General features: G+C 46.6%; 41 protein-coding genes, 1 tRNA gene, 3 rRNA genes, 9 pseudogenes and 2 riboswitches (1 of these 56 running past the window's edge). Of the genes and pseudogenes, 40 read left to right on the plus strand and 14 right to left on the minus strand.

Features of this window, described 5'->3' with window-relative positions:
* Positions 1–102 precede the first annotated feature (102 nt).
* From RE628_RS00005 to RE628_RS00065, 13 genes are all read left to right on the plus strand, one after another.
* Positions 103–1656, plus strand: a 16S ribosomal RNA gene (locus tag RE628_RS00005).
* A 218-nt stretch (positions 1657–1874) separates the two neighbouring features.
* Positions 1875–4802, plus strand: a 23S ribosomal RNA gene (locus RE628_RS00010).
* Positions 4803–4900: 98 nt separating this feature from the next.
* Positions 4901–5017 (plus strand): 5S ribosomal RNA (gene rrf / locus RE628_RS00015).
* The 16S, 23S and 5S rRNA genes sit together here, the layout of an rRNA operon.
* 181 nt (positions 5018–5198) lie before the next feature.
* Positions 5199–5996 (plus strand): RNA polymerase sigma factor, encoded by a 798-nt coding sequence (locus RE628_RS00020; protein ID WP_309156855.1) that lies wholly within the window; start codon positions 5199–5201, stop codon positions 5994–5996.
* A 77-nt stretch (positions 5997–6073) separates the two neighbouring features.
* A complete protein-coding gene (gene clpP, locus RE628_RS00025; RefSeq protein ID WP_309156856.1) occupies positions 6074–6667 on the plus strand; it encodes an ATP-dependent Clp endopeptidase proteolytic subunit ClpP in 594 nt (197 codons plus the stop codon).
* A 360-nt stretch (positions 6668–7027) separates the two neighbouring features.
* On the plus strand, positions 7028–8488 hold the full coding sequence (guaB, locus tag RE628_RS00030) for an IMP dehydrogenase (RefSeq protein WP_309156857.1): 1461 nt from the start codon (positions 7028–7030) through the stop codon (positions 8486–8488).
* Between the two features lie 172 nt (positions 8489–8660).
* Entirely contained in the window at positions 8661–10046 is a 1386-nt protein-coding gene (locus RE628_RS00035) for a D-alanyl-D-alanine carboxypeptidase family protein (RefSeq protein ID WP_309156858.1), read from the plus strand.
* An 88-nt stretch (positions 10047–10134) separates the two neighbouring features.
* Positions 10135–11016: a pyridoxal 5'-phosphate synthase lyase subunit PdxS gene (gene pdxS, locus RE628_RS00040; protein WP_309156859.1), complete on the plus strand. Its 882-nt coding sequence runs from the start codon at positions 10135–10137 to the stop codon at positions 11014–11016.
* Between the two features lie 77 nt (positions 11017–11093).
* Positions 11094–11678, plus strand: a complete 585-nt coding sequence (pdxT, locus tag RE628_RS00045; RefSeq protein ID WP_309156860.1) for a pyridoxal 5'-phosphate synthase glutaminase subunit PdxT — start codon at positions 11094–11096, stop codon at positions 11676–11678.
* A gap of 139 nt (positions 11679–11817) precedes the next feature.
* Positions 11818–13101 carry a serine--tRNA ligase gene (gene serS / locus RE628_RS00050; protein ID WP_309156861.1) on the plus strand — a complete coding sequence of 428 codons (1284 nt, stop codon included), beginning with the start codon at positions 11818–11820 and terminating at the stop codon, positions 13099–13101.
* A gap of 61 nt (positions 13102–13162) precedes the next feature.
* Positions 13163–13251, plus strand: a tRNA-Ser gene (locus RE628_RS00055).
* A gap of 148 nt (positions 13252–13399) precedes the next feature.
* Positions 13400–13555: a small acid-soluble spore protein P gene (locus RE628_RS00060; RefSeq protein ID WP_309156862.1), complete on the plus strand. Its 156-nt coding sequence runs from the start codon at positions 13400–13402 to the stop codon at positions 13553–13555.
* A gap of 250 nt (positions 13556–13805) precedes the next feature.
* On the plus strand, positions 13806–14669 hold the full coding sequence (locus RE628_RS00065; protein ID WP_309159317.1) for a YitT family protein: 864 nt from the start codon (positions 13806–13808) through the stop codon (positions 14667–14669).
* 89 nt (positions 14670–14758) lie between these two features.
* Here RE628_RS00065 and tadA read toward each other — a convergent pair whose 3' ends face one another.
* Positions 14759–15256, minus strand: a complete 498-nt coding sequence (gene tadA, locus RE628_RS00070) for a tRNA adenosine(34) deaminase TadA (protein ID WP_309156863.1) — start codon at positions 15254–15256, stop codon at positions 14759–14761.
* A gap of 468 nt (positions 15257–15724) precedes the next feature.
* On the opposite strand from tadA, the gene RE628_RS00075 reads away from it, so the two are divergent.
* The 4 genes from RE628_RS00075 to RE628_RS00090 are packed head-to-tail and all read left to right on the plus strand — an operon-like array spanning position 15725 to position 18224.
* Positions 15725–16117, plus strand: a complete 393-nt coding sequence (locus RE628_RS00075; RefSeq protein ID WP_309156864.1) for a hypothetical protein — start codon at positions 15725–15727, stop codon at positions 16115–16117.
* Positions 16114–16626 (plus strand): HAMP domain-containing protein, encoded by a 513-nt coding sequence (locus RE628_RS00080; RefSeq protein ID WP_309156865.1) that lies wholly within the window; start codon positions 16114–16116, stop codon positions 16624–16626. Before RE628_RS00075 ends, RE628_RS00080 begins: the two co-directional genes overlap by 4 nt.
* Positions 16623–17504, plus strand: coding sequence for an ATP-binding protein (locus tag RE628_RS00085; protein ID WP_309156866.1), 882 nt, complete (start codon positions 16623–16625; stop codon positions 17502–17504). The genes RE628_RS00080 and RE628_RS00085 overlap by 4 nt, the downstream gene beginning before the upstream one ends.
* Positions 17505–17522: 18 nt before the next feature.
* Positions 17523–18224, plus strand: a complete 702-nt coding sequence (locus tag RE628_RS00090; RefSeq protein ID WP_309156867.1) for a pseudouridine synthase — start codon at positions 17523–17525, stop codon at positions 18222–18224.
* Between the two features lie 79 nt (positions 18225–18303).
* On the opposite strand, the gene RE628_RS00095 is transcribed toward RE628_RS00090, so the two are convergent.
* Positions 18304–19071, minus strand: coding sequence for a flagellar motor protein MotB (locus RE628_RS00095; RefSeq protein ID WP_375143021.1), 768 nt, complete (start codon positions 19069–19071; stop codon positions 18304–18306).
* A pseudogene (gene motA / locus RE628_RS00100) lies at positions 19055–19857 on the minus strand (flagellar motor stator protein MotA). Before motA ends, RE628_RS00095 begins: the two are co-directional and overlap by 17 nt.
* 190 nt (positions 19858–20047) lie before the next feature.
* Here motA and RE628_RS00105 point away from each other — a divergent pair.
* Together RE628_RS00105 and RE628_RS00110 are read left to right on the plus strand one after the other, a co-directional pair.
* A complete protein-coding gene (locus tag RE628_RS00105; protein ID WP_309156868.1) occupies positions 20048–20341 on the plus strand; it encodes a hypothetical protein in 294 nt (97 codons plus the stop codon).
* 164 nt (positions 20342–20505) lie between these two features.
* Positions 20506–20805, plus strand: coding sequence for a 4a-hydroxytetrahydrobiopterin dehydratase (locus RE628_RS00110; RefSeq protein ID WP_309156869.1), 300 nt, complete (start codon positions 20506–20508; stop codon positions 20803–20805).
* 114 nt (positions 20806–20919) lie between these two features.
* Here the strand turns inward: RE628_RS00110 and RE628_RS00115 are convergent, their stop codons facing one another.
* The 6 genes and pseudogenes from RE628_RS00115 to RE628_RS00140 all read right to left on the minus strand — a co-directional run bounded on the left by RE628_RS00115 (position 20920) and on the right by RE628_RS00140 (position 26790).
* Entirely contained in the window at positions 20920–21276 is a 357-nt protein-coding gene (locus tag RE628_RS00115; RefSeq protein ID WP_309156870.1) for a c-type cytochrome, read from the minus strand.
* A 135-nt stretch (positions 21277–21411) separates the two neighbouring features.
* Complete coding sequence (locus RE628_RS00120) at positions 21412–21936, minus strand: GNAT family N-acetyltransferase (protein ID WP_309156871.1); 525 nt, start codon at positions 21934–21936, stop codon at positions 21412–21414.
* Positions 21937–22150: 214 nt separating this feature from the next.
* Complete coding sequence (locus tag RE628_RS00125; protein WP_309156872.1) at positions 22151–22621, minus strand: C40 family peptidase; 471 nt, start codon at positions 22619–22621, stop codon at positions 22151–22153.
* A gap of 3 nt (positions 22622–22624) precedes the next feature.
* A riboswitch (cyclic di-AMP (ydaO/yuaA leader) is annotated at positions 22625–22760 on the minus strand.
* Between the two features lie 232 nt (positions 22761–22992).
* Complete coding sequence (locus tag RE628_RS00130) at positions 22993–23484, minus strand: C40 family peptidase (protein WP_309156873.1); 492 nt, start codon at positions 23482–23484, stop codon at positions 22993–22995.
* A gap of 3 nt (positions 23485–23487) precedes the next feature.
* A riboswitch (cyclic di-AMP (ydaO/yuaA leader) is annotated at positions 23488–23622 on the minus strand.
* 221 nt (positions 23623–23843) lie between these two features.
* Positions 23844–24656, minus strand: a complete 813-nt coding sequence (locus tag RE628_RS00135) for a hypothetical protein (RefSeq protein WP_309156874.1) — start codon at positions 24654–24656, stop codon at positions 23844–23846.
* A 135-nt stretch (positions 24657–24791) separates the two neighbouring features.
* Positions 24792–26790: pseudogene (locus RE628_RS00140) on the minus strand (M1 family metallopeptidase).
* A gap of 171 nt (positions 26791–26961) precedes the next feature.
* On the opposite strand from RE628_RS00140, the gene RE628_RS00145 reads away from it, so the two are divergent.
* The gene (locus tag RE628_RS00145) at positions 26962–27474 is read left to right on the plus strand and encodes a YwhD family protein (protein WP_309156875.1); all 513 of its coding nucleotides are present in this window, start codon (positions 26962–26964) and stop codon (positions 27472–27474) included.
* Positions 27475–27682: 208 nt separating this feature from the next.
* Here RE628_RS00145 and RE628_RS00150 read toward each other — a convergent pair whose 3' ends face one another.
* The 3 genes and pseudogenes from RE628_RS00150 to RE628_RS00160 form a co-directional block, all read right to left on the minus strand.
* Entirely contained in the window at positions 27683–29971 is a 2289-nt protein-coding gene (locus tag RE628_RS00150) for a heavy metal translocating P-type ATPase (RefSeq protein WP_309156876.1), read from the minus strand.
* Complete coding sequence (locus RE628_RS00155) at positions 29964–30338, minus strand: ArsR/SmtB family transcription factor (protein WP_309156877.1); 375 nt, start codon at positions 30336–30338, stop codon at positions 29964–29966. Before RE628_RS00155 ends, RE628_RS00150 begins: the two co-directional genes overlap by 8 nt.
* A gap of 210 nt (positions 30339–30548) precedes the next feature.
* A pseudogene (locus RE628_RS00160) lies at positions 30549–32622 on the minus strand (transglycosylase domain-containing protein).
* A 274-nt stretch (positions 32623–32896) separates the two neighbouring features.
* On the opposite strand from RE628_RS00160, the pseudogene speE reads away from it, so the two are divergent.
* The 4 genes and pseudogenes from speE (at position 32897) to argS (ending at position 37089) form a co-directional block, all read left to right on the plus strand.
* Positions 32897–33722: pseudogene (gene speE / locus RE628_RS00165) on the plus strand (polyamine aminopropyltransferase).
* 13 nt (positions 33723–33735) lie between these two features.
* A pseudogene (gene speB, locus RE628_RS00170) lies at positions 33736–34604 on the plus strand (agmatinase).
* Between the two features lie 386 nt (positions 34605–34990).
* Entirely contained in the window at positions 34991–35410 is a 420-nt protein-coding gene (locus tag RE628_RS00175) for a YwiB family protein (protein WP_309156878.1), read from the plus strand.
* A 1-nt stretch (position 35411) separates the two neighbouring features.
* Positions 35412–37089, plus strand: a pseudogene (gene argS / locus RE628_RS00180) (arginine--tRNA ligase).
* A gap of 248 nt (positions 37090–37337) precedes the next feature.
* On the opposite strand, the gene RE628_RS00185 reads toward argS, so the two are convergent.
* A complete protein-coding gene (locus tag RE628_RS00185) occupies positions 37338–38483 on the minus strand; it encodes a S8 family peptidase (protein ID WP_309156879.1) in 1146 nt (381 codons plus the stop codon).
* Positions 38484–38920: 437 nt separating this feature from the next.
* Here RE628_RS00185 and rpoE point away from each other — a divergent pair, with 437 nt between their 5' ends.
* The 8 genes and pseudogenes from rpoE (at position 38921) to rpmE (ending at position 47893) form a co-directional block, all read left to right on the plus strand.
* Positions 38921–39478 carry a DNA-directed RNA polymerase subunit delta gene (gene rpoE, locus RE628_RS00190; protein WP_309156880.1) on the plus strand — a complete coding sequence of 186 codons (558 nt, stop codon included), beginning with the start codon at positions 38921–38923 and terminating at the stop codon, positions 39476–39478.
* Between the two features lie 404 nt (positions 39479–39882).
* Positions 39883–41485: pseudogene (locus RE628_RS00195) on the plus strand (CTP synthase).
* A 348-nt stretch (positions 41486–41833) separates the two neighbouring features.
* Positions 41834–42211 carry a response regulator gene (locus RE628_RS00200; RefSeq protein ID WP_309156881.1) on the plus strand — a complete coding sequence of 126 codons (378 nt, stop codon included), beginning with the start codon at positions 41834–41836 and terminating at the stop codon, positions 42209–42211.
* 197 nt (positions 42212–42408) lie between these two features.
* Positions 42409–43284 (plus strand): class II fructose-1,6-bisphosphate aldolase, encoded by an 876-nt coding sequence (fba, locus tag RE628_RS00205; protein WP_375143022.1) that lies wholly within the window; start codon positions 42409–42411, stop codon positions 43282–43284.
* 153 nt (positions 43285–43437) lie between these two features.
* A pseudogene (locus RE628_RS00210) lies at positions 43438–44690 on the plus strand (UDP-N-acetylglucosamine 1-carboxyvinyltransferase).
* Positions 44691–44817: 127 nt separating this feature from the next.
* Positions 44818–46158, plus strand: coding sequence for a transcription termination factor Rho (gene rho / locus RE628_RS00215; protein ID WP_309156882.1), 1341 nt, complete (start codon positions 44818–44820; stop codon positions 46156–46158).
* A 160-nt stretch (positions 46159–46318) separates the two neighbouring features.
* Positions 46319–47587, plus strand: coding sequence for a radical SAM family protein (locus RE628_RS00220; RefSeq protein WP_309156883.1), 1269 nt, complete (start codon positions 46319–46321; stop codon positions 47585–47587).
* A gap of 108 nt (positions 47588–47695) precedes the next feature.
* Positions 47696–47893, plus strand: coding sequence for a 50S ribosomal protein L31 (rpmE, locus tag RE628_RS00225; RefSeq protein ID WP_309156884.1), 198 nt, complete (start codon positions 47696–47698; stop codon positions 47891–47893).
* 98 nt (positions 47894–47991) lie between these two features.
* Here the strand turns inward: rpmE and RE628_RS00230 are convergent, their stop codons facing one another.
* Positions 47992–49245 carry a stalk domain-containing protein gene (locus tag RE628_RS00230; protein WP_375143085.1) on the minus strand — a complete coding sequence of 418 codons (1254 nt, stop codon included), beginning with the start codon at positions 49243–49245 and terminating at the stop codon, positions 47992–47994.
* Positions 49246–49454: 209 nt separating this feature from the next.
* On the opposite strand from RE628_RS00230, the gene fdrA reads away from it, so the two are divergent.
* From fdrA to RE628_RS00265, 8 genes and pseudogenes are all read left to right on the plus strand, one after another.
* Positions 49455–51203: an acyl-CoA synthetase FdrA gene (gene fdrA / locus RE628_RS00235; protein WP_309156886.1), complete on the plus strand. Its 1749-nt coding sequence runs from the start codon at positions 49455–49457 to the stop codon at positions 51201–51203.
* A 68-nt stretch (positions 51204–51271) separates the two neighbouring features.
* A pseudogene (locus tag RE628_RS00240) lies at positions 51272–52536 on the plus strand (DUF1116 domain-containing protein).
* Entirely contained in the window at positions 52536–53438 is a 903-nt protein-coding gene (locus tag RE628_RS00245; protein WP_309156887.1) for an oxamate carbamoyltransferase subunit AllH family protein, read from the plus strand. The pseudogene RE628_RS00240 and the gene RE628_RS00245 overlap by 1 nt, the downstream one beginning before the upstream one ends.
* A 276-nt stretch (positions 53439–53714) precedes the next feature.
* Positions 53715–54350, plus strand: coding sequence for an amino acid kinase family protein (locus RE628_RS00250; protein WP_375143023.1), 636 nt, complete (start codon positions 53715–53717; stop codon positions 54348–54350).
* Positions 54274–54681: an amino acid kinase family protein gene (locus RE628_RS29375; protein ID WP_375143024.1), complete on the plus strand. Its 408-nt coding sequence runs from the start codon at positions 54274–54276 to the stop codon at positions 54679–54681. Before RE628_RS00250 ends, RE628_RS29375 begins: the two co-directional genes overlap by 77 nt.
* A 58-nt stretch (positions 54682–54739) precedes the next feature.
* Positions 54740–56062, plus strand: coding sequence for a citrate transporter (locus RE628_RS00255; protein ID WP_309159318.1), 1323 nt, complete (start codon positions 54740–54742; stop codon positions 56060–56062).
* 57 nt (positions 56063–56119) lie between these two features.
* A complete protein-coding gene (locus tag RE628_RS00260) occupies positions 56120–57343 on the plus strand; it encodes an amidohydrolase family protein (RefSeq protein ID WP_309156888.1) in 1224 nt (407 codons plus the stop codon).
* A 145-nt stretch (positions 57344–57488) separates the two neighbouring features.
* Positions 57489–57671, plus strand: partial view of a hypothetical protein gene (locus RE628_RS00265; RefSeq protein WP_309156889.1) — the 5' portion only. The gene runs 147 nt beyond the window's last position; the window shows 183 of its 330 coding nt (coding positions 1–183); the start codon lies at positions 57489–57491; the stop codon falls past the right edge of the window.

A 57671-nucleotide genomic window follows, 5' to 3' on the forward strand; every position in this document is an offset into this window, starting at 1 on the left:
AAAACGAAGTTGATCTTTGAAAACTGAACAACGAGTGAGCGGGTTTCACGTCAAGTGAAATCTAAGAAATAAGTCAGTTTCAAAATGAGCAAGTCAAACACTTTATTGGAGAGTTTGATCCTGGCTCAGGACGAACGCTGGCGGCGTGCCTAATACATGCAAGTCGAGCGGACTTGATGGAGTGCTTGCACTCCTGATGGTTAGCGGCGGACGGGTGAGTAACACGTAGGTAACCTGCCTGTAAGACTGGGATAACTAGCGGAAACGTTAGCTAATACCGGATAATTTATTTTCTCGCATGGGGAGATAATGAAAGACGGAGCAATCTGTCACTTATAGATGGACCTGCGGCGCATTAGCTAGTTGGTGGGGTAACGGCTCACCAAGGCGACGATGCGTAGCCGACCTGAGAGGGTGAACGGCCACACTGGGACTGAGACACGGCCCAGACTCCTACGGGAGGCAGCAGTAGGGAATCTTCCGCAATGGACGAAAGTCTGACGGAGCAACGCCGCGTGAGTGATGAAGGTTTTCGGATCGTAAAGCTCTGTTGCCAGGGAAGAACGTCCGGTAGAGTAACTGCTACCGGAGTGACGGTACCTGAGAAGAAAGCCCCGGCTAACTACGTGCCAGCAGCCGCGGTAATACGTAGGGGCAAGCGTTGTCCGGAATTATTGGGCGTAAAGCGCGCGCAGGCGGCTATTTAAGTCTGGTGTTTAATCCTAAGGCTCAACCTTAGGTCGCATTGGAAACTGGGTAGCTTGAGTGCAGAAGAGGAGAGTGGAATTCCACGTGTAGCGGTGAAATGCGTAGATATGTGGAGGAACACCAGTGGCGAAGGCGACTCTCTGGGCTGTAACTGACGCTGAGGCGCGAAAGCGTGGGGAGCAAACAGGATTAGATACCCTGGTAGTCCACGCCGTAAACGATGAATGCTAGGTGTTAGGGGTTTCGATACCCTTGGTGCCGAAGTTAACACATTAAGCATTCCGCCTGGGGAGTACGGTCGCAAGACTGAAACTCAAAGGAATTGACGGGGACCCGCACAAGCAGTGGAGTATGTGGTTTAATTCGAAGCAACGCGAAGAACCTTACCAGGTCTTGACATTCGAATGACCTGGTACAGAGATGTACCTTTCCTTCGGGACATTCAAGACAGGTGGTGCATGGTTGTCGTCAGCTCGTGTCGTGAGATGTTGGGTTAAGTCCCGCAACGAGCGCAACCCTTGATTTTAGTTGCCAGCACATGATGGTGGGCACTCTAGAATGACTGCCGGTGACAAACCGGAGGAAGGCGGGGATGACGTCAAATCATCATGCCCCTTATGACCTGGGCTACACACGTACTACAATGGTCGATACAACGGGAAGCGAAGCCGCGAGGTGGAGCCAATCCTATCAAAGTCGATCTCAGTTCGGATTGCAGGCTGCAACTCGCCTGCATGAAGTCGGAATTGCTAGTAATCGCGGATCAGCATGCCGCGGTGAATACGTTCCCGGGTCTTGTACACACCGCCCGTCACACCACGAGAGTTTACAACACCCGAAGTCGGTGAGGTAACCGTAAGGAGCCAGCCGCCGAAGGTGGGGTAGATGATTGGGGTGAAGTCGTAACAAGGTAGCCGTATCGGAAGGTGCGGCTGGATCACCTCCTTTCTATGGAGAATCGTTTCCTGCAACGGAAACATTCAAATAGCTTCTATAAGAAGCACAACGCTCACTCGTTGGTCAGTTTTGAGAGTTTAACTCTCAAAACGACTGAGTCAAATCAGTCATTTGATCCTTGAAAACTGGATATACGAAACGAAATTTGCGTTTTAGAAACATTCCTTTAAGCTGAACTTGTGTCAAAACAAGTTTAAATAAGTAGTGTAGGTTAAGCTACTAAGAGCACACGGAGGATGCCTAGGCACTAGGAGCCGAAGAAGGACGTGGCGAACAACGATACTGCCTCGGGAGCTGTAAGCAAGCTTTGATCCGAGGATGTCCGAATGGGGAAACCCGGCTGGATTAATACCCAGTCACTCATTGCTGAATACATAGGCGATGAAGAGGCATACCAGGGGAACTGAAACATCTAAGTACCCTGAGGAAGAGAAAACAATAGTGATTCCGTCAGTAGCGGCGAGCGAACGCGGAGAAGCCCAAACCAGGGAGCTTGCTCTCTGGGGTTGTAGGACGTCTCACATGGAGTTACCAAGGATTAGGGTAGGCGAAGAGGTCTGGAAAGGCCCGCTAGAAGAGGTAAAAGCCCTGTAACCGAAATTCTAATCCCTCCGAGACGGATCCTGAGTAGTGCGGGGCACGTGAAACCCCGTATGAATCCGGCAGGACCATCTGCCAAGGCTAAATACTCCCTAGTGACCGATAGTGAAGCAGTACCGTGAGGGAAAGGTGAAAAGCACCCCGGAAGGGGAGTGAAATAGATCCTGAAACCGTGTGCTTACAAGAAGTCAGAGTCCTCTATATGGATGATGGCGTGCCTTTTGTAGAATGAACCTGCGAGTTACGTTTGCAAGCAAGGTTAAGGTGAGAAGCCGGAGCCGCAGCGAAAGCGAGTCTGAATAGGGCGATTAAGTTTGTAGGCGTAGACCCGAAACCGTGTGATCTACCCCTGTCCAGGGTGAAGGTGCGGTAACACGCACTGGAGGCCCGAACCCACGTACGTTGAAAAGTGCGGGGATGAGGTGGGGGTAGCGGAGAAATTCCAATCGAACTCGGAGATAGCTGGTTCTCCCCGAAATAGCTTTAGGGCTAGCCTCGGAAAGAAGAGTCGTGGAGGTAGAGCACTGATTGGGTGCGGGGCCCGCCAAGGGTTACCAAGCTCAGTCAAACTCCGAATGCCATAGACTTATTATCCGGGAGTCAGACAGTGAGTGCTAAGATCCATTGTCAAAAGGGAAACAGCCCAGACCATCAGCTAAGGTCCCCAAGTGTGTGTTAAGTGGGAAAGGATGTGGAGTTGCACAGACAACCAGGATGTTGGCTTAGAAGCAGCCACCATTTAAAGAGTGCGTAATAGCTCACTGGTCGAGTGACTCTGCGCCGAAAATGTAACGGGGCTAAACACACCACCGAAGCTATGGCTTGATGCTTTGCATCAGGGGTAGGGGAGCGTTGTATGCGGATTGAAGTTGGACCGGAAGGACTGGTGGACTGCATACAAGTGAGAATGCCGGTATGAGTAACGAAAAGATCAGTGAGAATCTGATCCGCCGAAAGCCCAAGGTTTCCTGAGGAAGGTTCGTCCGCTCAGGGTAAGTCGGGACCTAAGGTGAGGCCGAAAGGCGTAATCGAAGGACAACAGGTTGAAATTCCTGTACCACCGTAAGCCGTTATGAGCAATGGGGTGACGCAGGAGGGTAGTGACGCGAGCTGATGGATGCTCGTCCAAGCAGTGAGGCTGATGTGTAGGCAAATCCGCACATCGATAAGGCTGGGCTGTGATGGGGAGGGAAAATTTATAGTACCGAAGGTCATGATCTCACACTGCCAAGAAAAGCCTCTAGCCAGGTGAAGGTGCCCGTACCGCAAACCGACACAGGTAGGCGAGAAGAGAATTCTAAGGCGCGCGGAAGAACTCTCGTTAAGGAACTCGGCAAAATGACCCCGTAACTTCGGGAGAAGGGGTGCCCCGGTAGTGTGAATAGCACGAGGGGGCCGCAGTGAAAAGGCCCAAGCGACTGTTTAGCAAAAACACAGGTCTGTGCGAAGCCGCAAGGCGAAGTATACGGGCTGACGCCTGCCCGGTGCTGGAAGGTTAAGGGGAGTGGTTAGGGGTAACCCGAAGCTATGAACCGAAGCCCCAGTAAACGGCGGCCGTAACTATAACGGTCCTAAGGTAGCGAAATTCCTTGTCAGGTAAATTCTGACCCGCACGAATGGCGTAACGACTTGGGCGCTGTCTCAACGAGAGATCCGGTGAAATTTTAATACCTGTGAAGATGCAGGTTACCCGCGACAAGACGGAAAGACCCCATGGAGCTTTACTGCAGCTTGATATTGGACTTTGATACGATTTGTACAGGATAGGTGGGAGCCTAGGAAGCCGGAGCGCCAGCTTCGGTGGAGGCGCCGTTGGGATACCACCCTGATCGTATTGGAGTTTAACCTAGTACCGTGATCCGGTACGGGGACAGTGTCAGGCGGGCAGTTTGACTGGGGCGGTCGCCTCCTAAAGAGTAACGGAGGCGCCCCAAGGTTCCCTCAGAATGGTTGGAAATCATTCGAAGAGTGCAAAGGCAAAAGGGAGCTTGACTGCGAGACTGACAAGTCGAGCAGGGACGAAAGTCGGGCTTAGTGATCCGGTGGTACCGCATGGAAGGGCCATCGCTCAACGGATAAAAGCTACCCTGGGGATAACAGGCTTATCTCCCCCAAGAGTCCACATCGACGGGGAGGTTTGGCACCTCGATGTCGGCTCATCGCATCCTGGGGCTGAAGTAGGTCCCAAGGGTTGGGCTGTTCGCCCATTAAAGCGGTACGCGAGCTGGGTTCAGAACGTCGTGAGACAGTTCGGTCCCTATCTGTCGTGGGCGTAGGAAATTTGAGAGGAGCTGTCCTTAGTACGAGAGGACCGGGATGGACGCACCGCTGGTGTACCAGTTGTTCCGCCAGGAGCATAGCTGGGTAGCTAAGTGCGGAAGGGATAAGCGCTGAAAGCATCTAAGCGTGAAGCCCCCCTCAAGATGAGATTTCCCAATTAGTAAGACCCCTTGAAGACGACGAGGTTGATAGGCCTGAGGTGGAAGTGCAGCAATGTATGGAGCTGACAGGTACTAATCGGTCGAGGGCTTATCCAAATATTAAAACGCAAAATTAGTTTCGTATCCAGTTTTCAGGTGATCAAACATCTGAACGATTTTGAAGCAAGCTAATGATTAGCAAGCACAAAATCCCGTTTGGTGGCGATGGCGGAGGGGTTCCACGCGTACCCATCCCGAACACGACCGTTAAGCCCTCTAGCGCCGATGGTACTTGGACCGAAGGGTCCTGGGAGAGTAGGAAGTCGCCAAGCAATAAGAACCACTACCGTTGATCGGTGGTGGTTTTTTTGTTTTTAGAATAAAATAAGAAGAGAAAAACTTACGATAATTTTAAATCACCGTATCGATTACGGTGATTTTTTCGTTTATTACAGTGAAGGCTCTGTAAGGAGCGAACAGATAGATCATCAGACGGTAAGGGGGTATGACCGAGTGCATCGAATTCCGGTGGATCAGAAGGTTGAGAATGTGAAGATTTTTCCCGAGTGGATACAGGAGCATTATCAGGCACTGCAGAAATACTGCCGTTCTCTGACAGGCTCGGTCTGGGAGGGAGATGATCTTGTTCAGGAGGCCTGGATGAAGGTATGGTCTTATGTGCAGGAGAGGCCACTCGCACAGATCCATATATCTCGAGCCTTTTTATATCGTACTGCTCGAAATGCCTGGATTGATCAGGGACGAAGGAGACGCTTAGATACTGTATCGATGCCGATGGAGTCCGAACAGACGGAAGAGTCGCTACGCTCATATCAGCCTTATGATCGTTCTACTCTTCACCAAGTCATGGAGCTGATGATTCAGAAGTTTTCTCCGGAGCAGAGAACCGTCCTTCTATTGATTGATGGTCTGATGTTCACATCGAGAGAAGTATCTGGGATGCTAAATATGACCGAGGGTGCAGTGAAGGCTCTACTGCATCGTGTTCGAGCCAAGTTAAGGGTGCTTACAGCCTCTATGAGCCAAGATGATGATTCAGGGAAGGTAAAGAGACAATATGGCTCATACCCTGCCTCAAAAGTGGATGAGAGCACTGTCTATGCCTATATTAAGGCCTTCCATGAACAAGATGCCGCATCATTACTCTTACTGATGAACGAAGGAAGCAGGGATGTTCTCCCGGCCGTACATTATGTGCATAAGGATAGATCCAGGAAGAAGAGTCATGCCGAGATGAAGACGAATGATTTGATGAGCAGTTATGGTCCTATCCGGAGCATGGCGGCTTAGGCTGTGATGTTGAACCTTTTGGGATGATTAGTCATGAAGCTTGAGATAAGCAACCCTTTTTAAGGAGGCTGAAAGTGATGAGTACAGTGATTCCTTATGTTATAGACCAGACCGCTCATGGCGAACGGTCGTATGATATTTACTCTAGGCTATTGAAGGATCGGATTATTTTCCTGGGTTCGGAAATTAATGATACGGTAGCTAACAGCATTGTGGCACAGATGTTATTTCTGGCAGCAGAGGACCCGGAGAAGGATATTTATTTCTATATCAATAGTCCAGGAGGTTCGACCTCAGCGGGCTTTGCTATCTATGATACGATGCAGTATGTGAAGCCGGATGTGCAGACGATTTGTTCGGGGATGGCGGCATCGTTCGCTGCGATTTTACTATTAGCTGGCACCAAGGGGAAGAGATTCGCGCTTCCGAATAGTGAGGTCATGATCCACCAGCCCCATGGCGGCGTGCAAGGGCAGGCCAGCGATATCGCAATCAGTGCCAGAAGGATTGTTAATATCCGCAGTAGACTCAATGAAATTGCAGCGAAGCGAACCGGGCAGCCATTGGAGCAGATTGAAAAGGATATGGATCGTGACTTTTTCATGACCGCGGAGGAAGCGAAACAATACGGGATTATTGATGACGTTATTCAAGGGCAGCATAATATATAGTCTAGGAAGATGGCCGAACATTTCCAAGTAGTTCTGGGATTGTCTCAAGTGTAGTTATCGCTACAGTGAGACAGTCCCTGTTTGTCTAGTGGCAACTAGACTAACCAATAACCGGAATCAAAATGGAGCGTTTTGGGTAGTATTATGATCATAAAATGTTCGAAATTGCGGATGTGTACGCTGCTGATGGACAGTCGTATGCATGGGGTAGCCTAACCTTTTTTCCTGACACATTTTCTTGACAGCCTATAGGGGCTTTGCTAAGATTGCAATTAATATATTTTCGTAAGTATCAAATTGGCCTTGATTTATAAGGGAATTGGTCGAATGGTAGTTCAAACTAAAGGAGGAAATTTCAAGGTGTGGGAAAGCAAATTTAACAAAGAAGGTTTAACATTTGATGATGTACTACTAATCCCTCGCAAATCGGAAACATTGCCTAAGGAAGTCGATGTATCGACCAGACTTAGCGATAATGTAAAATTGAACGTGCCTTTGATCAGTGCTGGCATGGATACGGTAACTGAATCGGCTCTGGCAATTGCGATTGCTCGCGAAGGCGGTATTGGTATTATTCATAAAAATATGCCGATCGAACAGCAGGCAGAGGAAGTAGACCGGGTTAAACGTTCGGAAAGTGGTGTAATTACGAACCCGTTCTCTTTGACTGCAAATCATCTTGTCTCTGATGCAGAGACAGTTATGGGTAAATTCCGGATTTCCGGTGTACCGATTGTGGATGAGGACAATAAGCTGATCGGTATTTTGACGAACCGGGACTTGAGATTTGTACATGATTACAGCATCAAGATCAGTGAGGTTATGACTCATGAGAATTTGGTGACTGCACCTGTTGGCACAACCCTCCAAGAGGCAGAGGTTATTCTGCAGAAGCATAAGATCGAGAAGCTGCCATTAGTGGACGAGAATAATATTCTCAAAGGTCTTATTACGATTAAAGATATCGAAAAAGCGATCCAATTCCCGAACGCAGCCAAGGATTCACAAGGAAGACTTCTGGTTGGTGCTGCTGTAGGTATCTCCAAGGATATGTTTGAACGGACTGAGGCACTGGTGAATGCCGGTGCGGATGTTATCGTACTTGACTCTGCGCATGGTCATCATATTAACATTATTGAAGCAGTAGCTGATATTCGCAAAAAATATCCTGAGTTGACCATTATCGCAGGTAATGTGGCAACGGGTGAAGCTACGCGTGCACTAATTGAGGCAGGCGCTTCGGTTGTTAAGGTTGGTATTGGGCCAGGCTCGATCTGTACGACTCGGGTTATCGCTGGAATCGGTGTACCGCAGATTACAGCAATCTATGATTGTGCTACAGTTGCTCGTGAATATGGCATTCCGATTATCGCCGATGGCGGTATCAAATACTCTGGTGAGATCACTAAGGCCTTGGCTGCAGGTGGACATGCTGTAATGTTGGGAAGTATGTTTGCAGGTACAGAAGAGAGCCCTGGTGACTCTGAGATTTACCAAGGACGCCGCTATAAAGTCTACAGAGGTATGGGTTCTATGGCTGCGATGAAGCAAGGCAGCAAGGATCGCTACTTCCAAGATGATGACAAGAAGCTGGTTCCGGAGGGTATTGAAGGTCGCGTAGCGTATAAAGGCCCTCTAGCCGATACGATTCATCAATTGCTTGGTGGACTTCGTTCAGGCATGGGCTACTGCGGAGTTAAGAATCTTGAAGAGCTTCGCAACGATACAGAATTTGTACGAATTACAGGCGCCGGACTTCGCGAGAGTCATCCACATGATATTCAGATTACGAAGGAAGCACCTAACTATTCTATTAGTTAATAGATGTATAATATTGGATATAGACAGGCCACGCGGAAATCGCTGGGCCTGTCTTTTTTGCAGGGTGCCCTGTGATAGAATAGACTAAGCAATAATCGAGAATATGAGGGGAGCTTAAGATACATTGAAACTGAAAAGAAAACAACGCGCAATTCCGACTTCTAAACAACCTATGAAACCGCATTTTATTCGTAAAAGTGCTGCTTCTATATTGGTTTTGAATATGTTGTGCTTCTCTCTAGTTCCAGCGATGGCGCTGGCTGAGGGTACACAAACGCAGCAAACGACGAAACAGGAATCGACAACGAAAACGACAGCTCCTGCGAAGGCGTCCGCTCTGCCATCCGTGGAATCTCTCGACTTGAAGGTAAAGTCTGCTATTTTGATGGATGCTACAACTGGACAAGTCCTGCTTGATTTTAATGGTGAACAGCCACTTCAACCGGCGAGCATGACCAAGATGATGACTGAATATATTATTGCGGATTATGTTAAACAAGGTAAATTCAGTTGGGATACTGTTGTACCCGTAGGTAAAAACGCTTCTTTAACCAGGGGATCAAGAATTTTTCTGGCTGAAGGAGATCAACATACGGTAAAAGATCTATATATCGCGATGGCTGTTGGTTCTGCCAATGATGCTACGGTAGCTCTGGCTGAATTTGCAGCTGGCTCGGAACAAGATTTCATAAAGCTGATGAATGAAGAAGCACAGCGTATGGGCATGACTACCGCCCACTTTGCGAACTCCACAGGACTTGATATCGCGGATATGCCGGCTGATTTCCGTACACCTGGCGATCAAGAGACTGTAATGTCAGCTAAGGATGCGGCGATTCTAGCAAAATATATCGTGACGGATCATCCAGACTTTAATCAATTTACGACGATTCAGTCCTATAAATTCCGGGAACGTGACAAGGCGCCGATCGTTAACTTGAACTGGATGTTGGAAGCTAACAAGAGTATTACTAACTTTAAGAAATATGCTTATGAAGGCTTGGACGGCTTGAAGACAGGTCATACTAGCAATGCAGGTAACTGCTTCACTGGTACTGCTGTACGTGATGGCCATCGTCTAATCAGTGTTGTGATGGGGGCAGATGCTAAATCGGAAGCAGCACGTTTCGTGGAGACGCGTAAAGTGCTCGACTACGGCTTTAATAACTTTGAGACGAAACAAGTCGTTGCTTCTAATGCTACAGTAACTGGATCAGAGACAATTAAGGTGAAGAAAGCGAAGGACGTCGATGTTCCGCTGGTGAGCAGCCAAGAAGTAGCCTTCGTCGTTCCGAAGGGTGCAGATGTCAGCAAGGTTGAATCCAAAGTAACGATGACGCCGGAAAGTGCCTCTCTAACGGCTCCTCTTCCAAAGGGAACTAAGGTTGGAACGGTGACTTACAGCTTGAAGCCAGATGGTATGAATCAGACATTGGAGAAGACAGTTGATTTGGTTACTGCTCAGGATGCTGAGAAGGCCAACTGGTTCAAACTTTTCATGCGGGCAATAGGTGATTTCTTCAGTGATCTGTTCCATGGCATTAAGAATTTGTTCTAGAGCGAATAAATTCCGAGTGAATGGGTTGTATATTTTAGGTGACTAATGTAAAATAACAAGTTAGATTATTATCGGGAGGCGTGGAGTTATGGAAACTGGAACATCGAGAGTTAAACGAGGTATGGCTGAGATGCAAAAAGGTGGCGTTATCATGGACGTTATGAACGCCGAGCAAGCTAAGATCGCCGAAGCAGCCGGTGCGACCGCTGTTATGGCTTTGGAACGTGTTCCTTCCGATATTCGTGCAGCTGGCGGCGTAGCCCGTATGGCTGACCCAACTATCGTTGAAGAAGTTATGAAAGTGGTATCCATCCCAGTTATGGCCAAGGCACGGATCGGTCATTTCGTGGAAGCTAAAGTTTTGGAATCGCTTGGGGTAGACTATCTTGATGAGAGTGAAGTACTGACTCCGGCAGATGAAGTATTCCATATTGATAAACGTGAATTCACTGTTCCGTTTGTATGTGGTGCGAAGGATCTGGGTGAAGCACTGCGTCGTATTAGCGAAGGTGCATCGATGATTCGTACGAAGGGTGAACCAGGTACCGGCAACATTGTTGAAGCTGTTCGCCATATGCGTCTGATCAACAGCCAAATCCGTAAAGTACAGAACATGTCCAAGGATGAACTGTATGCTGAAGCCAAGAATCTTGGCGTAGCCTATGATTTGTTGCTTGAAGTCCATGAAGCAGGCAAGCTTCCGGTTGTAAACTTTGCAGCTGGTGGAGTTGCTACTCCTGCAGACGCCGCTTTGATGATGCATTTGGGCGCTGATGGCGTATTCGTTGGCTCTGGTATTTTCAAATCGGATAGCCCTGAGAAGTTCGCTCGTGCGATTGTAGAAGCGACTACCCATTACACGGATTATAAGTTGATTGCGGAAGTATCCAAGAACTTGGGTACACCAATGAAAGGTATTGAAATCTCGAAATTGTCCGCCGCTGAGCGTATGTCCGATCGCGGTTGGTAATATGACTCTAAGACGCGGTTCCAGTTTGTGAATCGCGTCTTAAGTCGATAGCTTGGATAGAGAAAGAAGGTTTGGCCATGAAGGTAGGAGTATTGGCATTGCAAGGTGCTGTAGCGGAGCATATCCGTAGCATAGAGCTTGCGGGAGCAGAAGGCGTTGCTGTGAAGCATCCTGAGCAGCTTGAAGAGCTGAATGGATTGATAATTCCAGGCGGCGAGAGTACGACGATCGGTAAATTGATGCGGAAGTACGGATTTATTGACGCTATTCGGGCGTTCTCGGAGCAAGGGAAGCCGATATTTGGCACTTGTGCCGGACTGATCGTAATGGCCAACGAAATCGAAAGCGGAGAAGAAGCACATCTCGGGCTGATGGATATCAAGGTCTCCCGGAATGCCTTTGGACGCCAGCGTGAGAGCTTTGAGACGGATCTTGATGTAAAGGGACTTCAGGAGCCGCTTCGAGCTGTATTTATTCGCGCGCCATTAATTACAGCAGTAGGAAATGAAGTTGATATTCTGTCGACCCACAATGATGAGATCGTTGCGGCCCGGCAAGGACATTTACTCGTTTCTTCATTCCATCCAGAGCTTACGGATGATTACTCCCTGCATACTTATTTTACAGAGATGATTAAGACTTACCAGGCGGCCGTACAATAAATAGTTGAAGACGCCTTGACTCTTTCCAAGGGTCAAGGTTGTTTTTTGATTGATTCTTGTCGTTTAAGCGATCCCGGCGTGTATTGTTCAGCTTGTAATCGGCACGGCTGCTACGGGATGATTCTAGGAGGGACTATCCATGTTAGATGTTAAAATATTGAGAAATGACTACGCTCGTGTCGAACAAGCTCTTCAGAACCGGGGTAAATCATTGGAGATGATCACCGACTTTTTACCGCTTGACGAGAAACGTCGGGAGCTGCTCCAAGAGAGTGAATCGCTGAAGAACCGTCGTAACACGGTATCTGCAGAGGTTGCTAAACGGAAGAAGAATAAAGAGGATGCGAATGACCTGATCGTAGAGATGCGTGAGGTTGGTGACCGGATCAAGGCTCTGGATGAAGAAGTGCGTGAGCTTGAAGCGAAGATCGATAATTTGACGATGAGCATACCGAACATTCCGCATAGTAGCGTACCGATCGGTACTTCTGAGGATGATAATGTAGAAGTGCGCCGCATTGGCGATCCACGTTCGTTTGATTTTGAGCCGAAGGCACATTGGGATATCGCAACCGAACTTGACATTCTTGACTTCGAGGCAGGAGCCAAAGTAACAGGTTCCCGCTTTACCTTCTATAAAGGCTTGGGTGCGCGTTTGGAGCGCGCTTTGATTAACTTCATGATGGACTTGCATAGCAACGAACACGGATATGTAGAAATGCTGCCTCCATATATCGTTAATCGTGACAGCTTGTATGGGACAGGACAGCTTCCGAAGTTTGAAGAAGATGTATTCAAGCTGACGGAGGAAGGCTACTACTTGATTCCGACAGCAGAGGTTCCGGTAACGAACTATCATCGAGAAGAGATTCTGAATGCCGAAGATTTGCCTAAGAAATATGTGGCTTACAGTTCTTGCTTCCGTTCTGAAGCGGGATCGGCTGGGCGGGATACGCGCGGCTTGATCCGTCAGCATCAATTCAACAAGGTAGAGATGATCAAGATCGTTCATCCAGACTCCTCTTACGATGAATTGGAGCAAATGACGGCGAATGCGGAGCGTGTTCTGCAGCTGCTAAATCTGCCTTATCGCGTGATGGCCCTGTGTACGGCTGACCTTGGCTTTACTGCGGCCAAGACGTACGATCTTGAGGTATGGCTGCCGCAGAGCAATATGTACCGTGAGATTTCCTCCTGCTCGAATGTAGAGGATTTCCAGGGACGTCGCGCTAACATTCGTTTCCGTCCAGAACCGAAGGCAAAGCCAGAATTTGTCCACACCTTGAACGGCTCTGGATTGGCTGTAGGACGAACAGTAGCTGCTATTCTGGAGAATTATCAACAAGAGGATGGCAGTGTAGTGATTCCTGAAGTGCTTCGTCCGTATATGGGCGGCGTGGAAATGATCACTTTAAAGAAATAACTTGATTAAGTCAAAAATTTATGTTAGAATCTGATTTGTTACGCGAATCAGATTCATACTTGGAGAGGTACCGAAGCGGTCATAACGGGGCGGTCTTGAAAACCGTTAGGGTGCAAGCCCACATGGGTTCGAATCCCATCCTCTCCGCCATATTATTAATAACAAACCTTGAAGAAGGTTACTATATTGAACGAGCTGAAATGAGGATGATATATCCTCATTTTTTTGTTGTATAAAGCAGGCGATTTCTTCACAAGTTACAAGTGGATCGATCAATGGAATTGGAGGGAATCACGATATGACCAAGCCTAAAGGGTATACGACACCGGGAACCCAGACAAACCAGAATGACCGTCGCAGGGATGAAAGGGAACATGATGGCCCGGAGCCGCTATCGGGCTCCAAGAAGGTTAAGAATCGCAACCACGTTAGTCATAATAATCCACAAGGCTAGTGTATCAATGAAGATGAGATCGTCTCGACTCCGCCTCAATTTATCCGGCAATCTGCCGGATTTTTTATCTTAAATTCAAATTAACAAGACATGAGACAAAGAAAATGTCATAATATAAGTAGGGACTTGACCATACGAAATGACGTGGGTGGGAGAGAAACTCTAAATTTATACTATAGATGAAAGGTAAGTGATGCGTTTGAACTCTGTAAACCTGGAGACGATCTCTGAGACGGCGAAATCCCAAACGATGATACAGCATAAGCAGAAGTCTGTAGGGAATATCCTGATGAGATCCATCTTTATTGTTGTGGGTGCCATTATTGTCTCAGTTGCGCTGGAGTTATTCCTAGTTCCGAACAAGATAACGGATGGTGGAATCACCGGTATCTCCGTCATGTCCTCTTATTTATCTGGATTGCCACTTGGTATTTTTCTATTTCTTTTTAATCTTCCATTTCTAATTATTGGCTACAAGCAAATCGGTAAGACCTTCGCGTTTTCTACCTTACTGGGAATCTCGATCATGTCTCTTGGTACGGCCTTGCTTCATCCTGTTGATCCTTTTGTACATGATACTCTGCTTGCTTTTGTATTCGGCGGGATTTTGCTCGGTTTAGGGACAGGTATCGTTATTCGATTTGGAGGATCTTTGGATGGTACGGAGATTGTAGCAATTTTGATTTCACGCAAGACGCCATTTTCCGTTGGCGAGATCATTATGTTTTTCAATTTTTTCATTCTTTTAAGTGCAGGTTTTGTATTTGGATGGGAACGAGCATTGTTCTCTTTGTTAGCTTATTATATTGCTTATAAGACGATTGATATTGTGGTGGATGGTCTCAACGAGTCCAAATCGGTTTGGATCATTAGCGATCAAATCGATGAGATCGGATCTGCTATATTGAGCCGCTTGGGCCGTGGCGTTACTTATTTGTCAGGTGAAGGTGGATTTTCAGGTGATCCGAAACGGGTTATATTTTGTGTAATTACTCGCTTGGAAGAAGCCAAGCTTAAAGAAATTGTAAATCATTACGATGAGAATGCTTTTATGGCTGTAGGAAATATCCATGACGTAAAGGGCGGGCGCTTCAAGAAAAAAGCCATTCATTAATGGCTAGGAAGATAGTCCGGCTACGTTGTTTAATAATATGTTAAATTAGGCTGGCTCGGATTAAATCCGAGCCAGCCTATCTGTTTGCGTTATTTATGACGTAACTTCTTGAAAAATTGCTTAAGCAGGTCTGCACACTCTTCTTCCAGAATGCCTGCAGTCAATTCTGTACGGTGATTGAACCTAGGTTCCTGTAGCAGATTCATAAGGGTCCCTCCACAGCCTGCTTTGGGATCAGGAGCGCCATAGATGACATGTGGTACTCGGCATTGGACAATGGCACCAGCGCACATCGGGCAGGGCTCCAGTGTCACATATAGCCGACAATGTAATAATCGCCACGCATCAAGATGTTCACTCGCCTCACGAATCGCGATCATCTCGGCATGAGCTGTCCCATCCCGCGAACTTTCTCTCAGATTGTATCCTCGACCTATAATTTTATCTCCACGAACAATAATTGCACCAATCGGCACCTCCCCAATCGCTTCCGCCTTGCGCGCTTCAGCGATCGCTTCACCCATCCAGTAATCATGGGGAAATGTTGATGCAGGGGGTTCGTGTATTAAAGGTAATGACATGACCATTCAGCTCCATTCATGGTTGTTCAGATAAAATATTCAGTATTTTGTCCAACGAACAAATATTCGTTGTTAACATGTTGTTGATAACACTGTTGATAACTGCGTCTTTATCCCCATTATTATACACATATTAGACTTTAGGGTTGTGCATATGTTCATAACTTGTGCATAACTTTTTTAGATTTGGGTGATAAATCATAGAAATTAGATATTTTTTCTTAATTGTAGATAAAGGAAATAGGAATTTCAACGTCTTTGCAAAATCTTACAATACGGTTATGATGAGGGTAGTAACCATGCGAGATTCGACATTAACCTCAATGTCCTACCAAGAGGTGAGAAGACCATTTGTCCATTAAATCCAAATTATCTATAGTTATGTCTCTTTTTGCTCTAGTTTTATTAACGGTTAACATCGTTCTTAGTTTTCTGTCAACTCGTGACAATCTTCGTAGGGACAGTGAGGCCAATATGATGTTAATTGCTAAGCAAATTGCTTTAGCTGTGGAACAGTCCCGTTCTATAAATGAATATGTGAAGAGAAATGAAGTTGGCAAACAGACGGAGAACGATCCTTCTTTTGAAGGAATGCTTGATATGACGAGTCCGGAGAAAATGGTTAGCGAGTCACTCAGTTCCAACCCTCATCTATTGGAAGTGATGGGTTTCTTCCCAGATGAACCTCATGATCGCCCCAGCATTCTATTTGGCTCGTATGAGTATGCGAGTAATACCAGTCTCTTTGAAGAAGCTAGAGAAGCAGCTTATAGGGGGCAAGCCTACTCAAGGATACAAGGATTAACGGCAAGCGTGTACTGGAGAGCTACATTCCCATCCAGCCGGACAATCAGCGTCCTTATATGATCCGAATCATCTCAAGCTATGAACCGATATCGGCGGCGATAACCAAGCAGTTGATTAATGAGATTGCGATCTCCATTGTTCTCTTGCAGATCGTCGTATTCTCCAGCTATATTCTGGCTGGAGAGTTGATTCGACCTGTGCAAAATATTCTGTATAAGGTGAATCGTTTATCATCAGGGGATTTCCGGGCGAGGATCGAGGTTAAGCGCCAAGATGAACTCGGTGTACTGGGTAGGCAGATTAATATGATGGCGGATAATATGGGTCATTACACGGAAGAGTTACAGCTTAAGAATAATGAAAATCAGGCTATCAAAGAACGTCTAGAATCGATTATCAATCAGATGGCTGATGCGATTCATGTCACGGATTTAAGTGGCGAAATCCTGGAAGTGAATAAGGCGTTCGAACAATTGTATGGCTGGAATAGCGATGAGATTGTTGGCGTTAAGCTCGATTTTGTACCTCATTCTTATCAAGGGAGAGAGAGGGCTGGCTCAAGGAGTTGAGGGATGGGCGTCCATACGTACTTGCTGAGACGGTTCGTCTATGCAAAGATGGAAGGCAAATTAATGTCAGCATCAGCATTTCTCCTATACTCGATGAAGATGGTGAGATCGTATCTTTGATCAGCATTTCCAGGGATATGACCGAGCATAATAAAATGGAGGAACTGCTCAGGCGCGCGGAGAAACTACGGACGGTCGGGCAACTGGCGGCTGGCGTAGCGCATGAAATTCGCAATCCGCTGACTACGCTTAGGGGATTTCTTCAACTTCAACAGCGTGCGCATACTGTGAATGATACACACACGGATATCATGCTCTCTGAGCTGGAGCGGATTAATATGATCGTGAGTGAATTTTTGATTCTGGCTAAGCCGCAGGCCGTTCAGTTTGAAATCAAGGATGTAAGGTATACCGTCGGCGATGTGATATCGCTGCTGGATAGTGAGGCGCATTTACATAATATTGAATTCGAGCACCATTTCTCTACTTCCCCTCTTCTGGTACACTGTGAAGAGAACCAATTGAAGCAAGTGTTCATTAATGTATTGAAGAATGCAATGGAGGCGATGCCTGGGGGAGGACGAATTATACTCCAGGTCGGTAATCATGGCGAGCATCACGTTGCTATTCGCTTCATTGATGAAGGGGAAGGGATATCGCAGGAACGGCTTGATAAGTTGGGAGAACCGTTCTATACGAGCAAGGAGAAAGGGACAGGCCTCGGACTAATGATCAGCCAGCGTATTATAGAAGGCCACAAGGGATTGTTTGAAATCGAAAGTAAGCTAGGTAAGGGGACGACCGTGACGATTACCCTTCCGCGTTTCATTGAAGCGCAAGGAGAGGTAGTTACGTCCACTACAGGAGAAATAGCATAACGGGGTGACCATACAACGGTGAGAATTAATAAATTTATTAGTGAGACAGGATATTGCTCGAGACGGGAAGCAGACAAGCTGGTTGAGTCTGGACAGGTAACAATCAACGGTATGACCGCTTTGCTGGGGAGTCAGGCTGAGCCGGGAGACGATGTAAGGATTAACGGGGCTCCCCTCCAGGAGAAGCCGTCTAAGCATGTCTACATCGCTTTGAATAAGCCTGTTGGGATTACGAGTACGTCAGAGCATCATATCAAAGGCAATATCGTCGACTTTGTCGGACATGAAGAGCGTATTTTTCCGATCGGACGTCTGGATAAGGATTCGGAAGGTTTAATCTTGCTGACCAGTGATGGTGATATTGTTAATAAGATTTTGCGCTCTGAAGGCAAGCATGAGAAGGAATATATCGTGACAGTGAATCGTCCGATTACCCCTTCATTCCTTAAGGCAATGGGGGAGGGGGTCAGAATTCTAGGTGCGATGACCTTGCCATGTCGGATTACAAGAATCTCTGATCGAACGTTCCGGATTATACTCGTCGAGGGCAAGAATCGCCAGATTCGTCGTATGTGTAGCGCTCTTGGGTATGATGTACAGAATCTGCAGAGGATCCGCATAATGAATATTCAGCTTGGATCACTGAAGGTCGGGGCGTGGCGTGAATTGACCGAACCGGAGAAGAGAGAGCTAGGTAGTATGCTGAATTATAAGCTGTAAGTTGTTAATAAGAAAAAGATGGAGCCAGGGTTCTGGTCTCCATCTTTTTCTTATTCATGAGCCGTAGATACGGCTGGCTTCAGATCCGGATCGATGTATTTACGAATAATGGATACTTCGACGCGGCGGTTCTGTGCCCTGCCAGATGCTGCGTTGTTCGAGGATACCGGTGGTATTCGCCGTATCCAATCGCACTAAATTTCTGCGGATCAAGCTGAGTGTTAAGCAGCAGGATCTTCATGAAATTAAGGGCCCGAGCTGAACTTAGATCCCAGTTGGATGGGAACTCCTTATTGGATATCGGCACATTATCAGTATGACCGGAGACGATGACCTCGTAGTCCGGGAACTCTTCCAACATGTCTGAGATTGCCTTGGCCAGCTTCCGGGCATCCTGCTTCACCTCAGCCTCTCCTGAAGGGAACAACGCTTTGTCGCTAATCGTAATCATCAGCTGGGACTGATTGAGCTTCGTATCAAGGTCATTAGTCAGTCCATTCTGTTTGATATAGTTGTCTAATTGCTTTTTCAGCCCTTCCAGGTTCTCCTGCTCTCTGCGCTTAAGCTCGCTCATACTGGCCTTAATGTCACTCGGCTTAGGTTGAACTTTGAAGGATTGCATATCGTTGGTATTGAACGAGCTTTGATCCAGGATACCCGTTCCACCGCTAAGAACATTGTTAAAGGCATCACTGACCGCTTTGAATTTCTCCGCGTTCACCGAGCTCATTCCGAACAGGACGATAAACATCGCAAGCAGAAGGGTCATTAAGTCAGAATAAGGAAGCAGCCAGCTCTCGTCTGCATGCTCCTCATGTTCTTGATTGTGTTTATTCCGTTTGCGCACCTTCACCCGCCCCCTTTTCTAGGATTTGAGCACGTTCGGCAGGGGTTAAGAATACAGCAAGTTTTTGTTGAATAGCGATCGTAGACACCCCTGATTGAATAGATAACAGGCCTTCTACCATCATTAGTCGGATCTCTATTTCTTTCTTAGAGAGACGTTTGAGTTTATTGGCAATCGGATGCCACAATACATAACCGGTGAAAATACCGAATACGGTTGCGATAAAAGCACCTGAGATCGCATGAGATAGAATATCGACATTACTCATATCCGATAGGGCCGCGATCAGACCGACAACGGCACCGAGTACCCCGAGCGTAGGTGCGTACATCCCAGCTTGTGAGAAGATTTGAGCCCCTGCTTTGTGTCTTTCTTCAGTAGCGGCGATGTCCTCTGTCAGAACATCCTGCACGAATTCCTGATCATTGCCGTCAATGATCATTCGCATCCATTCCGCAAGAAATCATCGTTGATTTCTTCTACCTTGGCTTCCAGAGCGAGCAGTCCTTCGCGGCGGGTAATTGTAGCCCATTCCGCAAACAGAGCCATCAGTTCGCCCTTCGTAATAATTTTTTGCTTCACGACCGTCATTTTAAGCAACTTCGGGAATTTCTTCAGCTCGGATAGCGGGAACGCCATGAATAAAGTCGCCGCGGTTCCCACGAAGATAATGACAAAGGCCGCTGGGTTAGAGACCAAGCTTTCAATCGGCGCGCCTTTTAGATACATTCCCCAAATGAGTGCCACGAGTCCAAGAATAAGTCCAATAATCGTTGAGATTTCCATTGCACACCTCGTCCTTGAGATAATTATTCCATAATTCTGCCACCCGCATCCTTGCAGAACGGCATTTCTGATTCTATGGAAATGGCTTATCTTTTTTATCGACAGAATTCCCTTTTTTTTTAAGGGCGATTTTCCGGTATAATGGGACTACGATTGAAATATTCGTTAGAGCGAAGGGAGAAAAAGGATTGTGGGCGTAAAGCACGGAAGAGATTATGAATATATTTTGGCAGATCTGACGAAGGCGGTAGGCCGGATTTCTGATAGCTATATTTTCTTTGAGATGGAGTCGTCCGAATGGGAAGCGCTGTCGGAGGAGGAGAGACTGGAAGTCCAGGAGGCGCTGGCCGAGGACCTATTCTTTGCATTAGGTACCGTTCCGGTCATTTCCGTTGGTAGTGGGGTTGTGATCTATGATGCGGATAATCATCGGATTAATTTCTTGATTGGAGAGGAAGAACTGGATTTCGTTACATTGATTTAATATTAATTGCCTTATTTTGTTGAAACAGTAAGGCTTGTGGTAATATATTGGATAGCATGATCATTAGAATAGAAGAATACAATAAATTGAAATCTCAGGTACGGATGATATGCAAGAATGATATTCGGATACATTTTTAGAACGAACGGGAGGTAGAAATTAATATGCCGTTTACACCGCAGGAAATAGAAGCGCATTTAGAAAAGTTGGAAGGATGGGAGCTAGAAGAAGGGCGATGGATCGTTCGTAAATATACCTTCTCTAATTATATGAAGGGGATCGCTTTTGTAGATGAAGTAGCAGCTATATCAGAAGCGTTTAATCATCATCCTTTTATAACCATTGACCATAAAACAGTGACGCTTCGGCTGACATCTTGGGAAGAAGGCGGAATAACGGCCGTTGATATTAAAGAGGCACAGCAGTATAACGAGGCCTTTGAGAAGGCTCGTTCTGTAAGTTGATATAGGATAGGATACAGCCGGGCTAAATGAGAGGTATCATGGTCTATGTCAGCCGGCTTAACAGAAGAATGCCCGCCAGGATGATATCCTTGGCGGGCATTCTTCTTGTTACGATTATTTCTGCTCCGCAAGCCACAGGGCTACGTTCGCAATTTCTTCGTCCTTCAGCTTATCCTGAAAGGTTGGCATTTGTCCTCTGCCCTTCTTGATGATGCCGTAGAGCTGATCCGCTGATAGTGTAGTTCCGATTTTCTGCAAATTTGGACCAACGTTACCTTGCAGTTGATCGCCATGGCAACTGATACAGTTTGCCTTGATTGTAGCTTGAGCCTGATCAGCACTGAGTGTGATTTCAGGCATGGTTGGCTTGGCCTCTTTGGCCACTTCTTCTTTACCAGGTAAGGTAAAAATCAACACGATGGCCATAATGAATGCCACGCCGAGTAATCCGCTCATGATCCATTTCTGCACACGAATCGCCCCTTTTATGTAAGCTATCGATTACATTATACCGGAACATTGCAGTTGATCATAGCGTTTGTGACAAAAAAAGTAATGATAATTTAGTGTTTTCTTGAAAATATATGCAAATCATCACAGACAACATTATAGTTCGTTGTGATCGAACTCTTCCTCCTTAGGGAGTCCGCGAAATACCATACAATAGTAAGGCTTGGAAATGCCGCCGGGCGTCATCTTTTCATATAAGTCTGTAATGACGAAGCCTGACTTTTGATAGGCCCGGATCGCTCTTTTATTCCACGTCAGAACCTCGAGATCCACCTCATTACTAGGCTTGCGACGTAGCGCTTCCTCCACAATCGCGATGACAAATGACTTACCATAGCCGTGACCACATAAATCAGGTCTCATCCCGACCCCAATACGGGTTACTCCTTTAAGAGGGAAGTATTGGGCAAAGCCAGCGAGCTCGCCAGTCTCATCCAATAGGGAGGCGTATTGTTCGGCCCGTAGTGCAGGATTGCCGAATTCTACATCGAGCGCCTTCATTTGTTCCCAAGGGAGCCAGCTATATACGTCATAGGGAGAATCGTAGCGCCAGGTGCAGATATCTGCGCCATGGTCTTCTTCCATAGGTACGATACGAAATTTCGGAATATACTTTTCCATATTTACGCCTCCTTGCTGATTGCATGATAGGATGCCTATATTACCTTTTTAAACTCACTCTAACGGGAATTTTAATCGTTGTAAAGGTGTTAGCGAGATTTTCGAATATAAAAAAAGTGCAATTGACTCCGGGAGGATCAATTGCACTTCTATAATATAGATAAATGATGTATGAATGAAATGAAAGTTAGAGTCAAATGGTTAAACGCTGGAGTTAAGCTTCGGCATACATAGAATAAGTGTTTTGGTCAAGAATGCGCTTGGCACCGACATAACGTGTTTTGTAGTAGCTGTTGTCCAAGCTGTCGATACGAACGCCTTTGGACGAGGAGGAGTGTGCGAACTCTCCATGGCCAATATAAATGCCTACATGGGATACTCCATTACCCAATGTATTGAAGAAGACGAGATCGCCAGGCTTCAACTGGCTCTTGCTTACCGCAGTCCCTTGCTTGTACTGGTCTGTAGATACACGAGGCAGGGTTACGCCCATTTTCTGATATACATATTTGGTAAAGCCTGAACAATCAAAGCCGCTGTTGGCGCTGATTCCACCGAGTCTGTAAGGTGTACCGTATACTGAATCAACTACATTAGTCAGAGTGGTGCTCGCAAAAGCGTTGCCGGATTGCATGGTGAAGAAGATAGCTAAGCTTGCTGCGGCTGCGATGAATGTTTTTCTCAAGATGTAAGCTCCTTCCAAGGCCTGCGAGGTTAGCTTGCGGATTCGGTTGAAGGTTCCCTATGACTGCGTGATAGCGGTCAATTCACCCCAAATGGTTCCCCCGTTTCCCGGGTGCTTAGGAATTCGGCTGTTCTTAGTTGATGCACCCAAAAGTTACGATAGTTACAACAGAAATTACAAACTTGTTACTATTACATTGGTTATCTTACCAAACCCGCCCAACAATGACAAGCTTGTCGAAATATTTGATCTAGAAGTCTATGTTTGTCGGTCCTTTGCATAGGCACAAAGGGCTATGCATAGGCCAATGGCAAATAAAAAGCCCGCGGTTACGATTCCGATTGAAATCGCCGCGGGCTTAGCATTCGTTATTATTCTACATCATCGTGATCCGAAGCATCTCCAGTAACCTCTTCGAATTTGTCAGAACTCATGATACGTTTAGCTCCAACATAACGATCTACATAGTATTTCTCGCTCAATTTGCTGATCACTACACCCTTAGAGGAGGAAGCGTGAGCAAATTTTCCATCACCAACATAGACACCTACGTGGGACACACCACTGCCGGAAGTGTTGAAAAACACCAGGTCGCCAGCGATCAGTGCATCTTTGGATACGGATTCGCCCATTTTATATTGCGATCCCGATTGGTGAGGAAGCTTGATACCGATCTTGTTGAATACATACATCGTAAATCCAGAGCAGTCAAACCCAGAAGTTGTTGTACCACCGGATACGTACTTCGTTCCTAAGGCTCCATCAATAGCAGTATCTAATTTGGAGTCCGCGAAAGCGCTACCAGTTCCGATGGAGAAAAGCAATGTAACACCAAGAGCTAATGTAGTTAACTGTTTCTTCAAGTAAAATACTCCTTCCGATTGCCTACGAGGTTAGCTTAAGGATTCGGTTGAAGGTTCCCTATGATCCCTCTCTTGCGAGATCAATTCACCCAAAGTGGTTCCCCGTTCCCCGTTAAGGGAATTCGGCCAATGATTTCATAAATAATTGTTATAATTACACTCGCTATTGCTATTACTTGACTTATTATGACAATAATGATTACAAAACTGTTACTGAATTTCTACTGTTGTTATTGTAACAAAGGTATGTATATTTTGGCAATGGTTAAATCACAAGATTCAGAGAGAAATAAACAGAAGAAGACCTCCGATTTTGGCGGAGGCCTTATGGCATAAGGGATTATAGTGGTAAAATTTTTTTAACTTTTTTGTGACTTAATTTCCCATAGCTGATATTGAGAGGTTAATCCCCAGACTCTGAATAAACTTCGTATGAAAGGATAGCTTTGTTGCAAGATGAGAGCGAGTAATCCGGTCCAAATCCACGATACGGAGCCGAAGATGATGAACAGGATTAGGGCAAAGGCTCCGAGAATGAGAGAGATACCTGCTCCAGGAAGTACATATTTAACACCTATTAGAATAGATCCCCATAGACCTCTTTTGAAAAGATAGCCGAATTGTGCGAACAGCAAGCATTGGTCTATGAACCAGCAATAGATCATCCAAGCGAATAGAACGGCGGATACCTTCAGTATGGGGGTGACCTGTATGGTTCCTGAACGCAATAAGTCAGGCAGAATTCCCTGGACGTGAGGCAGGATCCATATAAGCGGTATGCTGATTAATACAAGCTCGATAAATAGGAAGAGGAAGACCGGCCTCCCAAATTCCTTCATACCGCGGAACAGCGGAAGTCCACTCTTCCGCTCCTCCTTGGGCATTAAGCCATACAGAACTCCTGCTTGGAGCAGGGGAGTCACCAGCAGCCGGATGAGAGTCATTCCGAGCAGCAGCCATAGATAGAGGTGGATCTCAGAGCTATGTTTGAGCTCGTTAGGACCCTCCAGGAGGAATAGAGCCTGGCTAAGCGGATTGGGTGGGGATCTGGGTATCTGACCAGGACCTCCGTTACAACTGAATTGATGAGTCTGTATAAAAATAATCCCCAAAGCAACTGATACAGAAACAGAATGATGATAGAGGGAAGCTGGTTTTTTATAAGACTCCATCCACTACGTATATAGATCATACTTTTCCCCCTTAGAGTTTTGTTAGGCTAGACTTCGTAGAATGATCATCGGACAAAACTGGCTTCGAAAGCATGTGCTGAGTTTTGTTAGGCTAGACTTCGTAGAATAGGCTATTTACCATAAAAGCGAACCGAACACCGTCTCCAGCAATTTGATGATCGTTAGTGTGGAACGGGTGCCTACAGGTTCCTGAATCTCAGCTTTCAGATAATTGTTAATGTGTTTATTCTCCAGAACGAGCGAGTATTCCGGGTCGATTTGTACCCAATCCACAGGCTCTTTGTATTGGACCTTAATCTGCAAGGAGTCGTTATCCACATTCCAAGTCTTCTGTAAGGTATGTCCGTCTTTGAACGTGAGCAATATTGCCACCTCGGGTAACTGGCGCCTTTACGGCTAATATCAATGACTGACTCATAGGCAGGACCGTCCTTCGAGTCCACCGTGTAGACTTGAATATGATCTACGGAAAAATCGGCCATTTTGTCGCCATATACATATTGGTTGAAATAATTCTTCCATGATCGTCCGGTGACCCGCTCAACGATTCGCTGAAAATCCGTAGTCGTAGGATGCTTGAAGCGGTACTCCGTACTGTAGTTGAACATGATCCGCCGCATCGTCTTGGCGCCTACCTGCTTCTCGATATCAAGCAGAATCAGCTTGCCCCGATAATAGGCATTCTGAGCATATATATCGCTGGCTCCATATTTCCATGCAGACTGGGTTAGCGAAGCCGGAGAAGTGATAATAGCCGCTTGGATCGGGAGTGGAAGGTTGGCGGTGAATTCTTGTTCCATCAGCTTATCTTCCGCGTAGGATGCGAATCCTTCATCCAGCCAGGCTTCTTCGAATTCATTGCTGGCGATCATTCCATAGAAATACTGGTGGGCAATCTCATGGATGACTGTTCGCTCCAGCTCATTGAAATCCGGTGAGTCGCTCTTTGCTCCAAAGGAAGTCACTAGAGTTGGGTATTCCATACCTCCTGCACCGTTCGCTTCCGCGGGCGGGACGACGATTGATAACGTGGAGTATGGGTAACTTCCATACCACTTACTGAAGTTAGCGAGAGCCACTTTGGCAGCGTAGAAATAACGATCTTTCAAATCCTTATGGGCGGATCAAGATATAGCTTGATTCGCACGCCGGGGACCGAGTCAGAAGAGAAAGGCTCTTCTGCATAGATGAAGTCAGGTGAGGCCGCCCAGGCAAAATCATGTACATCGTCGGCGTAGTACTGTACATGCTTACGTCCATCCTGGATGCGGGCCGCTTTAGTCGGGAAGCCAGTGGCGGCGACCGTGTAATTCTCGGGAACATCTATTCCCACGCTGTATATGCTGAAATCGGCATAAAATTCAGAGTTGCCATGATATTGATGCAGGTTCCAACCTTCAGTGGCGCGTCCCCTTGTACCGGCAGGCTCGTACACACTTACCTTGGGGAACCATTGGCCAGCCATAACAAAGTCGCCTGCTGCACCCATGCGGGCAAAGATCTTCGGCAGTTTCACGGTGAAGTTGATCTTCAGGGTGATGCTCTCACCACTTTGAACAGAGACAGGTAGACGTACTCTAACAAGCGTCTTGTCCTTGGAATTGCCGTCATCGGGTTGAACATATTGAATCCGGTGAAGCAAGGAGATCCCATCGGTTGTCCGAATTTCGGTCAGCTCCATTGATCCCCAGCCATCCTTTGGCATGGCGTCATTTCGCAGCTTGCCTCCCGATTCCTTCATAAATGTACTATCTGCCGAGGTAAAAGCATTGGGATATAAATGTAGGTAGAGCTCGTTGACCGATTTCTTACCAGGATGCGTCCAGGTGACCGTCTCCGAACCTGTCAGCGTATTTTCTTGTTCGTCCAGCTTAACGTTGATATGATACTCCGTTACACGGTTGCTGAGCACCTCAGCGGTTGGCTGCTGGATGCTCTCGCTCTGAGGCGCGGAAGATACATGCTCTATCTCGGCTATTTGCCCAGGCTTGTTCTTATCCAGGGTGAAGGCAGCCTGATGAGTCTGGCTCTGTTGATAGAAATAGCGGGCCGTTCCGGCGATGAGGCATAGGGCTACGATGGAAAGGCCAAAGATTAAAATTCTTCGGGTCATACAATGGATACCTCCCGTTGACAAGCATCTACAGCATGTATATGTTTGCATTTGGAAGATTATTAGCTAAAATTAAATTAAGTTGAGGAAACTATTCTGGTTGCAGCTTGATGGCGTGTTTTCGCTTTGAAATAAACAGAGCATGAACGAAAAGGGGAATTGGAGGATAACATGGATCAATCACAAAAGACGGGTAAGAAGGTTTTTGCCCTAAATATTATTAGTAATGAAGACAAGAGCAAGCATAAGGGCTTCGGTGCTGGCTCCATCGATCTGAACAGTATGTCACCGGTGATTATCGACGGGGACGAGACGTATATTGATATCGGGGCTATGCATGCGAAGAGTAAAGTAGAGAAGGGTATCAAATTCTCTGTGAATCGTGAGGAAGTACCGAATGGACGTCAAGTATGGCTCGTCTGGGTAGCGGTTGACCGGACTCCTGAGGGTCAATTTTACGGCGGGATGACAGCCTGTGAGATGTTCATTGATACGGAAGCGCGCCGCGGCTGGAAGATTCTTGCCGACCATGTGAATAAGATGGATTATGCTTTGAAGCGTAAAGTGATTCTGGAAGGTCTGTCACCACAGCAGAAGGCATCGCTGAAGCAATTGCTGATAGATACGAATGCAGAGTGGTGGGAGAATTCTCCCGAAGAGCTGAAGACAGCCCTGGAAGCATAGGAACGGACAATCCAACATAAAAATTAGAAAGCACCCCATAGAGTTAAGAACAGGCCATGCCGGTTAACTAACTCTCTATGAGGTGCTTTTTTTTTGCAATTTATTAGTACGTCTTCAGAAAGTCCGGATTTCAGCACCGAGAAAGATGGATGAATCTAGGAACTGAGTAGCGGAACATACATAGCTTTTACGTGAGTAACGGTGGATTTTATTCGTCTTTACCTAATAGGACGGTGAGTCCTAGCAAGGTTACTACGATGGTAGCCCCCATATCGGATAATACAGCGATCCAGAGGGTAAGCCATCCTGGAATCGTGAGCAAGAGGGCAATCAACTTCAAGGTAAGGGAGATGCCGATATTCCACTTGATGATCCGACTTGCCTGTCTGGCGATCTTAATCGCCCCTGGCAATTTGCCGAGATGGTCCTGCATCAGTACAATGTCTGCGGTCTCGACCGCACTATCGGTTCCTTTGCCCATCGCAATGCCTAGCTGCGCAGCCGCTAGTGCTGGTGCGTCATTGATGCCATCACCAACCATCGCTACATTCCAGCGGGTTGCCATTTCCCTCACCTGCTCAACCTTCTGTTCAGGCATTAATCCGGCGTGCCAATCTGTGACCCCTGTCTTCGTAGCAACCGAACGAGCCGAGTAGGAGTGGTCACCAGTTAACATTACTGTGTGTTCGATGCCGTAACGATGGAGTTGGGCGATAACGTCCGGACTTTCCGGTCTGAGTTGGTCAGCGAGCCCAAACATTCCGAGTACCTGGTGTTCGGCTGCGATGATCACAACTGTCAGTCCTTCCTGCTTGAGCTGGTTCAGCTCAGCCTTGACTTGGTTGCGTGTCTGTTCGCTTACGGTGGTATGCTCTAATATTTCTTCACTGCCAGCCCAGTAGCGGGTTCCTCCAACTTCCGCTGCCAACCCAACACCTGGCAGGGTGATTAATCCGGAGACGGAAGGAAGCTTCGATTTGTCGATGCCTTGATCGGCAACTTGACGGACGATAGCTTGCGCCAGCGGATGCAGCGATCCGGCCTCGAGGGCGCCAGCGATAGCGTGGAACTGTTCAGGTTCATATACGACCTCACGGATCACGGCAGGACGTCCTTCGGTTAAAGTTCCGGTCTTGTCGAAGGCGATGGCATTAATCTTGCCAAGCTGCTCTAGATGCACGCCGCCTTTAACGAGCACGCCATTACGGGCGCTTCTCGTCATCCCACTAACCAGCGCGATCGGGGAAGAGAGTACAAGTGCACATGGACAACCTACAATCAGAATGGCCAGGCCTTCATAGACCCATTTCATCCATGGCTGACCTAGCAGCAGTGGCGGAATAAGTACGACTAGAGCGGCGATGATCATGATGGCCGGTGTGTAGCATCTAGCGAATTTATCGATGAATAATTCGGTAGGAGTCTTCGTATCCTGAGCCTCTTGCACCAGATGCATGATTTTGGCTAAGGAAGAATCCTCATAGGCTTTACTAATCTTAATCTTCAATAAGCCTTCGCTATTCACGCTGCCGCCAAATACAGCTGATCCAGGCTTCTTCGTAACAGGAATCGACTCACCAGTTATCGCCGCTTCATTGACGGCACTGTGGCCTTCGGTGATCGTACCGTCGGAAGGGATCTTCTCTCCGGGGCGAACAAGAACCATGTCGCCGACCTGCAGGCTGGCAATCGGTACGGTAACTTCCTCTGTACCGCGAATCAGGATAGCTTGCTTCGGTGCCGCATCAAGGAGTGCCTCCATGGATTTACGCGCCCGACTCATGCCGTAGCCCTCCAGAATCTCATTGAGTCCGAACAGGATGGCGACCAGAGTTGCTTCCTTCCATTCACCAATAATAACGGCCCCTACCAAGGCGACGGTCATCAGGGTGTCCATATTAAATCTGAACCGAGTCAGGTTCCGTAGGCCGCGCAAGAAGGTTGGATATCCGCTTAGTACGATGGCGACCAGATACATCCCTACAAGGATACTCTTAGGAAGCACATTTCCTAATATGAAAGTTAGAATATATATAATGGCGGAAATACCGAGGAACCACTTCTCCCGCTTTCCTTCACCTTCACCATGACTATGTCCGTGACTGTGATCATGCCCGTGACTGTGACTGTGGCCTTCAGCATGGTTATGGCTATTGGAATGATTGTGGTCGTGTGGATGAACGTGACCCTGGTTAGGATTCATAGCGATTGCAGGGTCTAAGACAGTGGAAGCCTCGGTCTCCGCACTTTGAGTCTCCGAACGAGTCAGCGAAGCGCCGTCGCTCTTCAAGATTTTCTCTACCTTTTGAATATTGATTTCAGGTCGCATAAGCAAACGTCCGCTATTGTACATTAGGGCGGCATCGTGCCCATGCTCCAGCTTGTGGATTTGATCCTCCATCTCACGTGCACAGTTGGCGCAGGACAATCCTTGAACTCGATATTCAACTCTTGTGTCAGAAGCGGCTGCTTGCTGACGGTCATTTGATCTACTCATGATCGTTCCTCTCCTTATGGTGTTCCAGTGTCATCGTAATTAGCGTCTGAATATGATGGTCTTTCAAGGAATAGAAGACATGCTTCCCATCCTTGCGAGATTTAGTAATGTTCATTTGCTTCAATTGCCGCAGGTGATGGGATGCTGTAGCCACGGAGGTTCCAAGGATAACCGAGATGTCATATACACATAGCTCTTGATCCTGCAGCAGGTAAGCGATTTTCATACGGTTTGGATCTGATAAGGCTTTGAAAATTTGCGTCATGCCTTCAATTTCTTCTTCACGTAACGTTTGCTGCAGTACCTCTGTTCTAGTGGGGTCTCCGCAAACATGTTCATAAGTTTCATCGATTACTTGGTCGCCCATCGTCTTCCCTCCATCGGAATGATTGTTAGAAATTTTATATTCAAACGTTTGTTTGATTGTTTGAATATAGTATACACCTGAACTTCATAATATTCAAATGAATATTTGAATGATTAGGCCGTATTAGTATGTTAGCAGGAACAAAAATCAAGCCAGCCAGGTAAGCCTGGCCTTGAACATTTTGCTGAAGCGTGGTTAAGGCTATCCTTTTCAATCCTGTTTCGAATTCATCCACCAGCGCTTCAGATCTTTCCACCATGATTTGTTCTCAGGTTTCTTTGAGATAGGGACCGGCTCTGGAAGTGACTCGTTGCTGTTATGGGCAGAGCAGAATTCTGTCGGTTCTGTGCCTTGAATGAATACCTCCAGCTTCTTATTGGGACAATTGGCTGTAGCCAACTTGCCGGTATTTTGGTCGATATAGACACTGACGACACTGTCGGGGATTGGGAATATCTTTGGCGGTACCTTCTCAAGTGCCTTCTCTGTAAATTTGGCGAAGATCGGGGCCGCTTTTCGTGATTCGTTCGTATTCAGCGTCTTACCCTTGTCATAGCCTACCCAGACCGCAGTAGACAACTCGGGCGTAAAGCCGACGAGCCAAGCATCAGTACTCGTTGTACCTGTCTTCCCGGCGACGGGTCGTTTAATATCTGAAGATACTCGGTTACCAGTTCCTCCTGTCTCGAACACGCTCTCCATCAACTGGGTTAGCACATAGGCGGCAGCTGGCTCTACAATCTTTTCTTCTTTGGGCTGTGGTGCTTCATACAACACTTTTCCGTGTTCATCGGTTATGCGGAGTACGGCGATTGGTTTGACGCTCCTACCTTGATTACCGATGACCGCGAAGGCAGTAGCCATCTCGAAGGGGCTTACGGGCGAGGTGCCCAGCGCCAGGGAAGGAACCGCCTGCATCGAGCTGGTAATGCCCATTTTTCGGGCAAGTTCAATCACTTGATCAGCGCCGATCTTGAGTATCGTATTTACGGCATATATATTGTCGGAAGCAGCGATAGCTTGACGCATATCAATTTCGCCTAAATACTTGTCCCCAAAGTTCTTAGGACTATAGGTCTTGCGATTGTCATCATAATGGAACAAAGTTGGTTGGCTATTGAACTGGCTAGCGCTGGTCATCTTCATTGAAGACAGCGCCGATAAGTACATAATCGGCTTGAAGCTCGATCCAGGCTGGCGGGTTGTAGCGAACACATGGTTAAATTGGCTATTGGTGTAGTCCGCTCCGCCTACAAGTGCTCTGATCTGGCCGTTACGTGGATCTATGGAGACGAGCGCGGCCTCTAGACCACCAGAATCGCTCAACTCAGTCTTAACAGCATCTTCCGCCGCTTGCTGAGCTCCTATATCAAGGGTTGTGTATATTCTCAGACCACCATGTTCCAATTCGTTCTCATCAAAGCCTAGTTCATTAACGACTATACTTCGCACATAATCGCGGAAATGGGGGCGACACTTAAGGCAGCGCGCTCCTGACGCGTTTGGAAGGGCAACATCTCCTCATAGGCCTGATCCGCTTGCTTCTGCGTAATATCGCCAGTAGCCACCATCGCTGATAGCACGATTTTCTGCCAGTCCTTAGCGTTCTTCATATGATTGTAAGGCGAATAATAAGTAGGGCCCTTTGGTACTCCAGCCAGCATGGAGCTCTCCGCCAGATCAAGATCCTTGGCATGCTTGCCGAAGTACATTTGTGCCGCCGTTTCAATCCCATATGCACCATGACCGTAGTATATTTCGTTCAGATACATCTGCAGAATTTCCTCTTTGCTATATTTCATTTCCAATTGCGTCGTATACATGGCCTCTTTGACTTTTCGCGACCAGGTGCGTTCATGGGAGAGATAGAGGTTACGAGCTAGCTGTTGGGTCAGCGTACTAGCCCCCTGAACCTTCTCCATTTCTTTTAGATTTACGAATAGGGCTCTCGCCATCCCCTTGATATCAAAACCGAAATGATCATAGAATTGCCGATCTTCTGTAGCAAGTGTAGCCTCAACCAGCCATGGCGAGATGTCCGATAGTTTCACGGTGGTACGGTTTTTTCCCCGTCGGAGAATACGGCGATGGTCTCACCGTTTCGGCTGAAGAGCTGGGAACTCTGTTCGGAATAGGATAGCGGGAGATCGGATTGATAAAGGTAAAACAGTAAAATGCCAACGGCGAGCACGCCTAGCAGTCCGGTTGATATCGTTAACTTGAGAATGAACCGCCGTTTACGCGGTGATTTACGTCGATTGCCGCTGCGTACGAGCCTTTGCATGACTGTACGCCTCCCTCCTGTAAGTGTATCAATTCTTAGTATGGGAAAGTTTGGAATAGATATTCACAGTAGGGCGGCAAAGCAGGAAGTTCATATTTATAGAATGGAAACTGTTGCAATTTTACCTTGTTTCAATATAATCATTCTTATGTTTGGTGCAATATATTAGGAAGATGAAACTTTGCGAGAAGTCGAGAAGTAGATCTAGGGGCCCCGAAAATCCGGGTGTAATATGGCGGCTAAACAACTATTCTGTTGGAAGGAATGATGTACGATGGAATTGTGGTTTACGGAGAAACAGACTCCCGTCTTTGGCATTACCGCAAAAATTAAGGAAACGCTAGTTACGGAAAAGACGGATTTTCAGGATTTGTCGATTATCGATACCGAAGAGTTCGGGCGAATGCTTGTCCTTGATGGGATGGTCATGACAACAGTTAGGGATGAGTTTGTTTATCATGAGATGGTTGCTCATCCGGCACTCTTTACCCACCGAATCCGAAGCATGTGTTAGTAGTTGGGGGTGGTGATGGCGGTGTGATCCGTGAGGTGCTGAAGCACCCAGAAGTGGAGAAGGCGGTCCTCGTAGATATCGATGGCAAAGTTATTGAATATTCAAAGAAGTTTTTACCGGAGATTGCTGGAGAACTGGATAACCCGCGTGTTGAGGTTCAAGTTAACGACGGGTACATGCATATTGTAGAGAGCAAGAATCAATATGATGTGATTATGGTTGATTCTACAGAGCCGGTGGTCCCGCGGTACAATTGTTCGAACGTGGATTCTATCAAGGAATTTATGAAGCACTAAAAGAAGATGGTATCTTCGTTGCACAAACGGACAACCCTTGGTTCAAAGCGGACTTGATCCAAAAGGTAAATAAGGACGTGAAGGAGATCTTCCCGATCGTTCGCGTATATGGAGCTAACATTCCAACATATCCAAGCGGTCTTTGGACATTTACGATAGGTAGCAAAACCTATGATCCGCTCCAAGTTGATGAGAAGAATATACCTGAGATCGATACGAAATACTACACGCCGCGCCTGCACAAGGCTGCATTCGTGCTGCCTAAGTTCGTAGAAGATCTTGTAAAATAGGAGGAACAGTAAAATGAAATTAGATCAAGCTTACTCTGGTAACGTATTTATTTGTAGTTCAGAAGATTATGCTGCTTCGAAAGCAGTCATTTACGGGATGCCGATGGATTATACGGTTAGCTTCCGCCCAGGTTCCCGTTTTGGCCCGGGACGAATCCGCGAAGCCTCCGTCGGTTTAGAAGAATACAGCCCTTATTTAGATAAAAGCATTCTAGATCTCTCTTATTTCGATGCTGGAGATTTGCTGCTCCCATTCGGGAATGCATCCCGTAGTCTTGAGGTGATCGGGGAATACGTACGCGGTCTACTGGCTGATGGTAAATTCCCGGTCGGTCTAGGTGGGGAGCATCTTGTCACCTGGCCGGTTATTCAGGCGATGTATGAGAAGCACCCTGATTTGGCATTAATTCATATTGATGCACATGCAGATTTGCGCGAGCAGTACGAGGGGGAGATTCTCTACACTCGACTCCAGTTCGTAAAGCGGCCGCTCTAATGGGTGGAGAAAATGTATATCAATTCGGTATCCGCTCAGGTTCCAAGGAGGAATTCCTGTTCGGACGCGAGCATACGAATTTCTACCCATTTGACGTAGCTGCTCCGCTCAAGAGCGCTCTGCCTAAGCTGGGAAGCCGTCCGGTATATGTAACGATCGATATCGATGTGCTTGATCCTTCATGCGCACCAGGGACAGGAACAGCCGAAGCAGGTGGCATCACATCTAGAGAATTACTGGAAGCGATCCATATGATTGCTGGTTCTGACGTTAATGTTGTTGGCTGTGACTTGGTTGAAGTTGCACCGATTTATGATCCGACTGAACAGACACCAATTGTGGCTGCCAAGCTGATTCGTGAAATGCTGCTCGGTTTTGTTAAATAATTGGACAGAATTTAATGTATAATCGAAACCGTCGGGACGTCTCGCCCCGGCGGTTTTCTCTATGATTATTTTGTTAACATGACGAGCTCAGGGAACGATATGGCAATCGGAATAATGTCAATTCCGATTGAATTGAGGGAATGAACTGGATATAGTAGTACAGTGAGATACAATGTAATATTATAGAGGTTGTTCAAAAAGTCCACTTTTGATTACGAAGTGAATCAGGAAGCTTATTCGACATCGAATCTTGGATTCAAGCCGGGACTTCCGGTGCTCACGTAGGTTTTGCCTACGCTCCGCTCCCGATTTCCTAGCTTCATCCAACCTTCTCGGTGCTGAAAACTGCCTTTTGAACACTCATTTATAGAATGGAGATTTGCGTTATGACCGATAAGAACGGAGCCAAAATTGTAATCAGGAGCCGTCAGGGGCAAGAGGAGACGATCCAGGAACTGACTGGCGAAGCTATGGTTCGTGGCGACGTTGTCTATATTCGATATGAAGAAGTGGAGAAGGGGCCGACTGGTGGAATGACACGGGCGCTTGTTAAGATCTCAGGAGATGAGGTTAAGCTTATGCGCCACGGAGAGGTGGAGTCGGAACAGACCTTCCGCGCAGGACATAAATTACCTGGATTTTATTTCTCTCCATTCACGAAATTCCATTTGTCCACGGTAACACATCGATTGGAATCCAAGCTTTCGGGTGCTTTTGGACAAGTTACTTGGGACTATGATCTATATGTCTACGATGAACTATCAGGGAATTTTAATATTAGTCTACTTATTCAGGAGGAAGCGTAAGATGACACTCAATCCATTAGAACAGGTTAATCAAAATTTAAAAGAAGCCATTTTCGAGGCGATTAGCACCGCTGGTCTGGCAGCACCGGAGGAAATTCCGGCGGTTGTGCTGGAAGTACCAAAGGATAAGGCGCACGGTGACTTGGCAACGAATGCCGCGATGCAACTAACCCGGATCGCCAAGCGAAATCCTCGTCAGATTGCCGAAGCAATCATCGAGCATTTGGATCATGGCAAGGCGGGAATCGTTAAGGCGGAGATTGCGGGTCCGGGCTTTATCAATTTCACACTGAGCAAGAGCTATCTGTTCCCGATTATCGAACAGGTCTATCGTCAAGGTGAGGATTATGGTCGTACGGATAAAGGAGCAGGGCAGAAAATTCAGATGGAGTTTGTCAGCGCTAATCCAACAGGTAGCCTACATCTAGGCCATGCCCGTGGGGCTGCCGTAGGTGATGCTCTCTGCAATGTGCTCGACTTCGCCGGATATAAGGTAACTCGGGAGTATTATATTAATGATGCTGGGAACCAGGTCGTTAATCTATGCAAATCGATTGAAGCAAGGTATTTACAGGAGCTGGGTCAGGATGCAGAAATGCCGGAGGATGGTTATTACGGTGAGGATATTAAGGGCTTCGCCAAAGAGCTGGTAGCTGAACAGGGCGATGCATTAATGTCGATGGATGCAGAAGAACGTACGCAGTTCTTGCGTAAATACGGCTTGAACAAAGAGTTGGACAAGATCAAGCGCGATCTGGGCGCTTCCGGGTCAGCTTCGATGAATGGTTCAGCGAGACATTGCTTTATGCAGACGGACAGGTTGAAGCTGCGCTAAATGAGCTTCGTTCCAAAGGAATGACCTATGAGCAAGAAGGAGCTACATGGCTTAAGACGACGCCATATGGTGATGATAAGGATCGCGTGCTCGTGAAGAATGACGGGACCTATACTTACCTGACCCCCGATATTGCTTATCATCGCAATAAGTATGATCGCGGCTACGATCGAATGATCAATATTTGGGGCGCGGATCATCATGGTTACATTCCTCGGGTCAAAGCGGCTATGCAGGCGCTGGGCAAGGACCCTGAGAAGCTGACGGTTTTAATCGCGCAGATGGTTAGCTTGTTCCAGGACGGCGAGAAAGTGAAGATGTCCAAGCGGACTGGCAAAGCTGTCACTATGGTTGACCTGATGGATGAAGTTGGCGTGGATGCAATACGTTACTTCTTCACCATGCGCAGTATGGATTCCCATCTCGATTTTGATATGGACTTGGCTATTTCCACTTCAAATGAGAATCCGGTGTATTATGTGCAATATGCCCATGCGCGGATTTGTAGTATCTTCCGCCAGGCTGAGGAACAGAGTATCTCCCTTCCGACACCAGATTCTGTGAATCTGAACAAGCTGACGTCGGAGCATGAGTATGATTTGCTGCGTAAGATTGGCGAATTACCAGAGGAAATCGGAATCGCTGCCGATAATTTCGCCCGCACCGTCTTATTCGATACGTGTACGAGCTGGCTGCACAGCTTCATAGCTATTACAGAGCGGAACGTGTAATTACGGAGGACAGCGAACAGACAGCGGCACGGCTTGCCCTACTGGGCGCTGTACGGGCGACACTTGCAAATGTACTTCGTCTGATCGGTGTGTCCGCACCGGAACGGATGTAATGATAGAAGGCGATGCTGACTTGGATAGGGTCAGCATCGCCTTTTTACGAAGTCAGCCGTAGTTAAGTGATTAGATGTGATCAAAAGGGCCGGTTTTCAGCACCGAGAAGGTTGGATGAAGCTAGGGTCTGATGAGCGGAGCGTACGTTTTGGGTACGTGAGCACCGGAAGACCCGGCTTCAAGATTCGCTGCCGAGTTACATCTTGATTCACTTCGTGATCAAAAGCGGATTTTTGAACTACCTCTACTAGGAAGACTTGCTGCGGCTCTTGTTGCGAAGTAGCCGCGACGCATTAAGCTCCCCTGCGGTGGGCTTCGCCCTTGAAGGGCTGGCAGAGATTGGCCGTGCTGTACGGCGCAGCTTCCTCTTGATCTCCGCCAGCTTCAGCTCAGGACGGGCCGCAAGCAACAGGGCGACAGCCCCGCTGACGTGCGAAGTGGCCATGGAAGTGCCGTTCATCTCATGATAGCCTCCGCCTAGCCAGCACGAGCTAACCTTTTCACCGGGAGCGTAGATGTCGATATAGGGACCATGATTACTGAAGGAGGCGATACGTCCATCCTTTCCGGTTGCTCCGACTGAGATGGTATTTGAGTACCGCGCCGGGTAGTCGATATTTCGGCTTTTCTTGTCATTTCCTGAGGAGGCGACGACGACGATGCCTGCCTCATGGGCTTTGCTGATAATATTTTCTAGAGATTGACTCTTATTCTTCATACCGAAGCTCATGTTAATAATGTTCATGCGGTTTCTGATGCACCAGTCGATTCCGAGGATGATGTCGGAGACATAGGCGGAGCCATTATGGTCAAACGCTTTAACAGGATAGACGATTGAGCGTGGGGCTACGCCCATCATTCCTCTGGAGCCACCGGAAGCGGCGATTGTTCCAGCGATGTGGGTGCCGTGGCCATTGTCATCATAAGGAAGCATTCCCCGGTTAAACAGATTGAACCCTCTACCCAGGCTGTATCTGAGATCAGGGTGACTAAAGTCAGCGCCTGTATCAATGACCCCGATGTGGATTTGGTTACCAGTGGAGATGGACCAGGCATCTTGCGCGCCGATGCGCTTCACTCCCCAGGGTTGAGGCTGTTTTTTCTCCTTGTCTGTGGAAGTAGAGTGAACGCGAATCCGGGTGTCTTCTTCTAGCATTAAACCGAATCTCGTGTCGACGCTTCCGCTATTATGGGATAGAGGGCAGAAAAAGGCCTGCAGCAGCGGTGAGACTCGAACTCTCCGCAAGGCCGGGAATTGACGTTTGTAATCCTGCAGCTGACGCAAGCATTCTTTATACTGCAATTTCTGGGCGAAGCGGAGAATATACCGTCCGCCCTTTCCAGAGGTGTCTACGTGTTCGCTCAGATACCGCAGGAATTTGGAGTAGTCCATTAATTAGCCCCTCCTGACGAAGCGTGTTGCAGTATATTATGAAAACACCTCAGGACTCGAATGGGGAAGGGGCCTTTTTCCAGGAAATGGGCAGACCGTAAAAAGTGAGTCAAGTTAAGACGATTTTTCTAACTTAGGCGTGGGTGCGGCGTGTCAATGCAGCAATCTGGACATAGGATAAAGTGAAGGCCCTCTGCGGCCTTCAGGGCCATCGGGAAGGAGATAAGGGTCTCCTTTTCGAACGGATACAGTCAGTTGGCAGGGTGAAAACCCTGCCTCTTTTGTATTACGCCGGTCACGTTTTAAACACATTTTAAAACTTGCAATTTAATGTTAAATAAGGTTTACTATTTTGTGATATGGATAAGTTAGATTAAGAAATCGATATTTTAGCTCGATTTTTTGGTGAACATTGCGTGAGAGGATGTGTCCGTAACGTGAGTAATTCGATTAATTTGAAAATTGACCCGGAGAAGGCCCAGGAGATCCCAATGGTGGACTTGGCCTTTATGGTACTGAAGGCAGCTAATACGCCGTATTATTATCGTGACCTGATGAATGAGGTTGCTAAGATTCGTGGTATGTCTGAGGAGGAAATTAGCGACGTCATTGCACAACTGTATACGGAAATTAATATCGATGGCCGTTTCGCTTGTGTTGGCACTAATCTGTGGGGTCTGAAGCGCTGGTATCCACTTGAGAAGTCTGAGGATGCAGTCAGCAGCGGTAAACGTCCTCGTATCATTAATGACGAAGATGACGACGATGACGATTTCGTTGAAGAGGAAGAAGATAACTACAGCACTGAAGATGACGACGACTATGATGCAGTCGATGAGGATTCTGATGATGACCTGTTCTCAGATGACGACGAGGATGAAGACGTCGAAGGTGTAGAGGATGACTCGCTCCTAGATGAAGAGGATATGGATGAGGAAGACGACGATCTGGCAGAAGATGAGTCTGAGGAAGAAGAGTATAGCGACGAGGACTAAGAGCGCGTGATCCAGAGGGGTTTTTATACTACCTCTTATAGAGAAAAACTTCAAATATTTTACCTTCCTCCTTCACTTGACAGGGGCTAAGGTAACGAGTAAACTATTGCATGGGCTTATGATTCAACCATAAATAATGTATATCATATAAAAGTGCCCCGACTTTGTTCGGGTGTCACTTTTTTGTTTTTTATGCCCATTTGGCTATGTTTTTACGCTAAATGGGTTACGCTATATTGATCTATAGTCGCCAGGGATTGTGAGTAATGTTCAAAGGTTGTTCAAAGGTCATCTTTCATCGTTAAGTGTACCTGGTAGTTGATTTTCATTCATCATGAATTCAGCCCAGACTTCTGATGTAATTGATTTTTTGAACCCGTACAAATTTAGGAGGTTTTTGGACTGTGACAAAATATATTTTCGTGACAGGTGGGGTCGTTTCCTCATTGGGTAAAGGAATTACGGCTGCATCGCTGGGTAGACTGCTCAAGAACAGAGGCTTGAAAGTAACAATTCAGAAATTTGATCCTTATCTCAATGTGGACCCGGGAACAATGAGCCCTTATCAGCATGGCGAAGTATTCGTTACCGATGATGGTGCCGAGACAGACCTTGATCTAGGCCATTATGAACGGTTTATTGATATTAACTTGTCGAAGAACAGCAATGTAACGACCAGGTAAAATCTATTCTTCTGTTATTGGCAAAGAACGCCGCGGCGAGTATCTGGGCGGTACTGTACAGGTCATCCCGCATATCACGAATGAGATTAAAGAACGGGTATTCCGCGCTGGTCGTGAAGCAGGCTCGGATGTTGTTATTACTGAAATCGGAGGTACGGTCGGCGATATTGAGAGCTTGCCATTCCTAGAGGCGATTCGTCAGATTAAGAGCGACATCGGCCGCGAGAACGTAATGTATATCCATGTCACGCTGATTCCTTATATCAAGGCTGCTGGAGAAGTGAAGACCAAGCCGACTCAGCATAGCGTTAAAGAACTGCGCAGCATCGGTATCCAACCAAACGTCATCGTATGCCGTACTGAGCATGAGCTGTCCGAAGATATGAAGGCGAAAATCGCCTTGTTCTGTGATATTGATCCAAGTGCGGTGGTAGAATGCCGCGATGCTAATACTTTGTACGAAGTGCCTTTGAATTTGCGTGATGAAGGTTTGGATGAGATCGTAGTTAATCATCTGAAACTGACTACTCCTGCACCGGATATGAGCGAATGGGAGCATCTGGTTGACCGCGTTAGCAAGCTGGAGAAGAAGGTAGAGATCGCTATCGTAGGTAAATATGTTGCCTTGCATGACGCTTATTTGAGCGTTGTAGAATCCCTCTCTCATGCTGGATTCGATGCGAATGCTGATGTATCGATCCGCTGGGTCAATGCTGAGGAGGTAACCGAGGACAATGTTGAGCAAATGCTGAAAGGTATAGGCGGCATCCTCGTACCGGGCGGCTTCGGCGATCGGGGAATCGAAGGCAAGATTACGACGATCCGTTATGCGCGTGAGAACAACATTCCGTTCTTCGGAATTTGCTTGGGCATGCAAGTCGCTGTTATTGAATATGCACGTGCGCTTGCTGGCTTCGAAGGAGCTAACAGTTCTGAGATTAACCCATCCACCGAATTCCCTGTGATCGATCTGCTTCCAGAGCAGAAAGATATTGAAGATCTGGGCGGCACGATGCGTCTCGGCTTGTATCCTTGCAAACTGCAGGAAGGTTCCTTGGCTATGCAATGCTATAATGATGAGCTGGTCTATGAGAGACACCGCCATCGTTATGAATTTAATAATGCTTACCGTGAGGCGATTGAAGCAGCCGGTCTGAAAATATCCGGTACTTCACCTGACGGAAGATTGGTCGAGATCGTGGAGCTTCCGAACCATCCTTGGTTCCTGGCTGTACAATTCCATCCGGAATTTACTTCCCGTCCAAATCGTCCGCAGCCATTGTTCCGCGAGTTCGTGAAGGCGGCAATTACTCATTTGTCATAATAGGACTTCTTGCTTCGGCAACTTGATACCGTACGATCCAGCCTCTAAAATTCGTATTAATTTGTGTTCAAAAAGGTCGGTTTTCAGCACCGAGAAGGTTGGATGAAGCTAGGGTCTGAGGAGCGGAGCGTACGTTTTGTGTACGTGAGCACCAGAAGACCCGGCTGAATTCAAGATTCAATGTCGAATATGATCTCAGTGTTACTTCGTGATCAAAAGCGGACTTTTTGAAAAACCTCTATCAAATGATTTTTATAGTATCTTTTTTCCATATTAGAAGGGATATACAAATTTGAGGCGAATATAGTCATTCAGGATGAAATGGGTGGATCGTAGGAGGTCTGTTTTGTGGATGAGAAGAAGGTATTGATTGTTGATGATCAGAATGGTATTCGCATCCTGCTAATGGAGGTCTTTAGCAGCGAGGGATACATGACGTTTCAAGCACCAAATGGCAAAATTGCCTTGGAAATTGTACGTACTGAGTCACCGGACCTAGTTCTGCTTGATATGAAGATTCCGGGAATGGACGGGCTTGAAATTCTAAAGCACATCAAGGAAGCAGATCCCGAGATTAAAGTGATCATGATGACGGCTTACGGTGAGCTTGACATGATTAAAGAAGCGACTGAGCTCGGAGCACTGATGCACTTCACCAAACCTTTCGACATTGATGAAATTCGTACAGCAGTAAATATGCACTTAAAGGGCGGGGCCGTCCTTTAGGGACCAGAAGGAACCTTGGCAAACTAGGCAGGGTTCCTTCTTTCATTGGGCCTAGTTGACCATTATTTACATGATGATTTACGTATTTTATACACAAAAGCATGAATAGTATTTTCGCCCCGATGTGGTATAATAAAACATGTGTGAATGTCGGCTAGAAATCTAGATAATCCAACATCCTTAGGAGGATTGAAACCATGCCATTAGTATCCATGACTGACATGTTGAACAAAGCGCTTGAGGGGAAATACGCAGTAGGTCAATTTAACATCAATAACCTCGAGTGGACTCAAGCAATTCTTGCTGCTGCTGAAGAAGAAAAATCCCCAGTAATCCTGGGTGTATCCGAAGGTGCAGCTCGTCACATGAGCGGCTTCTATACCGTTGTTAAGATGGTAGAAGGTCTTATTCATGACATGAAAATTACGGTTCCAGTTGCGATCCATCTGGACCATGGTTCCAGCTTCGATAAATGTAAAGAAGCAATTGATGCTGGCTTCACTTCTGTTATGATCGACGGTTCCCATCATCCAATCGATGAGAACATCGAAATGACGAAGAAAGTAGTAGAATACGCTCACGCAAAAGGCGTGTCCGTTGAAGCAGAAGTAGGTACAGTTGGTGGACAAGAGGACGACGTAATCGGCGGTATCCAATATGCTGATCTTCAAGAGTGCGTGCGTATCGTTAAAGAAGCAGGCATTGATACCCTTGCTCCTGCACTGGGTTCCGTTCATGGACCATACCATGGCGAACCTAACCTTGGTTTCAAGGAAATGGAAGAAATTCGTGATGCAGTGAATCTTCCGCTCGTTCTTCATGGCGGCACAGGTATCCCTACACATGACATCCAAAAATCCATCTCCCTCGGTACTTCGAAGATCAACGTAAATACCGAGAACCAAATCGGGTTCACGAAGAAGTTCGTGAAGTACTGGCAGCAAAACCGAACGAATACGATCCTCGTAAATATATCGTTCCAGGCCGCGATGAAATCAAAGCTACGGTTATCGGTAAAATTCGTGAATTCGGTTCTAACAACAAAGCGTAAACAAACGCCTAAGTTAGCTTAGCTTGATAATGTGATTATTGATAGACTTTGTTAACAAATTGGACAGCCTTTGATATGAAGGCTGTCCGGTTATATATATGGAAATGATAAGTACACCGCGTCTGTCGGTGTCTTTCCATTTCCATTACTTATTATGTGGGGGACCCTTAAACTTATGGAGAAATTAATGATTAGCGGCGGACGCCCGTTGCGCGGTACGGTTTCGATTAGCGGTGCCAAGAACAGTGCGATTGCTCTGATTCCTGCCGCGTTGTTGGCTGAATCCGAAGTCGTGCTGGACAACTTGCCGCATTTGAGTGATGTTGCGGTCTATTCAGAAATTTTGGAAGAACTGGGTGCCCGCGTTTCGTGGGATGGCAATTATATGAAGATTGACCCTTCCAATGTAATATCTCTGCCTATGCCTAATGGACCTGTGAAGAAGCTACGTGCTTCCTATTATTTGATGGGTGCCTTACTGGGCTGGTTAATGAGGCAACGATTGGATTGCCAGGAGGCTGCAATTTTGAACCTCGACCTATTGATCAGCATATCAAGGGGTTCGAAGCGCTCGGCGCTACTGTAACGAATGAACATGGTTCCATACATTTATACGCCGAAGAGCTGCGGGGAGCCAAGATTTACTTGGATGTCAGCAGCGTAGGGGCAACGATTAATATTATGCTGGCGGCCACTCGGGCCAAAGGCTCCACAATTATCGAAAATGCGGCCAAAGAGCCTGAAATTATAGATGTAGCAACACTATTGAATTCCATGGGTGCGAGTATTAAGGGAGCCGGTACGGAGACGATTCGGATTGAGGGCGTGTCTAAGCTGAAGGGTTGTCGGCACTCTATCATTCCTGACCGTATACAAGCGGGGACTTATATGATAGCCGCGGCGGCGACTCGTGGCGATGTAGTGATAGATGGTGTTATTCCTAAGCACCTGGAGGCCCTGACTGCGAAATTGCTAGAAATGGGTGTGGTTGTAGAGGAATTAGATGAATCTATTCGCGTCATCGGTTCCGATAAATATGAGCATGTTGATGTCAAAGCACTTGTATATCCTGGATTCCCTACTGATTTGCAGTCGCCAATGACGAGTCTGCTTACACAGGCTGAGGGTGTCAGTGTGTTGAGTGATTTCGTATACAGCAACCGCTTCAAGCATGTTCCGGAGTTGGTACGAATGGGGGCCAAGATCCGTGTAGAGGGCCGTTCGGCTGTGATCGAAGGTGCGCCTTTGAATGCAGCTAAGGTGAAGGCATCTGATTTGCGTGCCGGTGCTGCGCTGGTCATTGCCGGATTAACGGTTAAGGAAGGAATTACCGAAGTATCTGGAGTAGAATATATAGATCGCGGATACGATAACTTAGTTACTAATCTCCGATCGTTAGGAGCCGATGTATGGCGGCAGGTGGAATAACCTGCTGCTACCGGCATAAGTTGCCTGAAAATAGGAGATAATATAGTATGGTGTCAGCGAAGACGCTCTCATAGATTTCATTAAGTATATGATAGTAAATGATTAAAATTGAATAGGTGGTTTTTACATGGATCTTCAAATTGCCGATTTGGAAGGGATGAAGCTGACGGAGCTATACAAGCTAGCCAAACAGTATCAAATTCCATATTACGGCCAATTAAAAAAGAAAGAACTGATTTTTGCAATTTTAAGAGCTCAGGCAGAGCAGAGCGGACTTATGTTTATGGAAGGCGTTCTTGAGATCTTGCCGGAAGGTTACGGCTTCCTAAGACCAATCAACTATTTACCGAGTACCGAGGATATATATATATCCGCCTCACAGATCCGTAAGTTTGATCTTAGAACCGGTGATCTGGTCTCAGGTAAATGTAGAACGCCGAAGGAGAATGAACGATACTTTGGACTTCTGCAGGTAAATGCCGTTAATGGAGAGAATCCTAACATTGCCGCCGAACGTTTGCATTTCCCGGCACTTACTCCACTCTACCCACAAGAAAAAATCGTACTTGAAACATCCCCAACACATTTATCCACGCGAATTATGGATTTGCTAGCTCCCGTCGGACTTGGACAACGCGGTTTGATCGTTGCGCCACCTAAAGCGGGGAAGACACTGCTGCTTAAAGAAATGGCCCACAGCATATCCACTAATTATCCAGATGTTGAGCTATTCGTACTGTTGATTGATGAACGTCCCGAAGAAGTAACGGACATGCAGCGTTCAGTGAAGGGCGAAGTTATCGCTTCGACTTTTGACGAGCTGCCTGAGAATCATATCAAAGTAGCTGAGCTTGTACTACAGCGTGCGTTACGCTTGGTGGAGCATAAGAAGGATGTTGTGATTCTATTGGATAGTATCACCCGTCTGGCTCGAGCATATAACTTGGTTGTACCACCATCAGGAAGAACATTAAGCGGTGGTATTGACCCGGCTGCATTCCATCGTCCGAAGCGGTTCTTCGGCTCAGCCCGGAACGTGGAGGAAGGCGGAAGCTTAACTATTTTGGCGACTGCGCTAGTGGACACGGGTTCACGTATGGATGATATCATCTATGAAGAATTTAAGGGTACCGGTAATATGGAACTTCATCTTGATCGCAAGCTGGCGGAGAGAAGAATTTTCCCGGCGATCGATATCCGTCGTTCAGGTACACGGCGTGAAGAAGTGCTGCTGAATAAGGAAGAACTGGATACCATTTGGGCAATCCGTAAAAATATGAATGATTCCTATGATTTTGTCGAAGGTTTCTTGAAAAAACTGCGTGACTCTAAGACCAACCAAGAGTTCCTAGCTTCATTTGATGCATCGGCATCGGGAAATAACGCATCGTCTGGAGGATCCAGTGCGCGCCGTTCTGTACGCAGTGGAGCCCAAGCTTCCGGTTCAGGATCCAATTCCGGCTCATAATAAACGCGGGTGCTTGAGGGCTTCCGTAGAATGAATGTTCAAAAAGTCTGATATTCAGCATCAGAGCTTAGCTTAACGAAGTGCGTTTTTCAAGGCGCTTCAACAGGTTGAAGCTGAGAAGCGGAGCTTCCCAGAGAGATTTTCTGAAGAGGAGAACAACATGTATTTAGTATATGCAGATGCGCAAGGACAGGTTTACGATCACCCGTCACTGTATGGCTTGGCCCGCAGTGGCGATATGATCGTTGAAATCATGGAGGACGAATTGATTCCAATGCCGGAAGGAGCTACATTAGTAGGCCTTCCTTGTACACGCCCGATCGGAATGGACCCGGACTCGGGGGAGATGATTCCGCTTCAAGGTGATATGCAAGCGGTAGGAGCTCTGCTTCCGCAAGGATTTACACGGCTATGTCTGCCTGGCTACGTGAAGACAGATAAAGAGTATAAGCTGCCGCTGTTCGGATATTCGGCCGTAGTGTGGAAGGATGGGCAGTTCTATGTAACGGCCCGGAAATCGGATGATCCTGAGAAATGGAACCCGCTGAACTGTGATCCCCTTACCCTAAAGCATAATGTTAAGGCGTTGACATCGAAATACCCGGATAATCGTCTCTATGAGCATCTCTCGAACTGTGCTTTGGGATATGAATGCTTGACTGCATCTAACACGTTCCTGAATCGTTGGGAGGGAGCGGTGCCTGTCTCCTATTCTTGTAATGCGGGATGCTTTGGCTGCATTTCAGAACAGCCGGACGATAGCGGCTTCGTCTCTCCACAGACACGAATGAATTTCCGTCCGCGTGTTGACGAATTGGTTGAGATTATGTTGGAGCATCTGAAGACACCGGAATCGATTATTAGCTTCGGGCAAGGCTGCGAAGGAGAACCGTCTACACAAGCTAAACTGATTATTGAATCGATCCGCGAAGTACGTCGCCAGACAGATATGGGCTATATTAACATTAATACGAATGCGGGACTGTCCGATCATATTCGGGGAATTGTTGATGCTGGTCTGGATTTGATGCGGGTTAGTACGATCAGCGCTCTGGATGATCATTACAATGCATACTATAAGCCGCGGGGCTACACACTAGCCAATGTGGAGAAATCACTTAAATACGCAGCTAGCCAAGGTGTCTACACCTCCATTAACTATTTAATCTTCCCTGGGGTAACTGACCGGGAGGAAGAGATCGAAGCGATGGTTGAGTTTGCCCGTCGCACAGATTTGAAGCTGATTCAACTCAGAAATCTGAATATTGATCCGGAGAGTTATTTAGAGCTTATCCCTAAGGCACAAGGCGATATCCTTGGTATGAAGCAAGCCATTGAGATATTCCAGGAGGAGCTTCCTGATGTTGTCATTGGTTCTTATACACATGTGCCTCCGGCAGAACTAGCACGGGCGAAGGTAAGATGGTGATTCACATTTATTGTGATTGCATAGTGAACTGTGGCATGCTATAATTTTTTTTGTTGCCATTATAACTCTGCACACGCATGAGGTGTAGGGCGGAAAGAGGTGAAAGTCATGAACGAAGCAATTCAACCGAAATATCACGTGACTACGGTAACTTGCGCTTGCGGCAATACCTTTGAAACAGGTTCCGTAAAACAAGATCTGCGCGTTGAAATTTGCTCCAACTGCCATCCATTCTTCACAGGTAAGCAAAAATTCCTGGATGCTGGTGGTCGTGTGGACAAATTCAAAAAGAAATACGGTCTGTAAGAGAAATGCTGCATAAGCAGCGAATTGCATAAATGCAAAATCCCCTGTCCAATTTGGACGGGGGATTTTTTTGTTTACGTCGATCTGAATTACACTAATTACGATTTGAACTCAACCGTGTTATAAATGGTGTTCCACTCGTTCTTATTAATAATCCCCAGGCGCCAAAGGCCGATCCCCTTCAGATCATAACGTTTAGCAAGTCCGATCAAGATATTGACGGAGTTCTCATCTTCATTATCCATATTCAAACCAAGAATCAGTTTGGATTTATCGGTCTCCTTCAGAGCTAGTGTGATTGCCTCATTCACTTTATCAACTGGCTCCGGCTTCTTGGAGCCGCCGCCTTCATAATTGTACGCCATGATGACGATCTCATCTGCCAATTGGCCAAGTGTCTTATAATCATATCCCTTATAGGAGGAATTCAGTGGATGGAGAGCTAGCGATAATTTCAGGTTAGCCGCTTTTGTAGCTGTGGCAAGTTCTTTGACGAAGGCGTTGAAGGATGAACGAGTTAATTCCTTGTCTGTTGTTAGTCCCAAACCTTCAAAATCGAGCATGATTCCTTGAAAATTGTAATCGGCAGCCGCTTGCACCATGTCTGTTATCGCCTGTTCTCTATAAGTCTGATCCTCAATAATTTTTGTTAATTCTCCTTTTACATCGCTGGAATAGACCATCAGATATGGAGTGGTGTTCGCCTCGGCTGCACCTTGAACTAGAACATCCGGCGTAATGTCGCCTGCTGAAGAAGGAAGTCGGAAATCGCTGCCTTGCATCGTAAACTTTCCATTTTCATCAATTCTGCTCCAGCCAAAAGAAATAGAATTAAAGCTAGGAATCGTAGCTGCATCAGAAAAAGAGGAGATCGCATAGAAGCCCAGTGTATACATCTTCTTCTGTGGCGAAGCGATAGAGACCGTGCGGGTCGCTTGGTCCCAACCGACCTTGGCGCCGAATTGCTGGCTAAAGAAGCTGAGTGGAATCAAAGTGTTGCCTTGTTGCGATTTAGGAGCAACGGCCAGTTTAACGGGCGAACCATTCACGGTAGCCTCAGGATTGTCGAGAGTCAGTTTAACGTGAACCGCTGCATCTCCTTCACCTTTAACAGCTGTAATGGATTTTTGTGCCTGATTCCAGGTGACCGTGATTCCTAAAGCTTCAGATATTGAACGGAAAGGGACCATCGTCGTTCCCTTAATAACAATAGGTTCACCAGAGAAGGATAACGGATAGCCATCCAGCAAGATTTTCACTGATGCTGCAGCCTCCGCTCTTCCCGGATATGAACCGGATAGAGTTGCGGCGAATACGGAAATCCCCAATACAAACGCTCCAAGTTTCTTCAACTTCAAAGTCAAATTCCTCCTTCTACCCATTTCTTTGTAAGACCCTACTCTATGAATATATCAATATTTTCCTAATATTGATAGTTTCGGAGAAATGATAGCGGTTTATCTATTTTTAATGTCCTGCTCTTAGAATTTATGCGATTGTTATGACCCTACAGGTACAATGAGTTTGTAATTGCTAACTACATGAATTAGGAGGGATTGGCTTGCTGCACACTATCATTAAGCCAAACTTATATCAAGACTCCGTAAGTCTCATGCTTATGTCCAATAAGCTGTCTAGTATTGAAGGTGTAAATCAGGTTTCTGTTATGATGGGAACCCCGGCTAACATTGACATTATGAAAAACACGGGGATGTACGCGCCTGAGCTCGATAAGGCCGCACCTAGTGATCTTTGCATCGCCATCGATGCTGAAAATGGTGAGATTGTCAGCACCGTTCTTGAAGAAGTAGAGCAATTTTTGAAGAATCAAGCAACTGCATCTGCTGGCAATAAAGTAGAAAAAGTTAGAACATGGGATCGTGCTGTGAAGGCTATGCCGGATGCTAATCTGGCCATGATTTCTATTCCGGGTAAATATGCTGCTGACGAAGCGATGAGCGCACTTGAAAATGGGCTTCATGTCTTCATGTTCAGTGACAATGTAGCGATTGAAGATGAGAAGCGTATTAAGAATTTTGCGAAGGAAAAGGGCCTGGTCGTTATGGGACCTGACTGTGGAACCGCTGTTATTAGTGGAGTACCTATTGCCTTCTCGAATATTGTAAATAAAGGAAAAATCGGTCTGGTTGGTGCTTCTGGCACCGGAATTCAAGAAGTAATTACGTTGATTGACAAGATGGGCGCTGGTATCAGCCATGCGCTTGGGACTGGCGGACGCGATCTGTCTGAGGAGATTGAAGCGATTACTATGCTGGAAGGAATCCGTGCTCTTGCTAACAACGCGGATACAGAAGTAGTGGTTGTTATTTCTAAACCACCAGCACAGAAAGTGCGTGAACAAGTAGTAGCATTGTTGGCGAATATCGGTAAGCCGGCCGTGGCTATCTTCATGGGCGAGAAGCCGGAATCTCATTTGCCTACGGTTAAATTTGCTCATACGCTCGAAGAAGCAGCGATTATGGCTGTTGAGCTGGCAAAAGGCTCTAAGTTGGAAGTGGCTCCTGAAGCTGCATTGCCTGCAGATCTTGGACTGGCAGCAGGTCAGACGAAGATCTGTGGTCTGTATACCGGCGGTACGCTTGCATATGAAGCGGCTACGATCATGAAAGAGGCGCTTCATGCGGACAAGGGCAAGAAATACGACGAAGGATACTTGTTGCAATATGATGGTCATGAAGTGATTGACCTTGGTGACGATATGTATACGCAAGGCCGCCCTCACCCGATGATCGATGGAACGACTCGTTTCCAATTCATTGAGAAGGCAGCTAAGCAATCCGATGTTGCGGTTATCCTGTTTGATCTGGTGCTCGGCTATGGCGCGCATGAAGATATGGCTACCCCTCTATCCAAGGTTGTGAAGAAAGCAATCGAGGCAGCGGCCAACGAAGGCCGTAAACTGTACTTTGTTGGCTCCATTTGTGGAACGAAGAACGATCCTCAGGGCTACGATGCGCAATTGAAGCTAATGCAAGAGGCAGGCGCGATTATGACAGACAGCAATTTCAGTGCTATACGTACTGCACTTCGCATTGTTGGTCATGAAGTTCAAGTAGGCTCAAGAGAGCTTCCGGTAGATACAAATCTGCCTAGCGCAGCCGTTGCTGCACCATCTGATGCATTGAAGCAACTGCTCGATTCCAAGCCATGTGTAATCAATGTTGGTCTGAGCAGCTTCGCTGATAATCTGGAGACAGAAGGTTGCCGGGTTGTACAGTTCGATTGGAGACCAGTAGCAGGCGGTAACGAGAAGTTGAGAAAGATCCTGAGCATCCTCAATAAAATGTAAGAGGTTATTCAAAAGCTGAAAACTGGACTCTTTGAACACACATTGTAAGAAAATTAATATACGGGGTGATGAGAGTGTATTCAACCATTGATGAGGCGAATCAAGCAGTCATTGAGAAAATTAAAAATTCACAACCATTCCTGTTGGACGTCGTTCCAGCGAAATCAGTCATTCCTGAACTGAATGGGAAGGTCCTGCTTCATGCAGGCCCGCCTATGAAGTGGGAAAATATGACGGATCCAATGAAGGGATCATGTGTCGGCGCAGTCTTGTTTGAAGGATGGGCTGCGGATGAGGCTGAAGCACGGAAATTGTTGGAGGGCGGAGAAGTTCAATTCATGCCTTGCCATCACGTATCTGCTGTAGGGCCGATGGGCGGAATCACGTCAGCTAATATGCCTGTATTGGTTGTAGAAAACAAAGAACATGGCAACCGTGCTTACTGTACGATGAATGAAGGCATTGGTAAAGTGCTCCGTTTCGGGGCTTATAGTGAAGAAGTTATTAATCGTTTGAACTGGATGAGAGATGTGCTCGGTCCAACGTTGTCCAAGGTTTTGAAAATGATGGATGGCGGATTGAATGTGAACGTTATTATCGCTAAGGCAATTACGATGGGTGACGAATTCCACCAGCGCAACATTGCCGCATCGCTTGTATTCCTCAAAGAGATCGCTCCTTACTTGACGATCGCCGACTTGGATGAGAAGACGAAGCATGATGTTATGAAGTTCCTTGCTGATACGGATCAGTTCTTCTTGAATATTATGATGGCTTCGGCAAAAGCGGCAATGGACGCTTCTCGTACGATTGAGTACGGAACGATCGTAACTGCAATGACTCGTAATGGCCATGAATTCGGAATCCGTGTGGCAGGACTTGGCGACCAATGGTTCACAGCTCCTGTTAATACACCAGAAGGTCTGTTCTTCACTGGCTATACTCAAGATGATGCGAACCCAGATATGGGGACTCCGCAATCACTGAGACATTCGGTGTTGGGGCTATGGCGATGGTCGCTGCTCCTGGGGTAACCCGTTTTGTTGGTGCAGGTGGATTTGATGATGCACTGGCGATCAGTAATGAGATGAGCGAAATTTGTATTGCTTACAACTCCAACTATGCTATTCCTACATGGAACTTCCAAGGTACTTGTCTGGGAATCGACATCCGTAAGGTCGTAGAGACAGGAATTACGCCGATTATTAATACCGGTATAGCGCATAAGCAAGCTGGCGTAGGCCAGGTTGGCGCAGGTACTGTCCGCGTTCCATTCGGTTGCTTCGAGAAGGCGTTAATCGCCTATGCGGAGAAAATGGGAATTGAAGTTTAATGCTCTATCCAGCTACGTTCATATCTAGAGGGCGGTATAGCGCATCGTTATTTTTCCTAAGCCAGACGAGGAGCTTTGGAGTTGTTCAGAGCATTTTTACGAATGGGCTTAATATTGCCTTTGGTAAAAATCTTGTCTTTGTAGGAACGGAATATGGCAATGGAGTGCCATTCGGCATCCACATCGAGTCGTATTTATACGATCGTCTACTTACTGAGACATTTATCGGTGAGGAGGTTGTGTGGAACCGTGAGAAGCAGCAGCTCTCATTTACGAACTGCAATGTTCACATTCACATCTCATTAATGGATTCCTTCGATTGTTCTATGAAGCTGCGGGCACAACCAGACCTTCGGATATCTGAGTGGGCTCCGCAGATGCGCGATTTAGCCATAAGCATGAACAAAGAGCTGGGGATTGGCTTAACCTTAAATGATGGATTGGCACTGCTAGAGCGCCCTGAGGCGAATTCGGAGTTGGAGAGTCGATTGTTGGCTTTATCACAGGCGCTCAAGGAACCGGGTCGTGAGATAAATATCGACTTGATCAAGTACTTTATCGGACGGGGCCAAGGCTTGACGCCAAGTGGGGATGACTTCCTCGTCGGCATTATGGCCATCGAGCGATTGCTCGGTAGAGCAGACTTCGGAGTATCCTGGGCGATAAGTAGAATTGTAGGAAAACTACCTGGCTTAACGACACAGGTTAGTGCCAACTATTATTACAGCGCATGCGAGGGCTATTACAGCACAGTGATACTAGATATCCTTGCCGCGTTGTTGAACGAACCAGATTATGATTTTGAAGAATGTGCAATAGCTTTGTTAAATGTAGGCAGCAGTTCGGGAATGGATACGTATTACGGACTTCTGTTTGCCGTCATGTCATGTGGATTGTTATAGATTTGTAATGCACTTAAGGGGCGAGTTAAGGAGAGAGGCATTCACCTATGAATACAGAATTCTCATAACTCGCCCTAAATTAGGTTGCTGTGATCCTTTCACTCACACCGGGGCAATACGGTCGTTTAATAACAAGTTTTGTTATGTTTATTTTATTTTTTTGAAGCTGAATAGGCGATTATTTTAATGAACTTTTGATTAGATTTCAGGGTTTTTCGTACGTATTATTAAGGTATAGATAGCTATCTTATTTAGTTTCAATTGGAGAGGTTATATATGAGTAAAATGCTTATTGCAATTGGTGGAAATGCCATCATCCAAGAGGGTCAAAAAGGGACGATTGCCGAACAGAAAGTGAATATATTAACAAGTTGTGCGCCGATTGTCGATCTGATCGAACAAGGCCATCAAGTTGTTGTTACACATGGCAATGGTCCGCAAGTAGGTAATTCATTAGTTAAGGCGAAAATGTCCGCCGATGTTATTCCAATGTTTCCTCTCGATGTATATGGAGCTGAATCGCAAGGGAATTTAGGTTATTTAATTCAGCAAACGATTACAAACATGCTGGCAAGCCGTGGATTGCACAAGAAGGCGGTCTCGTTGGTTACGCAAGTGGAAGTTGATGCGAACGATCCGGCATTCAATAACCCAACCAAGCCAATCGGTCCTTTCTATACGAAAGAGACGTTGGATCAGGCTTTTGCTGAAAGGGGAGCTTTCCCTTACGTTGAGGACAGCGGCCGTGGTTACAGACATGTTGTTCCATCTCCGATTCCTTCCAAGGTTGTTGAGAAGGATGCTATCGAAGCTTTGCTATCCCAAGACTTGACGGTTGTTACCGTGGGCGGGCGGAATCCCTGTTGTAGAAGAGGGCGGTCAACTGAAAGGTGTCGAGGCGGTTGTCGATAAAGACTTCGCCAGCGCTTTGCTTGCTGCAGAGATCGGAGCCGACTATTTGTTCATTCTGACTGGTGTCGCGCAAGTTGCTGTCAATTTCGGTAAGCCGGACCAGAAGAACCTGGACCGTATTACGCTGGACGAGGCTATTGGCTACCTGAATGAAGGGCAATTCCCGAAAGGCAGTATGGGACCTAAGATCGAGGCGGCAATTCTCTTCCTGAAGAATGGTGGCAAGAATGTTATCATTACTTCTATTGATAAATTGCAAGATGCACTGGAAGGTAAATCAGGTACTTGGATCGTTCCAAATGCAGATTCAATGAATCATAAACTCGCATAGAAAGGTGCAAACCATGAAGACGAAAAAATACCTTTTAACGTCATTATTCACATTGGCAATGTTCTTGCTCATGCTACCTATGCAAGCTTTTGCGGCAGATTCACTTAATGCTGAAGTAGCAACCCCTACTGGATGGTACGCACTGTTAACAATCTTGCCTTTGATTGTCATTCTAGTACTGCTGTTCTTGAAGGTTGATATGATCGCAGCCGGTCTGGTCGGCGGTGTGATGGCTATGATTATCGGGGGCATATCTTTGACTCAGGCCAACCAGGCCTTCCTCGATTCGATTCCAGGCATGCTCTCGATTACTGTACCGATCGTTAACTCGGCAGTGGCGATGGCCGTATTTAAATCAGGTGGTTACACCTCGGCTCTGACCCTGGTTCGTAGAGGAATTAAGGGACGCGTTGAAATTTTTGCTGCATTTATCGTCCTGTTGCAAGCTGCGGCAACTTATATGTCAGGTATCGGTGGCGGTAGTGCAATGGTTATCGCACCACTGGCTTTTGCGGCATTAGGTGCGATTCCAGAAGTTATCGCTGCAATGTCTATCGTGTCTGCAGTCAGCTTCACAACATCACCTGCATCGCTCGAATCAGGTATCGTCTCGAAGCTGTCGGGTATTCCGGTAGCTGACTATGTTTCTCAAATGCGCCTATTCACATTAGGCTTCGTGATTCTTGGTGTTGCTATCGCATTCTGGGGAGCTAAGCGCAGAAAGGCAATATTCGTAGGCGATGAGAGCAGCGAGTTTGCTGGAATGAGCAACAAGCAATTGTTCAAAATGACGATCCCAGCGATCTTCTTGCTTGGATCGGTTATTCTCGGACCTATCATTAATAAAGCGATTAGCTACAGCTTGTTCACACCACTCGTATACACAATGTTGACCGTGTTCTTGATTTTCCTTTGCACGAAATTTACACTTAACAAATCGCTTGAAGCGATGGTCGATGGCTCAACTTATATTTTGACACGGCTGTTCAGCGTAGGTATCTTCCTGGCATTTATTAATATGATCGGTCAGACCGGCGCTTTTGCAGCGATTTCGAACGTGGCAAGTAATGCTCCTACAGCTATTGTAGTTCCTGTAGCTGTGCTGGCAGGTATATTGGTCGGTATTCCGGCAGGTGCATATGTTGGTTCCATTCTAACCTTGGTGCTACCAATTGCCGTGACACTCGGATTCTCGCCAGTTGCTTTTGGTTTTGTAGCTATGGGTGTAGGTCTTGGAAGTCAGCTCAGCTTTGTTAATATCACCATGCAAGCTCTGTCGTCCGGATTCCAGATTCCAATTCTGCAAGTGGTTAAAGGAAATGGTAAGTGGGTTGGACTCTCGATGGCAATCTTATTGGTACTTTCGTTGATCTTCGGATAAGTCACAGTCATTCGGTTTTATTCATTTAATTAATTATTCAACCGGGAGGAACAAACAATGGATATCTTGATTAAGAAGGCAAGAATTGCTGAGGGTGCGGAGCTTCGTGATATTGCGATCGAAAACGGGAAAATCGTTGGAATCGAAGCCAATATCGAGGCAGAAGCAGGCCGAGTTATCGAAGCGAACGGTAAGGTGTTGATCCCAGGCCTAGTTGAGAGCCATCTTCATTTGGATAAAGCACTCATCGCAGACCGTCTGCCGAACAAATCAGGTACATTGCAGGAGGCCATTAGTGTTACTGGCCAATTGAAGCCGACGTTTACGAAGCAGGATATTCGCGATCGTGCCAGCAGAACTTTGGACATGCTGGTTAAGAACGGCACGACTCATTTGCGGACTCATTCTGAATTCGATCCATCCCAGGGATTCACAGGACTTGAAGTGATTCTTGAGCTCCGTGAAGAGTATAAGAACCTGATCGACATTCAAGTTGTTGCTTTCCCTCAGGAGGGAATCTTCAAGGCACCAGGTACAGATAAAATGATGTACGAGGCTATGGAGATGGGCTGCGATATCGTTGGTGGGGTTCCATACAATGACATCTCAGCTAAAGAGCATATTGACTTTGTGTTCGAGCTTGCTAAAAAATATAACAAGCCTATCGACCTTCATCAGGACTTCAAGGATGATGCAGAAGGCACTACAATCGACTATGTTGCTGAAAAGACCATTGCTGAAGGCTTCGTAGGTAGAGTATCGGTGGGTCACTTGACCAGTATCGCTGCTATGCCTCGTGAGCAATTGCTGCCAATCATTGAGAAGATGAATGAAGCACAAATCAGCGTCATGAGTCTTCCATGTACAGACCTGCATCTTGGAGCGCGTAATGATGCTTATAACGTTCGCCGCACAGTTACTCCTATCCGTGCACTTCGTGATGGTGGTGTAAATATGTGTATTGCGACGAATAATATTCGTAACGCATTCACACCATATGGTAACGGCGACTTGATGCTGACCGCTATGATCGCAATTCCTGTAGGCCATTTAGGCGGTGCAGCTGACTTGCATACAGTTCTACCGATGATTACCACGAATCCAGCAAAGGCTCTCGACTTGAAGGGCTATGGTATTGCAGTGGGTAATAACGCCGATCTGGTATTGCTCGACTCTGAATCAGTTACGAATGCTATCATTGATGTACCAACAAGATTATTCGTCATCAAGAACGGTAAAGTAACGGTTGAAACGGTACGCACTGTTAAAGTCAATGCTTAGTTTTGAACTGATATAATAGGATTACTCCATATTCTCCGCAGAGATATGGAGTTTTTCCATTTCTGTTGCTCTTCACAGAATTCCGCCGGAGCTATAATATTTAATTGTGAATGAAATCAACAGTCTTAAGAATGGAGACCAACAAATGACTCAGAAGAAGACGAGCGAACAATTTGATACGGATGATCGATTTAATCCAAATGTGCAGAGTTATGTTGGGAAGGAGTTCTTTTTGAAAGAGTGCCTGAAGGAATTGCAGAATTTAACGAATTATCAAGTAAGCTGCTGGTTCCCCAATTATTCGATTACCGCTAGCGGTGCTGTTTAT

The sequence above is a fragment of the Paenibacillus sp. D2_2 genome (assembly GCF_031199965.1).
In the GTDB taxonomy this organism is placed as follows: Bacteria; Bacillota; Bacilli; order Paenibacillales; family Paenibacillaceae; genus Fontibacillus.

Excerpts from the sequence above, each read along its gene's own strand:
- clpP (WP_309156856.1), top strand. The coding sequence starts at position 6,074 with ATGAGTACAGTGATTCCTTATGTTATAGACCAGACCGCTCATGGCGAA.
- RE628_RS00035 (WP_309156858.1), top strand. The coding sequence starts at position 8,661 with ATGAAACCGCATTTTATTCGTAAAAGTGCTGCTTCTATATTGGTTTTG.
- pdxS (WP_309156859.1), top strand. The coding sequence starts at position 10,135 with ATGGAAACTGGAACATCGAGAGTTAAACGAGGTATGGCTGAGATGCAA.
- pdxT (WP_309156860.1), top strand. The coding sequence starts at position 11,094 with ATGAAGGTAGGAGTATTGGCATTGCAAGGTGCTGTAGCGGAGCATATC.
- serS (WP_309156861.1), top strand. The coding sequence starts at position 11,818 with ATGTTAGATGTTAAAATATTGAGAAATGACTACGCTCGTGTCGAACAA.
- RE628_RS00060 (WP_309156862.1), top strand. The coding sequence starts at position 13,400 with ATGACCAAGCCTAAAGGGTATACGACACCGGGAACCCAGACAAACCAG.
- RE628_RS00065 (WP_309159317.1), top strand. The coding sequence starts at position 13,806 with ATGATACAGCATAAGCAGAAGTCTGTAGGGAATATCCTGATGAGATCC.
- tadA (WP_309156863.1), bottom strand. The coding sequence starts at position 15,256 with ATGGTCATGTCATTACCTTTAATACACGAACCCCCTGCATCAACATTT.
- RE628_RS00075 (WP_309156864.1), top strand. The coding sequence starts at position 15,725 with ATGATGTTAATTGCTAAGCAAATTGCTTTAGCTGTGGAACAGTCCCGT.
- RE628_RS00080 (WP_309156865.1), top strand. The coding sequence starts at position 16,114 with ATGATCCGAATCATCTCAAGCTATGAACCGATATCGGCGGCGATAACC.
- RE628_RS00110 (WP_309156869.1), top strand. The coding sequence starts at position 20,506 with ATGCCGTTTACACCGCAGGAAATAGAAGCGCATTTAGAAAAGTTGGAA.
- RE628_RS00120 (WP_309156871.1), bottom strand. The coding sequence starts at position 21,936 with ATGGAAAAGTATATTCCGAAATTTCGTATCGTACCTATGGAAGAAGAC.
- RE628_RS00135 (WP_309156874.1), bottom strand. The coding sequence starts at position 24,656 with ATGGAGTCTTATAAAAAACCAGCTTCCCTCTATCATCATTCTGTTTCT.
- RE628_RS00145 (WP_309156875.1), top strand. The coding sequence starts at position 26,962 with ATGGATCAATCACAAAAGACGGGTAAGAAGGTTTTTGCCCTAAATATT.
- RE628_RS00150 (WP_309156876.1), bottom strand. The coding sequence starts at position 29,971 with ATGAGTAGATCAAATGACCGTCAGCAAGCAGCCGCTTCTGACACAAGA.
- RE628_RS00155 (WP_309156877.1), bottom strand. The coding sequence starts at position 30,338 with ATGGGCGACCAAGTAATCGATGAAACTTATGAACATGTTTGCGGAGAC.
- RE628_RS00175 (WP_309156878.1), top strand. The coding sequence starts at position 34,991 with ATGACCGATAAGAACGGAGCCAAAATTGTAATCAGGAGCCGTCAGGGG.
- RE628_RS00185 (WP_309156879.1), bottom strand. The coding sequence starts at position 38,483 with ATGGACTACTCCAAATTCCTGCGGTATCTGAGCGAACACGTAGACACC.
- fba (WP_375143022.1), top strand. The coding sequence starts at position 42,409 with ATGCCATTAGTATCCATGACTGACATGTTGAACAAAGCGCTTGAGGGG.
- rho (WP_309156882.1), top strand. The coding sequence starts at position 44,818 with ATGGATCTTCAAATTGCCGATTTGGAAGGGATGAAGCTGACGGAGCTA.
- RE628_RS00220 (WP_309156883.1), top strand. The coding sequence starts at position 46,319 with ATGTATTTAGTATATGCAGATGCGCAAGGACAGGTTTACGATCACCCG.
- rpmE (WP_309156884.1), top strand. The coding sequence starts at position 47,696 with ATGAACGAAGCAATTCAACCGAAATATCACGTGACTACGGTAACTTGC.
- RE628_RS00245 (WP_309156887.1), top strand. The coding sequence starts at position 52,536 with ATGCTCTATCCAGCTACGTTCATATCTAGAGGGCGGTATAGCGCATCG.
- RE628_RS00250 (WP_375143023.1), top strand. The coding sequence starts at position 53,715 with ATGAGTAAAATGCTTATTGCAATTGGTGGAAATGCCATCATCCAAGAG.
- RE628_RS00255 (WP_309159318.1), top strand. The coding sequence starts at position 54,740 with ATGTTCTTGCTCATGCTACCTATGCAAGCTTTTGCGGCAGATTCACTT.
- RE628_RS00260 (WP_309156888.1), top strand. The coding sequence starts at position 56,120 with ATGGATATCTTGATTAAGAAGGCAAGAATTGCTGAGGGTGCGGAGCTT.